The 57,355-nt window shown below is 72.4% G+C and carries 47 protein-coding genes and 1 pseudogene (1 of these 48 running past the window's edge); 27 read left to right on the top strand and 21 right to left on the bottom strand.

Annotated elements, in window-relative coordinates; genetic code table 11:
* Window positions 1-140: 140 nt before the first annotated feature.
* The 6 genes from ACZ58V_RS24715 (at window position 141) to ACZ58V_RS24740 (ending at window position 6,582) form a co-directional block, all read left to right on the top strand.
* Window positions 141-1,943, top strand: a complete 1,803-nt coding sequence (locus ACZ58V_RS24715; protein WP_471292296.1) for a hypothetical protein — start codon at window positions 141-143, stop codon at window positions 1,941-1,943.
* Window positions 1,944-2,136: 193 nt separating this feature from the next.
* Window positions 2,137-2,721, top strand: coding sequence for a tellurite resistance TerB family protein (locus tag ACZ58V_RS24720; protein WP_471292299.1), 585 nt, complete (start codon window positions 2,137-2,139; stop codon window positions 2,719-2,721).
* 148 nt (window positions 2,722-2,869) lie between these two features.
* Window positions 2,870-4,504, top strand: a complete 1,635-nt coding sequence (locus ACZ58V_RS24725) for a penicillin-binding transpeptidase domain-containing protein (RefSeq protein ID WP_468192998.1) — start codon at window positions 2,870-2,872, stop codon at window positions 4,502-4,504.
* A gap of 14 nt (window positions 4,505-4,518) precedes the next feature.
* A complete protein-coding gene (gene bla, locus ACZ58V_RS24730; protein WP_471292303.1) occupies window positions 4,519-5,472 on the top strand; it encodes a class A beta-lactamase in 954 nt (317 codons plus the stop codon).
* A 19-nt stretch (window positions 5,473-5,491) separates the two neighbouring features.
* Window positions 5,492-5,854 (top strand): DUF952 domain-containing protein, encoded by a 363-nt coding sequence (locus tag ACZ58V_RS24735; protein ID WP_468192996.1) that lies wholly within the window; start codon window positions 5,492-5,494, stop codon window positions 5,852-5,854.
* A gap of 44 nt (window positions 5,855-5,898) precedes the next feature.
* Window positions 5,899-6,582: a DUF4328 domain-containing protein gene (locus ACZ58V_RS24740; RefSeq protein WP_471292305.1), complete on the top strand. Its 684-nt coding sequence runs from the start codon at window positions 5,899-5,901 to the stop codon at window positions 6,580-6,582.
* Here ACZ58V_RS24740 and ACZ58V_RS24745 read toward each other — a convergent pair.
* The gene (locus ACZ58V_RS24745) at window positions 6,579-6,989 is read right to left on the bottom strand and encodes an alpha/beta hydrolase (protein ID WP_471292697.1); all 411 of its coding nucleotides are present in this window, start codon (window positions 6,987-6,989) and stop codon (window positions 6,579-6,581) included. The two genes, ACZ58V_RS24740 and ACZ58V_RS24745, sit on opposite strands and share 4 nt — an antisense overlap.
* Between ACZ58V_RS24745 and ACZ58V_RS24750 the strand changes: the two genes are divergently transcribed.
* Window positions 6,968-7,942 carry a cytochrome c oxidase assembly protein gene (locus ACZ58V_RS24750; RefSeq protein WP_471292699.1) on the top strand — a complete coding sequence of 325 codons (975 nt, stop codon included), beginning with the start codon at window positions 6,968-6,970 and terminating at the stop codon, window positions 7,940-7,942. The two genes, ACZ58V_RS24745 and ACZ58V_RS24750, sit on opposite strands and share 22 nt — an antisense overlap.
* A 10-nt stretch (window positions 7,943-7,952) precedes the next feature.
* Here ACZ58V_RS24750 and ACZ58V_RS24755 read toward each other — a convergent pair whose 3' ends face one another.
* From ACZ58V_RS24755 to ACZ58V_RS24775, 5 genes are all read right to left on the bottom strand, one after another.
* Complete coding sequence (locus ACZ58V_RS24755; protein ID WP_471292307.1) at window positions 7,953-8,465, bottom strand: hypothetical protein; 513 nt, start codon at window positions 8,463-8,465, stop codon at window positions 7,953-7,955.
* Window positions 8,449-8,940, bottom strand: a complete 492-nt coding sequence (locus ACZ58V_RS24760; RefSeq protein ID WP_471292309.1) for an RNA polymerase sigma factor — start codon at window positions 8,938-8,940, stop codon at window positions 8,449-8,451. The genes ACZ58V_RS24755 and ACZ58V_RS24760 overlap by 17 nt, the downstream gene beginning before the upstream one ends.
* Window positions 8,937-9,548, bottom strand: coding sequence for a class F sortase (locus ACZ58V_RS24765; protein WP_468192990.1), 612 nt, complete (start codon window positions 9,546-9,548; stop codon window positions 8,937-8,939). The genes ACZ58V_RS24760 and ACZ58V_RS24765 overlap by 4 nt, the downstream gene beginning before the upstream one ends.
* Window positions 9,545-9,937: a sortase-dependent protein gene (locus tag ACZ58V_RS24770; protein WP_468192989.1), complete on the bottom strand. Its 393-nt coding sequence runs from the start codon at window positions 9,935-9,937 to the stop codon at window positions 9,545-9,547. The genes ACZ58V_RS24765 and ACZ58V_RS24770 overlap by 4 nt, the downstream gene beginning before the upstream one ends.
* A gap of 270 nt (window positions 9,938-10,207) precedes the next feature.
* Window positions 10,208-10,339, bottom strand: a complete 132-nt coding sequence (locus tag ACZ58V_RS24775; protein ID WP_468192987.1) for a hypothetical protein — start codon at window positions 10,337-10,339, stop codon at window positions 10,208-10,210.
* A gap of 36 nt (window positions 10,340-10,375) precedes the next feature.
* On the opposite strand from ACZ58V_RS24775, the gene ACZ58V_RS24780 reads away from it, so the two are divergent.
* From ACZ58V_RS24780 to ACZ58V_RS24795, 4 genes are all read left to right on the top strand, one after another.
* A complete protein-coding gene (locus ACZ58V_RS24780) occupies window positions 10,376-11,551 on the top strand; it encodes an NAD(P)/FAD-dependent oxidoreductase (protein ID WP_468192986.1) in 1,176 nt (391 codons plus the stop codon).
* Window positions 11,552-11,659: 108 nt separating this feature from the next.
* On the top strand, window positions 11,660-12,991 hold the full coding sequence (locus ACZ58V_RS24785; protein WP_468192984.1) for a hypothetical protein: 1,332 nt from the start codon (window positions 11,660-11,662) through the stop codon (window positions 12,989-12,991).
* A gap of 56 nt (window positions 12,992-13,047) precedes the next feature.
* Window positions 13,048-14,301 carry an AAA family ATPase gene (locus ACZ58V_RS24790; RefSeq protein ID WP_468192983.1) on the top strand — a complete coding sequence of 418 codons (1,254 nt, stop codon included), beginning with the start codon at window positions 13,048-13,050 and terminating at the stop codon, window positions 14,299-14,301.
* A complete protein-coding gene (locus tag ACZ58V_RS24795) occupies window positions 14,298-15,542 on the top strand; it encodes a vWA domain-containing protein (protein ID WP_471292314.1) in 1,245 nt (414 codons plus the stop codon). Before ACZ58V_RS24790 ends, ACZ58V_RS24795 begins: the two co-directional genes overlap by 4 nt.
* Before the next feature lie 4 nt (window positions 15,543-15,546).
* On the opposite strand, the gene ACZ58V_RS24800 is transcribed toward ACZ58V_RS24795, so the two are convergent.
* The 6 genes from ACZ58V_RS24800 to ACZ58V_RS24825 form a co-directional block, all read right to left on the bottom strand.
* Window positions 15,547-16,185, bottom strand: coding sequence for a response regulator (locus tag ACZ58V_RS24800; RefSeq protein ID WP_471292316.1), 639 nt, complete (start codon window positions 16,183-16,185; stop codon window positions 15,547-15,549).
* Window positions 16,182-17,387, bottom strand: a complete 1,206-nt coding sequence (locus tag ACZ58V_RS24805; RefSeq protein WP_468192978.1) for a sensor histidine kinase — start codon at window positions 17,385-17,387, stop codon at window positions 16,182-16,184. The genes ACZ58V_RS24800 and ACZ58V_RS24805 overlap by 4 nt, the downstream gene beginning before the upstream one ends.
* A gap of 5 nt (window positions 17,388-17,392) precedes the next feature.
* Window positions 17,393-19,621 (bottom strand): MMPL family transporter, encoded by a 2,229-nt coding sequence (locus ACZ58V_RS24810; RefSeq protein WP_471292319.1) that lies wholly within the window; start codon window positions 19,619-19,621, stop codon window positions 17,393-17,395.
* A 111-nt stretch (window positions 19,622-19,732) separates the two neighbouring features.
* Entirely contained in the window at window positions 19,733-21,706 is a 1,974-nt protein-coding gene (locus ACZ58V_RS24815) for a glycoside hydrolase family 97 protein (RefSeq protein ID WP_471292321.1), read from the bottom strand.
* A gap of 194 nt (window positions 21,707-21,900) precedes the next feature.
* Window positions 21,901-23,571, bottom strand: coding sequence for an alpha/beta hydrolase (locus ACZ58V_RS24820; RefSeq protein ID WP_468192973.1), 1,671 nt, complete (start codon window positions 23,569-23,571; stop codon window positions 21,901-21,903).
* 195 nt (window positions 23,572-23,766) lie between these two features.
* The gene (locus ACZ58V_RS24825) at window positions 23,767-24,654 is read right to left on the bottom strand and encodes an amidohydrolase family protein (RefSeq protein ID WP_468192972.1); all 888 of its coding nucleotides are present in this window, start codon (window positions 24,652-24,654) and stop codon (window positions 23,767-23,769) included.
* A 165-nt stretch (window positions 24,655-24,819) separates the two neighbouring features.
* Here ACZ58V_RS24825 and ACZ58V_RS24830 point away from each other — a divergent pair, with 165 nt between their 5' ends.
* Complete coding sequence (locus tag ACZ58V_RS24830; RefSeq protein ID WP_471292325.1) at window positions 24,820-25,140, top strand: hypothetical protein; 321 nt, start codon at window positions 24,820-24,822, stop codon at window positions 25,138-25,140.
* A 269-nt stretch (window positions 25,141-25,409) separates the two neighbouring features.
* Here the strand turns inward: ACZ58V_RS24830 and ACZ58V_RS24835 are convergent, their stop codons facing one another.
* The 4 genes and pseudogenes from ACZ58V_RS24835 to ACZ58V_RS24850 all read right to left on the bottom strand — a co-directional run bounded on the left by ACZ58V_RS24835 (window position 25,410) and on the right by ACZ58V_RS24850 (window position 28,005).
* Window positions 25,410-25,832, bottom strand: a complete 423-nt coding sequence (locus ACZ58V_RS24835; RefSeq protein WP_471292327.1) for an ATP-binding protein — start codon at window positions 25,830-25,832, stop codon at window positions 25,410-25,412.
* A gap of 125 nt (window positions 25,833-25,957) precedes the next feature.
* Complete coding sequence (locus tag ACZ58V_RS24840) at window positions 25,958-27,172, bottom strand: helix-turn-helix domain-containing protein (RefSeq protein WP_471292330.1); 1,215 nt, start codon at window positions 27,170-27,172, stop codon at window positions 25,958-25,960.
* Between the two features lie 38 nt (window positions 27,173-27,210).
* Window positions 27,211-27,315, bottom strand: a pseudogene (locus tag ACZ58V_RS24845) (DUF6879 family protein); the annotation flags it as partial.
* Window positions 27,316-27,507: 192 nt separating this feature from the next.
* A complete protein-coding gene (locus tag ACZ58V_RS24850; RefSeq protein WP_471292333.1) occupies window positions 27,508-28,005 on the bottom strand; it encodes a MarR family winged helix-turn-helix transcriptional regulator in 498 nt (165 codons plus the stop codon).
* Between the two features lie 47 nt (window positions 28,006-28,052).
* On the opposite strand from ACZ58V_RS24850, the gene pip reads away from it, so the two are divergent.
* Window positions 28,053-29,033 (top strand): prolyl aminopeptidase, encoded by a 981-nt coding sequence (gene pip / locus ACZ58V_RS24855; protein ID WP_471292336.1) that lies wholly within the window; start codon window positions 28,053-28,055, stop codon window positions 29,031-29,033.
* A gap of 12 nt (window positions 29,034-29,045) precedes the next feature.
* On the opposite strand, the gene ACZ58V_RS24860 is transcribed toward pip, so the two are convergent.
* Window positions 29,046-30,389, bottom strand: coding sequence for a BTAD domain-containing putative transcriptional regulator (locus tag ACZ58V_RS24860; protein ID WP_471292339.1), 1,344 nt, complete (start codon window positions 30,387-30,389; stop codon window positions 29,046-29,048).
* 2 nt (window positions 30,390-30,391) lie between these two features.
* Complete coding sequence (locus ACZ58V_RS24865) at window positions 30,392-30,952, bottom strand: CGNR zinc finger domain-containing protein (RefSeq protein WP_471292342.1); 561 nt, start codon at window positions 30,950-30,952, stop codon at window positions 30,392-30,394.
* Between the two features lie 82 nt (window positions 30,953-31,034).
* On the opposite strand from ACZ58V_RS24865, the gene ACZ58V_RS24870 reads away from it, so the two are divergent.
* Entirely contained in the window at window positions 31,035-32,207 is a 1,173-nt protein-coding gene (locus ACZ58V_RS24870) for an epoxide hydrolase family protein (RefSeq protein WP_471292345.1), read from the top strand.
* Here ACZ58V_RS24870 and ACZ58V_RS24875 read toward each other — a convergent pair.
* On the bottom strand, window positions 32,197-32,904 hold the full coding sequence (locus ACZ58V_RS24875; RefSeq protein WP_471292347.1) for an AAA family ATPase: 708 nt from the start codon (window positions 32,902-32,904) through the stop codon (window positions 32,197-32,199). The genes ACZ58V_RS24870 and ACZ58V_RS24875 overlap by 11 nt on opposite strands.
* Before the next feature lie 139 nt (window positions 32,905-33,043).
* On the opposite strand from ACZ58V_RS24875, the gene ACZ58V_RS24880 reads away from it, so the two are divergent.
* The 3 genes from ACZ58V_RS24880 to ACZ58V_RS24890 all read left to right on the top strand — a co-directional run bounded on the left by ACZ58V_RS24880 (window position 33,044) and on the right by ACZ58V_RS24890 (window position 35,044).
* Window positions 33,044-33,559: a hypothetical protein gene (locus ACZ58V_RS24880; RefSeq protein ID WP_471292350.1), complete on the top strand. Its 516-nt coding sequence runs from the start codon at window positions 33,044-33,046 to the stop codon at window positions 33,557-33,559.
* A gap of 152 nt (window positions 33,560-33,711) precedes the next feature.
* Window positions 33,712-34,248 (top strand): VOC family protein, encoded by a 537-nt coding sequence (locus ACZ58V_RS24885; protein ID WP_471292352.1) that lies wholly within the window; start codon window positions 33,712-33,714, stop codon window positions 34,246-34,248.
* Window positions 34,241-35,044: a MerR family transcriptional regulator gene (locus ACZ58V_RS24890; RefSeq protein WP_471292355.1), complete on the top strand. Its 804-nt coding sequence runs from the start codon at window positions 34,241-34,243 to the stop codon at window positions 35,042-35,044. The genes ACZ58V_RS24885 and ACZ58V_RS24890 overlap by 8 nt, the downstream gene beginning before the upstream one ends.
* 31 nt (window positions 35,045-35,075) lie before the next feature.
* Here the strand turns inward: ACZ58V_RS24890 and ACZ58V_RS24895 are convergent, their stop codons facing one another.
* Window positions 35,076-35,951 carry a LysR family transcriptional regulator gene (locus tag ACZ58V_RS24895; RefSeq protein WP_471292358.1) on the bottom strand — a complete coding sequence of 292 codons (876 nt, stop codon included), beginning with the start codon at window positions 35,949-35,951 and terminating at the stop codon, window positions 35,076-35,078.
* A 105-nt stretch (window positions 35,952-36,056) separates the two neighbouring features.
* On the opposite strand from ACZ58V_RS24895, the gene ACZ58V_RS24900 reads away from it, so the two are divergent.
* Window positions 36,057-36,422, top strand: a complete 366-nt coding sequence (locus tag ACZ58V_RS24900) for a YybH family protein (RefSeq protein ID WP_471292360.1) — start codon at window positions 36,057-36,059, stop codon at window positions 36,420-36,422.
* A gap of 121 nt (window positions 36,423-36,543) precedes the next feature.
* Here ACZ58V_RS24900 and ACZ58V_RS24905 read toward each other — a convergent pair whose 3' ends face one another.
* Window positions 36,544-37,530, bottom strand: coding sequence for a LacI family DNA-binding transcriptional regulator (locus ACZ58V_RS24905; RefSeq protein WP_471292701.1), 987 nt, complete (start codon window positions 37,528-37,530; stop codon window positions 36,544-36,546).
* A gap of 280 nt (window positions 37,531-37,810) precedes the next feature.
* On the opposite strand from ACZ58V_RS24905, the gene ACZ58V_RS24910 reads away from it, so the two are divergent.
* The 9 genes from ACZ58V_RS24910 to ACZ58V_RS24950 all read left to right on the top strand — a co-directional run.
* Window positions 37,811-39,868, top strand: a complete 2,058-nt coding sequence (locus ACZ58V_RS24910; protein ID WP_471292363.1) for a glycoside hydrolase — start codon at window positions 37,811-37,813, stop codon at window positions 39,866-39,868.
* A gap of 344 nt (window positions 39,869-40,212) precedes the next feature.
* Window positions 40,213-41,040, top strand: coding sequence for an IclR family transcriptional regulator (locus ACZ58V_RS24915; RefSeq protein WP_382491731.1), 828 nt, complete (start codon window positions 40,213-40,215; stop codon window positions 41,038-41,040).
* A gap of 374 nt (window positions 41,041-41,414) precedes the next feature.
* The gene (locus ACZ58V_RS24920) at window positions 41,415-43,052 is read left to right on the top strand and encodes an acyl-CoA carboxylase subunit beta (RefSeq protein ID WP_471292366.1); all 1,638 of its coding nucleotides are present in this window, start codon (window positions 41,415-41,417) and stop codon (window positions 43,050-43,052) included.
* Between the two features lie 50 nt (window positions 43,053-43,102).
* Window positions 43,103-44,386, top strand: coding sequence for a wax ester/triacylglycerol synthase domain-containing protein (locus tag ACZ58V_RS24925; RefSeq protein ID WP_471292369.1), 1,284 nt, complete (start codon window positions 43,103-43,105; stop codon window positions 44,384-44,386).
* Window positions 44,387-44,508: 122 nt separating this feature from the next.
* Window positions 44,509-45,945, top strand: a complete 1,437-nt coding sequence (locus ACZ58V_RS24930; RefSeq protein WP_471292703.1) for an MFS transporter — start codon at window positions 44,509-44,511, stop codon at window positions 45,943-45,945.
* A gap of 42 nt (window positions 45,946-45,987) precedes the next feature.
* Window positions 45,988-47,382 carry an NAD(P)/FAD-dependent oxidoreductase gene (locus tag ACZ58V_RS24935; RefSeq protein ID WP_471292372.1) on the top strand — a complete coding sequence of 465 codons (1,395 nt, stop codon included), beginning with the start codon at window positions 45,988-45,990 and terminating at the stop codon, window positions 47,380-47,382.
* A gap of 63 nt (window positions 47,383-47,445) precedes the next feature.
* Window positions 47,446-48,957 (top strand): acyltransferase domain-containing protein, encoded by a 1,512-nt coding sequence (locus ACZ58V_RS24940; protein ID WP_471292375.1) that lies wholly within the window; start codon window positions 47,446-47,448, stop codon window positions 48,955-48,957.
* A gap of 62 nt (window positions 48,958-49,019) precedes the next feature.
* Window positions 49,020-55,082 carry an SDR family oxidoreductase gene (locus ACZ58V_RS24945; protein WP_471292378.1) on the top strand — a complete coding sequence of 2,021 codons (6,063 nt, stop codon included), beginning with the start codon at window positions 49,020-49,022 and terminating at the stop codon, window positions 55,080-55,082.
* Between the two features lie 584 nt (window positions 55,083-55,666).
* Window positions 55,667-57,355 carry the 5' portion of a KR domain-containing protein gene (locus tag ACZ58V_RS24950; RefSeq protein ID WP_471292380.1) on the top strand. 531 nt of this gene lie beyond the right edge of the window, so only the first 1,689 of its 2,220 coding nucleotides appear in the window; the start codon lies at window positions 55,667-55,669; its stop codon lies beyond the right edge, outside the window.

Consider the following 57,355-nt stretch of genomic DNA (forward strand, 5'->3'; position numbering starts at 1 on the left):
GTTCCCCCCCCCCCCCCCCCCTCCCCCCCCCTTTTCCCCCCCCCCCCCCCCCCCCCCCCCCCCCCCCCCCCCCCCCCCCCCCCCCCCCCCCCCCCCCCCCCCCCCCCCCCCCCCCCGCGGCCGCGTTGACCCTGCTGGCGGTGACCGGCGGAACGGCTCTGACGGGGGCCTCGGCCGCCGGCGCCGCCGTGCCCGCCGGGAAGGCGTGCGCGCCGACGGAGGGGTTCTCCGGGTGTCGTCTGTTCGATCCGACCGGCGTCCGCGAGGAGTTCCAGGTCCCGGCCGGTGTCACGGCGCTGGACGTGCGGGCATGGGGCCAGGGCGGCGAGGGCACTTCCTTCGCCGACGGCGGCGCGGGTGGCTACACCGCGGGCACGCTCCGCGTCACGCCCGGGGAGCGGCTGTCGCTCGCGGTCGGCGTCCAGCGCTTCGGTGACGCGCTCGGCGGCGCGGGCGGCGAGTACTCCGCGGCCGGCGGCAACAGCAGCGGCGTTCGCACCGCCGACGGGAAGCCGCTGCTCATCGCGGCCGGTGGCGGCGGCGGTGGGCACGGCGACGTCAATGCCGGCCAGGGTGGCCCCGGTGGCGGTGAGCGCGGCCAGGACGACACCGAGTCGGAGCGCGGCGGCAAGGGCGCGGCCGGTGCCACCGGCGGCGCGGGCGGCGGCAACGGTTCCCCGGGCGCCGACGCGTCCGCGGGCGGCAAGGGCGGTGCGGGCGGCCCCGGTTCGGGCGGCGAAGGCGGTGGCGGCGGCGCCGGTCACGCGGGCGGCGGCGGTGGCGGCGGTGTGGACGAGGGCCAGAGCGGGATCGGCAGCGGCGCCGGCGGCAGCAGCTACGTCGACGCGGCCCGCGTGAGCGACGCCCGTCTGCTCAGCGGCACCCGCACGGTGCCCCCCGCGAAGAGCGACCCCTTCTGGCAGGACTCCGACGAGCCGGTGCGCGGCGGCATCGCCGAGGGCGGCGTCAACACCGACCGCTCCGGCAACGGGCGGATCGTGTTCCAGTGGAGGACGTCCGCGATCGCGGAACTGGCCCAGGTCTCCGGAGCCGGCCAGACCACCCAGCCGGGCGCCGGCGCCGACCCGATGGCCGTGGTGGCCCGGGACAAGGACGGCAAGCCGGTCGAGAACGCCTCCGTGACCTTCACGATCGAGGACCCGGACAAGCTGGGAGCCTTCTTCTCCATCAAGAACGGCGCCGACACCACGAAGCTGGCCGTGCCGACCGACGCACGGGGACGCGCGGAGACCGCACCGCTCGAGGTGGGCGGCAAGGAAGGCGAGTTCACGGTCCGCGCCGCGGCCGACGGTGTGTCGACGGTCTTCACGGTCAAGGTGAAGAAGTCCGCCTACGTCGTGTCCGTCGTGGGCGGCGACGACCAGCAGGCCGAACAGGGCAAGGCCTTCGCGGACGCCCTCCAGGCCCGCGTGGTCAAGTCGGGTGCGTCGGCACCGGCCGGTACGGAGGTGGAGTTCCGGGTCGAGGACGACAGCGACGACGCGCCCCGCTTCGAGGACGGCGAGCAGGTCGTCCGCGTCAAGACCGACGCGGCGGGCAAGGCGACGGCCCCGACCCTGACCGCCGGCGAGGGCATCGGCACGTACACCGTGGCCGCATCCGTCGGTGACGCCATGGCCCAGTTCGCGGTCGAGGTCGTCGCCGGTGATGACGCATCCGCCTCGCCCTCCCCGAGCCCCACGACCGACCCGAGCCCCTCGGCCGACCCGAGCCCCTCGCCCAGCGCGAGTGAGTCCGGGACGACCGGCGGCAGCGGTACGACCACGGGCGGCGGCACGTCGACGAACCTCGACGGCGGCAGCCTCGCCTCGACCGGGGCGGGCGGCATGGGCCTCCTGCTCGCGGCGGCCGCGGCCCTGGCCACGGTGGGCTTCGCGGCGTTCCGCCTCGCACCGCGCCTGAGGCTCCGCTCGCGCGACTGAGCCCGACACCGGGCCGTCACGACTGCCCGCACCCGATCACGGGTGCGGGCAGTCGCCGTTTCGGCCGTGAGAGAAGTGGCAGATGAGAGAGGGGCGCGTTTTGCGGAACCTTTGCCTGCGGGTCGGGCGTTGATCCGTTGAGCGCGCGGGAGCGGGTTCGTGAGATGACTCCGACTAATACCGAGGTGACTCAATGGCAGTGTGGGACAAGCTCAAGGACCAGGCCAAGGCCTTCCAGCAGGGGCAGAGCGGGCACGGCACGTCCGGTGGCCACGGCGCGACCGGCGGGCACGGCGCGACCGGCGGGCACGGCTCGGGTTCGCGGTCCGGCGGTGGCGGCAAGGCCCAGCTGGTCGGCCTGTTCAAGACACAGCTCGGGTCGCTGAAGAACGAGCTGAAGAGCGGTGCCTACCGGGACGCGAGCATGGCGATGTGTGCCCTGGTCGCGGCGGCCGACGGGCAGGTGGATCCGTCCGAGCGGCAGCAGGTCGAGTCGATGATCCTGAGCAACGACGTGCTGCAGAACTTCCCGCCGGAGCAGCTGCGACAGCGCTTCAACAAGCATGTGGACCAGCTGACGATGAACTTCCAGCACGGCAAGACCGAGGCGATGCAGGAGATCGCCAAGGCCGCCAAGAAGCCCACCGAGGCCAGGGCCGTGATCCAGACCGGCATGGTCATCGCCGGGGCCGACGGCCACTTCTCCCAGGCCGAGGCGACGGTCCTGCGCGAGGCCTGCGCGGCGCTTGGGGTGTCTCCCGCCGAGTTCCAGCTCTGACCCGCCCGATGGGCGAACCGGCTCATCGGTACGGCGGTCCCGCGGGGCCGCCGTACCGATGAGGAACCGTCACCACATCCGGTACGGATCGGTGCGCGACCGACCGGGGTCTTGGACAGGCCGCCCACGCCGCTGCTGTTCTCGGCGCATGGACTCCTTTTCCGAATACTCCGGATTCGGCCGGAACCGCAGACCGCGCCGGACCGCCGTGCGGGCCGTCACCGCGGGAGCGGTGGTGCTGGCCGTCGCCGCGGGCGGGGCGTACGCGGCCGGTCTCGGGCCCTTCGCGCGGGACACCGGTCCCGACCCCGCCGCCGTGAATCAGGCCCGCGCGTTCCTCGCCGACTGGGCGGCCGGCCGGCTGCCGAGCGCGGCCGGCCGTACGACCAGCCCCGAGGCGGCACAACGCGTGCTGGACAGCTTCACCGCCGGGCTCGAGATCACGAAGCCCGCGCTCAAGGCCGAGGCCGCGACCGAGGCGGAGGACGGCACGGTCACCGTCCCGTTCACCGCCCGGATGCCCGTCACCGGCCTGGGCGCCTGGACCTACGAGTCGAAGCTGCCGCTGCGTCGGCAGAGCGGCGGCACCTGGAAGGTGGACTGGGCGCTGTCCGTCGTCCACCCGCGCCTGAGCGGCACCGAGAAGTTCCGCCTCGAACGGGAGGAGACGAAGCCCCCCGAGGTCATCGACCGGCAGGGTACGGCCCTGTCCGGCGACGAACTCCCCTCCCTCGCGCCCCTGATGGCCCGGCTCGGCGGGAACGGCACGGACTCCGGTGCGCGCGGGGCGATCCACCTGGTCGACCGGGCCACCGGGGACGTCGAGCGCACGGAGGCCAGGTTCGGCGCGCGGACGGTCCGGGACAAGGGCCCCGTCCGCACGACCCTGCACGCCGGCTGGCAGTCCGCCGCCGAGCAGGCCCTCGCCACCCAGGCCGAGGGCAAGAACGCCGCGCTCGTCGCCCTGCGTATCGACGACGGCGAGATCCTGGCCGTCGCGAACTCCCCGGCCTCCGGCTTCAACCGCGCCCTCTCCGGCACCTACGCGCCCGGCTCCACCTGGAAGATCGTCACCAGCAGCGCCCTGCTGCTCAAGGACGCCGTCAAGCCGGACGACGTGGTGGATTGCCCCAAGTACCTCATGGTGGGGAAGCGGTTCCAGAACGTGGAGCTCTCCGAACACCCGGGCGCCACCTTCCGCAAGGACTTCACCGAGTCGTGCAACACCGCCTTCATCAGCCTGCGCGACCGGCTCTACGACGGGGAACTCGGGGATGTGGCCCGTAAGTACTTCGGCGTGGGCCAGGAATGGCACGTCGGGGCTCCCACGTACGACGGCTCGGTGCCGGCGCCGAAGGACGAGACGGAGAAGGCCGCCTCGATGATCGGGCAGGGCCGGGTGCAGGCCAACCCGCTGCTCATGGCGTCCGTGACCGCGACGGCCGTGTCCGGCACCTTCCACCAGCCCTCGCTCACCGACGGCAACGAGGACAGGACCACCACGACCCCGCTCCCGCGGGACGTCGTCACCCAGCTGCGCGCGATGCTGCGGGCCACCGTCACCGGCGGCACCGCGGACGTCCTCTCCGATCTGCCCGGCGAGATCGGCGCCAAGACCGGCACCGCCGAGGTCTCCGACGCGCAGGACAACAACGGCTGGCTCGTCGCCCACCGCGGCAACGTCGCCGTGGCCTGCGTCGTCGAGGAGGGCGTCACCGGCGGCGGCTCCGCCGGGCCGATCGTCCACAGTCTGCTGGCCGCCGCGTCCGGCGACCCCGAGTGACAGGAGTACCCCGCATGTCCGTCGACGGGCCCCCTTCGTCGTCCCGCCGCGCCTTGCTGGCCGCCGCGGTCCTCCTCCCCCTCGCCGGATGCGGCACGGACGACGACCGGGACACCGACACCGACACCGGCCGGGCAGGCAGCACCCCCACGACCAGCCCGCCCGCCCCCGTGCCTCCCGTCCGTCGCGCCCGCCTGGCGGACCTGGAGCGCGAGTACGGCGCCCGCGTCGGCGTCTACGCCCTCGCCACCGGCACCGGCGCCACCGTGATCCACCGCGCCGACGAGCGCTTCGCCTTCTGCTCGACCTTCAAGGCACTGGCCGCGGCGGCGGTCCTGCACCGCAGCTCCCTGAGGGGCCTGGACCGGCGCATCACCTACACACGGGCCGACCTCAAGTCCACGTCGCCGATCACCGGGAAGCACGTAGCGACCGGCATGACCCTCCGCCAACTCTGCGACGCCGCCGTCCGGTACAGCGACGGCACGGCCGGGAACCTGCTGACGCGCGACCTCGGCGGCCCGGCGAAACTCACCGCCTATCTGCGCGAACTCGGCGACAAGGTCAGCCGCATGGACCACTACGAGCCCGAACTGCACGATGTACGACCCGACGACCCCAGCGACACCACCACCCCCCGGGCGATCGCCACCGACTTCCGCGCACTGCTCCTGGGCACCGCCCTGCCCGCCGGCGAACGCGCCCTGCTCACGGGCTGGCTCTCGCGCAACGCCACCGCGGTCGGCGCCCGGCGCATCCGGGCCGGGCTCCCCAAGGGCTGGCAGGTGGCCGACAAGACCGGTACGGGCAACTACGGCAGGGCCAACGACATCGCCGTGGTCCGTCCGCCCCGCACCGAGCCGTTCGTCCTGGCCGTCATGACCGACCGGCCCGGCTACGAGTCCGAGCCCTCGGACGCCCTGATCGCCGAGGCGACCCGGAGGACCGTCGCCGCCCTGAAACCGTGACGGGGGCTATAACGGGGCCATGATCTATCACGCCGTCCCGCTCACCGTCTGGAACACCGCCCCCGGCCCGACGTACGCGCCCGACTCCCTCGCCGAGGAGGGCTTCGTGCACTGCTCCCCGGACGAGCCGACGACGCTGGCCGTCGTCAACGCCTTCTACCGGGGCGCGCCCAGGCCCCTGCTGGTGCTCGCCCTCGACGAGGCGCGCCTCACCGCGCGGGTCGCCTTCGAGGCGGCGGCTCCCGCCCCGCCGCCCGGAGTGGCCGAAGACGTCCTGTTCCCGCACGTGTTCGGCCCGCTCGACCGGGACGCCGTCGACCACGTCCTCGAGGTGCGGTGGGACGAGGAGGGCCGGGCGGCGGGGCTGAGCCGGCGGGACTGAGTGCGACCGGATGACCGGGTGAACGAGTACGACAAGATGATCAGGTGAACGAAAAGAATTCCCCTCTCCCCGTCCCGGCCTCCGCCCCGCGCCCGGTCCGGGGCGCGGCCCGCCTCGCCGTCGTCGCTCTCGCCCTCGCCGGAGTCGCCTGGGCGGCCCGGGCGCTCTGGCACATCCGGCTCGCCATGGCCGGCCAGCCGGCGTCCGGCCCGCCCGACCAGGGCGACGGCGTACACCGTCCCCTGAACGCCCTGGAGAACTCCTACCACTTGGTCGACTCCGCGGGCGGCGCCGTCACGGCGGTCTGCGCGCTCGTCTTCCTGCTCTGGCTGGACCGCGTACGGGACAACGCCCGGGCCCTCTCGGGCGCGGAGCCGCGCTACCAATACCTCTGGCTCTTCCTGGGCTGGATCGTGCCCGTCGTGAACCTGTGGATACCCCGGGGCATGGTCGCGGACGTCCACCGGTCGGTCTTCCCCGACCGGCGGCTGCCCGCCGTCGTGAACTGGTGGTGGGGCCTGTGGCTGGCCGGCCTGGCCGGCGGAGTCGGCCTGATCTACGCCGGCTCCACCGACGAGGTCATCGCCCGCGCCTACACCGAGGTCTGGCCCCTGCTCGCCGCCGACCTGGTGATCGTGGCCGCGGCCGGGACCGCCGCCCTCATGGTCCGCACCCTCACCGCGGCGCAGCAGGAGCGCATCGACGAGGTCGCGCCGGCCAACTCCTAGTCCCCGGTGGCCGGGTCGTCCGCGGCGCACGTGCCGCCGTCGCGCGGGACCTTCAGGGCCACGAGGTAGCCGTCCATCGCGTCGCGGGTGCAGTCGCTCCGGTCGTAGACGCGGTGTCCCGCGCCCTCGTGCGTCAGCAGGACGGCCGTACCGCGGGTCTGCCGGCGCACCTCGGTAGCCCAGGAGAGGGGGTTGGCCGGGTCGTGGCAGGAGTGCATCATCAGCAGCTTCGGGGCCTTCGTGATGCGCAGACGGTGCTGCGGGTTGTTCACCCGCTCCGGCCGGCCGACGCACCCGGCCAGCGCGACGATCCCTTTCTTAACTTCGGCGGCTACCGTCCGCTGCCTGGTCTGCGTGGGAAGGGGACTGCACGGTGGGTGACGCGATGCGTGGACTGGCGGCCGGATATCTGCCGGAGCCGACCCTCGGGCGGCTGCTGGAGTCGTGGCAGCCGGACGTTCCCGCGCTGCTGCTGGTCGGGGTCCTGGGCGGGCTGTACGGCTGGGGTGTCGTGCGGGTGCGGAGGCGCGGTGGGGCCTGGTCGCTCCCGCGGCTGCTCGCCTTCGTGGTCCTCGGGCTGGGGGCGATCGTCGTGTCCACGATGTCCGGGCTGGCCGTCTACGACCATGAGCTGTTCTGGCCGGCCGCCGTGCAGAACGCCGGGCTCGATCTGCTCGCGCCGCTGGGCCTCGCCCTCGGCGATCCGCTGCGGCTCGCGGTCGAGGCGCTGCCGGAGGGCGGTGCGGGCCGGGTGCGGCGGGTCCTGACCGGACGGCTGGTGCGGACGCTGACGTTCCCCCTCGTCAGCACGGTCCTGGTGCTGGCCACGGAACTGACCGTCTACTTCACGCCGTACTTCGCCACCGCGCTGCGCGTGGGCTGGCTGCACGAGCTGATGTATCTGCATCTGCTGACGGCCGGCTGCCTTTTCGTCCTGCCGGTGCTCACCCGCGAACAGGCCCTGCCCGCCTGGTGCACCCACCCCGTCCGGGCGGCCCTGGTCTTCCTCGACGGTGTCGTCGACGCGCTCCCGGGGCTGGCGGTCATGACGCACGGCACCCTGATCGCGGGCGCGTGGTACCTGCACCACGCGCCGCCCTGGTCCCCCGACGTCCACCACGACCAGCAGCTCGGCGGCGGCGCCATGCTGGGCATCGCCGAACTGGTCGCCGTTCCCTTCCTGCTGGCGGTCCTCGCCCAGTGGGTCCGCGCGGAGCGCGTCCGGACGGTCGTACTGGACCGCCGCCTCGCCGGTGAACCCCCCGTTCCGGGGACGTCTTCCGGGCTGGTCCGGCCCTGGTGGGAGACCGAGGAGAGCGAGGTGGCGGCGCGGGTGCGGCGGCAGGGGCGGGGTGGGTGACTGACGTGGGTCACCGGCTGTCGACGGCCGACTCCCGGACCGTGCTGGGCCGGGCCGACGGAGTGCGGGGCGTGGCCGTCGGGCGCGTGGTGTCGCGGGGGTTGTCCGTGCGCTGGCGGGGCGTGGCGGGGGCCGGGGCGTCGGTCGCGGAGGACGGCGCGGTGGACGGTTCTGAGGACGAGGCGGAGGGAGAAGGGGAAGGGGAGCGCGAAGAGGGCGGGGTGGGCAGGGGCGTGGTCGCGGGGGGCGGGGCCATCGGGATCGTCGGGGTGGCAGGGCGGTCGGGCGCAGCGAAACGCAGGGGGAGCGCGATGAGGGCGGCCACGGCACAGCACACGCCGGCTCCGGCCGCGGTGCGCAGGAGGCGCCGGCGACTCGCCCTGCGACGGACGGCGTCGTACTGGCCGGGTGGCGCGCTCAGATAGTCGGGGGAGGAAGGGCGCAGGATCACGGTGAGGGGGTCGCCGGGGCCGAACCCCGCCTCGCCCGGCTCACCCGGGTCGTCGTCAAGGCGTGTGGTCAAGGCTTCTCCTCAGGTGGACGCGGAGCAGTTCCCGGGCCGCGTGCAGGTCGGCCTTGACGGTTCCTTCCTTGCGCCCGGTCAGTGCGGACACCTCCCGGATCGGTATGTCAGCGTAGTAGTGGAGGAGGATCGGCACGCGCAGTCGCTCCGGGAGCGACTGGACGAGCAGACGCACCGAGGGGTCGGCCTGCTCGGGGTGGGGCCGTACGGCGGCTTCCGTGGTGGCGCGGTGCATGGCCCGGCGCTCGCGCTCCAGTTTGCGCCAGTGGTCCCGGACGAGGTTGGCCGCGGTGACGTAGAGGAAGCCTCGGGGCTCCTCCACGGACGTCCAGCGGGCCCAGAGCCGGGTGAACGCCTCCGAGGCGATCTCGTGGGCCGTCCCGTCGTCGTCGACGAGCCGGCGGCACCAGCCGGCGAGGCGCGGGTAGAGGGCGGCGAACAGTTCGGACGCGGCCTTCTCGCGGGACCGTTTCAACGCTCTCCAGGGGTGGGGGACTCGGCACCGCTCAGCGCGGCGAAGACGATCACGTTGTCCGCGTATCCGTCGCCGGTACGCGCGCCGCCGCACGTGATCAGCCGCAGCTCCGGGCGGTCCACGTTCCCGTAGACGTCGTCCGCCGGGAAGTCGGTTTTCGGGGTGGTCCGTACGGCCGTGACGGCGAACTCCGCCGCCGTGCCGTTCTCCAGGCGCGCCACGATCCTCTCGCCCCGGCGCAGCCGGTCGAGATGACGGAAGACGCCGTCGCCGTACGTCCCGACCGTGACATGACCGAGGATCACCGACGGCCCGGTCCGGCCGGGGGTCGGCGAGTGCCGGTACCAGCCCGCCCGGTCGTCCGCCGTGACCGGCGGCACCTCCACCGTGCCGTCCGGTGCCAGGCCCAGCCGGATGACCGGCGTGTCGACGCCGATGGCCGGGACGAGCAGCCGGACCGGAGCGGAACGGGCCAGGGGACGCGCCCCCTTGGCCGGAACCGACCGGGGCTTCGGCTGCCGTTCGGTGGTGGTCCCGTGGCCCCCGCACGCCGTCAGCAGGGACGCCAGTGCCGCGGTCGTGAACGCGCGCCTGGAGAACGCGGTCATGCCCCGGTCGCCCGGCGGCGGCGTACGACGAAGACCGTCCCGCCGCCCAGCGCGAACGCCGCGGCGGCGCCCGCGCCGATCGCCGTGCCGTCGCTCCCGGAGGACGAGGACGCCGGCGTCACACCGGTGTCGGGCGCGCCGCTCGGCCGGACGGAGACCTGGTCCTCGGCCGGTGCCCGGGTCGGCTCGGGCTTCGGGGCGGTGCGGGTGCTGTCCGTCGCAGCCGGTGCCCGGGTCGGTTCGGCACTGGCCTCCGGCCGGGGGGTGCTCGCCGGGGTGGACGACGGGACCGGGCTCGGGGTCTTGCCCCCGTCGGCGAACGCGGGCCCGGTGCCCAGCAGTACGGCGGTGCCCGCGAGGGCCAGGGCGCTCAGGACGGTTCGGCGCATGGAATCGCTCTCCTTCGTCGGTCCCGCCCGATGGTCGGTCGGCGGGGTGGGTGACGGGTCGTGCGGAGAGACGAGGCGGCCGCCGGGCAGGTTGTAAAGAGATGGCAAAGTCCGATGAGGGCGTGCGCCCAAGCCCTCTTGACCCCGGCCCTCTTGGCACCCCCGGCCCTCTTGGCAGCACCCCCACCACCCGGTTCAATGGCGCCGTTTGTGATCGGGCCGCGCCCCCTCGATTCGTGGACGGCGACGACCCTGCGCCACCCCGGCCAACTACCGCGAGGACGGCTCCGCCACCTGCGCCTTCGTCCTGCCCTCGACCGTCGACGGCAGGGCCGCCGACACCGCCGGCCCCCTCGCCAACGACCAGGACTGGCACCTCGTGCTGTGGAGGCGGGCAGTCATGCAGAGCACTGTGAAGCACTGTGAAGGGATGGCCCGTTGACCTCCTCACCCGTCTTCCCCACCGTCCCCCGCACCGCCGACGTCGTGATCATCGGCGGCGGTGTGATGGGCACGAGCATCGCCTTCCACCTGGCCGAGGCCGGGGTGCGGAACATCGTCGTCGTGGAACGCGGCGAGCTGGGCCGCGGCAGCTCCGGCAAACCGATCGGCGGCGTACGGGCGCACTTCTCCGACCCGCTCAACATCGAACTGGGCGACCGCAGTCTGCGTGCCTTCCGGGACTTCCCGGACCGCCCCGGCGCCGACATCCGCCTCGACACCGTCGGCTATCTCTTCCTGCTCACCACCGAGCGGCAGGCCGCGGACTTCGAGGCCGCCGTCCGGCTGCAGAACTCCCTCGGCGTCCCCAGCCGTATGACCGACCCGGCCGAAGCCCGCCGCCTCTGCCCCTACGTCAGCACCGACGGGCTGGTGGCCGCCGCTCACTCGCCCGCCGACGGCCACGCCCGGCCCGCCCTGGTCGTCCAGGGCTACGCGCGTGCGGCCGCCCGGGCCGGGGCCGTCCTCGCGACCCACACCACCGTCACCGGCCTCGACACAAGCGGCGACCGGGTCACCGCCGTCCACACCGACCGCGGCCGGATCGACTGCGCCACGGTCGTCTGCGCCGCCGGCGCCTGGTCGGCACGGATCGGCGACCTGGCCGGCGTCCCCCTCCCCGTACGGCCGGTCCGCCGCCAACTGGCCTTCACCGCCCCGCTCGTCCCTCCCGCCCCGCGGATCCCCTTCACCATCGACTTCTCGTCCTCGGCGTACTTCCACAACAGCGACGACGGGCTCCTGTTCGGCCTGGCCGACCCCGCCGAGCCCGACGGCTTCGACACCACCTGGACCCCCGAGTGGCTGGAACTCTTCCGCGAGGTCGTACGCCACCGCGCCCCCGACCTCGCCGACATGGAGACGGCGGGCGGCTGGGCCGGCCTCTACGAGGTCACCCCCGACCACAACGCCCTCATCGGCCGCTCGGGAGAGATCGTCAACTTCCTTTACGCCACCGGCTTCTCGGGCCACGGCTTCCTCCAGGCCCCGGCGGTCGGGGAAATCGTCCGCGACCTGTACCTGGACCGGGCACCCTGCGTCGACATCGGCCCGCTCAGCGCCGACCGCTTCCGGGCGGGGGCGGAGTTCCGGCCCGAGTCGCATGTCGTCTGAGCCTCCGGATATTCGGCTGCGCGAGGGCGCGGGGGCCGTTAGCATCGCCGCGATGACGACCTCCTCCCTTGACAGATTGGGGGTCCCGTCCGCGCCAGGTGAGTGCTGATGCTCACCCACACCGCGAACGGGGACACCCCGACTTCCTTCTGGCCGCGCGTGCGCGAGTTCGCCGTGCCGCCCTCCATGATCGAGACCGCGACCGCCCGGCGGCAGGCCGGCGACTGGGCGGGTGCGTGCGCCGCCGCCGGCATCGACGTAGACCTCCAGCCACGCGCCGTGGCCCGGGCGCACGGCAGGGAACTCGCCGCCCGGCTCCGGGCCGATCTGCGGCACCTGGCGCCCGACCTGCTGCGCTGGCACCTGCCGAGGATCGCCCCCGACGGGCTGCTGCGGCCGGGGCTGACGATCGGCCTGGCCCGGTACGACACGACAGGCCCCGCACCGCCGCAGCTCGTGGTGCGGACACCACCGGCCTGGGCCGACGCCGGTCAGCGGCTCAGCCTCGCCCTGTGGGACGCGTCGGACGCGGCAGACCGGCGCCATCCGCATCCCCGCCCCAGCAGACGGTTCCGTCTCGACCTGCACCGGCATCTGTGGGACGCGCGCCGGGCGGGGGAGCTGCGGATGCGGGCGGGGGCGGATCTTCCCGCGGCGGACGGCCGTTCGGCGCCCGGGCCGCTGCCGTACGGCCATCGCTGCGCCGTCGACCGGTGGGCGGCCGAGGCGGAGATCCTGCTGCGTGCCGAGGGCCGGTCGACCGGCAGGGTCGGTGTCCGGCTCGGGGCGCGCAACCGGCTGGTCCTGGACGTGTCCGACGGCACCCCGGTGGTGACGTCGCACGCCCCCGACCCCGCACTGCCCGTCCTGCCCGACGCGGCGACCTGGGTGCTGCCCGACCTGGAGCTGCTCCGGGCCGGGGCGATCGACCCCGGGCGGCTGCATCCCCTGGTCGCCTCGGCGCTGGGGGCGGAGCGGACCCGCACCTCCGGGGCGCCGGACGAGACGGGTGATCCACGGCAGGTGGAGTGCAGGGGCGCCCGCCACACCATCGGCCTCGTCGACGGCGCCCTGGCCGCGCTGGACCACGCCCCGGACGAGATCCGGCGCGAGGAACTGCTGGCCGCCCTGGGCGGGCCACCCCTGCCCTGCCTCCAGGCCATCGACCGGGCACACCGCCGCCCCGACTGCCTCACCGGCGTGCGGGAACGCCTCCGGCACGGCGACGTCACCGGGGCGCTGGCCGCCGTGGAGAGCCTGCTGGGCCCCGAGGCGGTGCTGCGCGACGGCCCGCTGCGGGACGCGCTGGAGACGGCCGCGCGGCGGCGGATCGCCCACGGACTGTTCCGGGCGGGCCTGGAGGGGCCCTCGCCCGGCAGCCTGCGCCCCTGGGACCTCCGCCGCTCCCGGGGCCACGGCCCGCACCCCCGCCACATGTGACCCAGAGCCCCTCTGCCCCGCACCTTCACTCCTCCCAGACCCACAGGTGATCACACATGCCCACACGCAGCACGCCCCTGGCCGACACCACCGCCCGGCTCGACGTCGCCGCCGACCTGCTGACCCTCCTGCGCGACACCACCACCGAACCCCGCCCCGACACCCAACTGGAAGCCCTGACGCTCGCCGTGGCCGCGGACCTGCCCGTGCTGCTGTGGGGAGAGCCGGGCATCGGCAAGACGGCCGCCCTGAACCAGCTCGCCGCAGCCCTGGACCTGCCGCTGACCACGGTGATCGCGAGCGTGCACGAGCCGTCCGACTTCTCGGGGCTGCCGATCGTCGGCGACGACCCCGCCGAACAGGGCGTGCCCCTGGCCCCGCCGGACTGGGCCGTACGCCTGGTGCGGGCCGGCCGGGGACTGCTGTTCCTCGACGAACTCTCCACCGCGCCGCCCGCCGTCCAGGCCGCCCTGCTCCGGCTCGTGCTGGAGCGGCGGATCGGCGCGCTGCGACTGCCGCCCGGTGTGCGGATCGTGGCCGCCGCCAACCCGCGCTCCTCGGCCGCCGACGGCTGGGAACTGAGCCCGCCGCTCGCCAACCGCTTCGTCCACCTCCAGTGGGCGCACGACACCGACGTCGTCGTCCGGGGCCTCGGCGGGACCTGGCCCCGGGCGACCCTGCCCCGGCTCGACCCCGGGAAGCTGCCGGAGGCCGTGGCCTTCGCCCGCCGTGCCGTGTGCGAGCTGCTCACGGCGCGCCCCGGACTCGTGCACCGGTTGCCCAGCGGAGAGACCCGCCGGGGCGGGGCCTGGCCGTCGCCCCGCAGCTGGGAGATGACGCTGCACCTGATCGCCTTCGCCACCGCGGCCGGCTCCTCCCGTGACGTGCTCTCCCTGCTGGTCCGGGGCACCGTCGGGGACGGGCCGGGTCTCGAACTGCTGGCGAGCCTGGACCGGATGGACCTCCCGGACCCCGAGACCCTGCTGGCCGACCCGGCCGGGGCGGTCCTGCCCGAGCGGGGCGATCTGCGCCAGGCCGCGCTGGACGCTGTCGTGGCCGCTGTCCGCAGCCGCCCGGAGCGGCACCGCTGGGACGCGGCGTGGGCCCTGCTGGTCAAGGCGGTGGAGAGCGGGCCCCCGGACGTGGTGGTCGTCCCCGCGACCACGCTCGCCGCGCTGCGCCGGGAGGACTGGGACGTACCGGGGTCGATCGAGCGCCTCGCCGGGGTCGTGTCCCTGTCCGGCCGGGCGGACCGCGCGGCGGCCCGGACGGCGGCTGCGGAAAGGGCCGTGTCGAAGGCGGGCCGATGACGACCACGGAGACCGGAACCCTCGACCGGGACAAGCTCTTCGCCGCCCGCCTGCACGCCGCCCGGGTCCGCCCCTACCTCGCGACGGCCCTGTTCGCCCTGCATGTCGTGGAGTCGCGCCGGGTGCCGACGATGGGCGTCGACCGCCACTGGCGGTGCTACGTCTCGCCGGTGTTCGTGGACCGTACGCCGGTCGAGGAACTGGCCGGGGTGTGGGTGCACGAGGTGTCGCACCTGCTGCGCGACCACCACGGCCGCAGCGACCGGGTCGCCCGGGAGCGGGGGCTGAGCGGACCGGGGGAGCGGCTGCGGATGAACATCGCCGCGGACTTCGAGATCAACGACGACGTCTACGGCGAAGGCCTCGCCCGCCCCGAGGGAGTCGTCGAGCCGGGTGATCTGGGGCTGGCGGAGGGCGAGTTGATGGAGGAGTACCTCCGGCAGTTCAGCATCGGTCCGCGCATGCAGGACCTGGCCTGGCTGGACTGCGGCAGCGGCGCCGACGGCCGGGGCCGGGAGTGGGAGTTCGGCCCGGACGGCGCGCACGGCCTGAGCGAGCAGGAGCGTGACGCGGTCCGCTTCCGGGTGGCGCAGGGCATCACCGGCCGCCCGGGCAGCGCCCCGCAGGGCTGGCGGCGCTGGGCCGAGGAAGCCTTCCACCCGCCCCAGCCCTGGCGGGAGTTGCTGGGCGCGGCGGTCCGCTCGGCCACGTCCGGCCCCGGCGCGGGAGAGGACTACACTTACGGCCGGCCCGCCCGGCGCTCGACCGCGATCCCCGGCATCGTCCTGCCGAGCCTGCGCCGCCGCCCGCCCCGTGTCTCCGTCATCATCGACACCTCCGGATCCGTCAGCGACGCCGAACTCGGCAGCGCGCTCCTGGAGGTCGCCGAGATCGCCCGGGCCGTCGGCGGACGCCGCGACCTCGTCACCGTGGTGCCCTGCGACGCCTCGGCCGGTCTCGCCCGCCGCCTCTGCCGCGCCGAGGGCATACCGCTGACGGGCGGCGGCGGCACGGACCTCCGCGCCGGCTTCACCCGCGCGCTGCGCTCCCGCCCGGCCCCGGACGTCATCGTGGCCCTCACCGACGGCCAGACGCCCTGGCCGAGCGCCCGGCCTCCGTGCCGCACGGTCGTGGGCCTCTTCCCACGCCGCCACGAGGATCACGCCTACGACGAGTCCGACCCCGAGTACGTCCCGGACTCGCCACCGGAGTGGGCCCGGGTCGTGGACATCGGGTCGTGACGGCTCAGGGCCGGTGCAGCAGCCCTCGTTCCATCGCCACCACCACCGCCCGCGTACGGTCGTTGACGTCGAGCTTGGCGAACAGCCGCAGCAGATGGGTCTTCACCGTGGCCTCGGCGATGACGAGGCGGCGGCCGATCTCGGCGTTGGTCAGCCCGTCCGCGACCGCGTTCAGGACGTCCGCCTCGCGGGCCGTGAGCGGGATCTGGGCGGGCTGGCGCATACGGGCGACGAGGCGTTCGGCGACCCGGGGCGCGAGTACCGTCTCGCCGCGCGCCGCCGCGTGGATGGCGTCGGCCAGCTGCTCACGGGTGGTGTCCTTGAGGAGATAGCCGATGGCCCCGGCCTCCACCGCGCGCTCGATCTCCGCGTCCGTGTCGTACGTCGTCAGGATCAGCACCCGGGTGCGCGGGAAGCGCGTCACGATCTCGTTCGTGGTCGCCACCCCGTCCAGTACGGGCATCCGCAGGTCGACCAGGGCGACATCCGGTGCGTGGCGCTCGACGAGGGCGAGAGCCGCGCGGCCGTCGCCCGCCTCGCCGACGATCTCGATGCCGGACTCGGAGGCGAGCAGGGCCACCACTCCGGCCCGCATGACGGTGTGGTCGTCGACCACGATGACGCGCAGCGGTCCGTCGCTCATGCGGAGGCCTCCCTCGCTTCGGCCGTCAGGGGTATCAGCGCCAGCACCCGCGTCCCGTCCCCCAGCGAACTCGTCACCGTCAGCCTCCCGCCCAGCTCCGCCAGCCGCTTGCGCATGCCGTCCAGGCCGAAGCCCGACGACTCCGCCACCACGAACCCGGTCCCGTCATCGGTGATCTCGAGCTCCACGCCGTCCGGCTGCCGGGCCAGGACCACGCCGACCGTGGAGGCACGGGCGTGCTTGCGTACGTTGGCCAACGACTCCTGGGTGCAGCGCAGCAGCGCGATCCGGGTCTGCTGGTCGCACTCCAGGTCCGCCAGCTCGGCGTCGACGGTGAGGCCGGTGTCCTCGGCGAAACGGTCCAGGGTGCGGCGCAGGGTCTGGGCCACCGAACCCGCCGCCGCCTGGCCGGCGCGCTGGGGCGAGCCGACCAGTTCCCGCGCCTCGGCGAGGTTCTCCCGGGCGGTGGACTCGATCGACCGCAACTGCTGGGCGCTGCGGGCCGGTTCGGAGTCGAGCCCGGCCCGGGCCGCCTCGGCGAGCACGATGATCGAGGCGAAGCCCTGGGCGAGGGTGTCGTGGATCTCCCGCGCCAGCCGCTCCCGCTCGTCCGCCGCGCCCTGCCGCTGATGCGCCTCGGACAACCGGGCCTGGGTCTCCTCCAGTTCGGTGATGAGCCGGGCCCGCTCGGCGCTCTGCCCGACCACCGAGTGAGCCCACAGCCCGATCAGCACCCCCACGCCGACGACGAGCACCGTGGAGACGAGCGTCTCGGTGAAGAACTCCACCGTCCAGCCGTCCTGCCGCAGCACGCTCGCGACCAGGGTCGCGGCCGTGGCCAGCCCCAGGAACACCACCGAGGTCCTCGGCGTCCGCCCGAACAGCCAGTAGTGCGGCAGCGTCACCATGAACAGCCCCGCGTAGTTGCCCCGCAGATACGCCAGCCCGCCCAGCGCGACCACCAGCACCGACAGATACACATGCGGCCGTATGACGGGGTTGGCCGGGAAGCGGTACAGGACCGCGTAGGACACCACCACCCCGCCCAGCAGGGCCAGTGCGACGTACTTGCTCCCGTCGGGCCGGTCGATGGCGGCCAGCCCGACGGCCATCACGGCGAACAGCAGCCAGCACACCGCGTTCCAGCGGCGCAGCGACGTGGTCCAGAAGGCGTCGGCGGTGGAGCCGGCGGATGCGGTCATGCCGATCAACGTACGTCGGCCTCCGGACGGGAGGCGGGCCTTTTCCCCGGGACATCCTCCGGGACGAATCCCGGGACGGCGAGCGCCCGCCGCACCGCGCGCGAGGGCCACCAGCTCGCCTCGCCCAGCAGCAGCATCGCCGCAGGCAGGACCATCACCCGGACCACGAACGCGTCGATCAGCACGGCCGCCGCCAGGACGAAGCCGATCTGCTTCATCTCGATGATGTGGAGGAAGACGAAACTGGCGAACACCGTCGTCATCACCACCGCCGCGCTGGTCACCACGCTCGCCGAGGACCTGATCCCGTCCAGCACCGCCTGCCGCGTCGGCACGCCCGCGAGCGCCGCCTCCCTGATCCGGCTGACCACGAACACCTGGTAGTCCATCGACAGTCCGAAGAGGATCACGAAGAGGAACAGCGGCACCCGCGACCCGATCGACCCGGTGGAGTCGAAGTCCAGCACGCCTTCCGCCCACGTCCCCTGGAAGACCAGCACCAGCAGCCCGAGCGCCGCCGCCGCGGACAGCAGGTTCAGGACGACGCCGAGCAGTCCGAGCACGACCGAGCGGAACGCGTACACGGTCATCGCGAACGTCACCAGCAGCAACGCGCCCAGCACCAGGGGCAGTTTGCCGTTCTGGTGGGCGGGATAGTCGGCGTAGCGGGCGACGTCGCCGCTCACGCCGTACTCGGCGCCGCTGATCCGGCCCACGGTCGCGGGCAGGAAGTCGTCCCGGAGCCGGTCGAGGGAGTCGTAGGCCTCGTCGGAGTTGCCGAGGTACGGCACCTTCAGTTCGAGGGTGCTGGTGCGGTCGTCGGTCGAGGTCCGGATCCGCGACGCCCCGGTGAACAGCCGGTCGTCCTCCGCCCGCCCGGCCACTTCCTTCAGCGCGGCGACGACCTCCGCCGACCGCGAGGCATCCGCACGCACGACCACCTGGTGGGTCACCCGCTGCTCAGGGAACGCCTCGTTGAGCCGGTCGTACACCCGCATCGCCGGGATGTCACGGGAGTGGGTGTCCCGGCTCATCTCGGTGATCTTCAGCCCGGCCAGCGGGACGGCGAGGGCGAGCAGGGCGAGGACCGAGACGCACAGGGTGGCCAGGGGGTGCCGGGCGGCGGGCCGCAGCAGGGCACTCCACACCCGGCCGCCGCCCCGCTCACCCCGCACCCGGCGTACGGGCCTCCCGCGCTCGGCCCGGCGCCGCGCCCGGCGTTCCGCCCGCTGCCCGAGCTTGACGAGCAGCGCGGGCAGGGCCGTCAGCGAACTCGCCACCGCCACCAGGACGACCACGATCGTGCCGGTCGCGAGGGACGAGAAGATCACGTCGGAGGCGAGATACAGCGTCGCCGTCGAGGCGACCACCGCCATCCCGGAGACCACGACCGCCCGGCCCGAGGTCGCGGCGGCCAGCTCCACCAGTGCCTCGGAGGACAGCCGCCCGCCGGAGCGGGCCCGTTCCTCCCGCTCGCGCTTGAGATGGAAGAGCGTGTAGTCGACGCCGACCGCGAGGCCGATCATCAGGATGACGTTCGTGCCGACCCCGGCGTCGGGCGACACATGCGAGACGACCATCGAGAGGCCGACCGCCGCCGCGATCGACGACAGCGCCAGCAGCAACGGCACCCCGGCCATGGTCACCGACCCGAACACGACCAGCAGTGTGAGCAGGGTGACGGGCAGGGTGATCGCCTCGGACAGCGCCAGATCGTCACTGCGCTGCTGGTCGACCCCCTTGCTGACGGACGGGCTCCCGGTCTCCTCCAGCAGCAGCCCGGGGTGCCCCTTCTGCACCGCCGCGGTCTGCGCCACGAGCGCGTCGACCTTGTCCTTGGCGTCCCGCTCCTCGCCCTTCAGTGACACCTCGACCATCAGGATCCGCCGGTCCTCGGACCACAACGGGTCGGCCACGCCCGCCACTTCCGGCAGTCGCCGCATCCGCTCGGTGAGATCCTTCGCCGCGGCCCGGGCGGCGCCCTGGTCGAGAGCACGGCCCGAACGGGAGGAGATCAGCACCTGCTCGGCGGACCTCCGCTCCAGATGGGCCTCGGCGGCGAGGGCCTCGGCCCGCCCGGCCTCACCGACCCGGTAGTCCGCCGTCTTCGCACTGTTCGTGCCGACGGCACCGCCGACGCCCAGACACAACACCACGAACACCAGCCAGCCGACGATCGCCCGCCAGGGGTGCCGCGCGCTCCAGCGCGCCACGCGCACAGTCAATGATTTCATGCCCAAAAGGGTTGCTGAGCAGGGCAGTTGACGGACAGAGGCACTCGGTTGAACCTGCCGTCCACCGGTCGGTGGACGGCGACCCTGGGGAAAACCCCACGCTCCTCAGCCTCAGCCGGGCTTCAGCACGACCGCCTGTCCGCCCGCCGGAGCCATCGCCACGTCGAGGGTGTCGGCCCGGGTCACGGTCCGGGTGCTGACCACCACCGGGGTCTGGTACGGGCTCGCGCCCGGGGTGCCGTCGGCGTAGACCGTCGCCGTGTACGTACCGCGCCCGAGGAACGACAGCGGGAGGGTGAGCGTCCTGGACGACTCGTCGGTCATGGCGCCGAGGTACCAGACGGACCCGCTGCGCCGGGCGACCGCGACGTACTCGCCGATCGAGCCGGCCAGGGTACGGCTCTCGTCCCAGGTCGTGGGAACGGCGTTGAACCAGGGCAGGCCGGGCCAGTTGGCCGGGTTGCCGTACTTGGACGGCTTGTCGTACCAGAAAAGGAAGTTGAGGGGCTGGTAGTACACGGCGGCCATGGCCATCTGGTGGGCGTTGGTCGTCTTGTCGCGGGACTGGCCGTAGCAGATCGTGTAGTCCATCGGGCCGCCGATGTTGCGGGCGAACGGCAGCGTCACGTTGTGCGTGGCGGTCGGGAACTGCTCGTTGCCGCGCACGCCCTCCAGGCTGATCCAGTTCGGGAAGGTCCGCTCGTAGCCGAACGGCCGGACGTCGTCGTGCATGTCGATCAGCAGCTCGTACTTGGCCGCCGTCTTCGCCCAGTCGATGATCTTGCCGGTCATCGACTGGGTGCCGTCGTTGATGAACCCGAGCTTGATGCCCCGCACGCCCCAGCTCTTGTAGAGGCCGAAGAGGGAGTCCGCGTCGGTCAGCGCCAGCCGGTTGACGTAGAGGAAGACACCGATGCCCTTGCTCGTGGCGTACGAGATGACCGACGGCAGGTCGATCGCGGCGATCGGGCCGGTCGCGTCGGGCGTCGTGAACTCCGGGCCGTACCAGCCGGCGTCGTACTCGATGTACTCCAGCCCGCGGGCCACGGCGAAGTCGACGCCCGTCAGTCCGGCCGCGGTGGTGAGCTCGCAGCGGAAGACCTTGCCGGGCTTGATCCAGGAGGCGTCGGGGAGGGCGTTCGGCGGGGCCAGGTTCAGCACCAGTTCGGCGTTGTCGACGAGTTCGGCGTGGGTGGCGCCGATGACGACGGCCCGCCACGGTGTGGCGAAGGGCGTGTCGACAGTGCAGGCCGTCTCCACCGGGCCGGTGCCCCGGGCGGTGTGCTCCATGAGGAAGGCGGAGAGGGTGTTCGGCTCGTCGTCGACCGAACCGAGCATCAGGCGGGGGTAGTCGACGCGCGCGGACTCGCAGACACAGGCGATGAGGCCGTCCGGGAGCGTGGCGGCCAGGGGGAGGTCGGTGAGCGGGCCGTTGTCCGTGGTGGCGGTGCCGGTGACGGGTATGGAGCCCGGGGCCACCGGCTCGTAGGCGTTCTCGTCGCGGGCGCTGTAGACGGTGGTGCCGTCCGGGAAGGCGAAGGTCGTCAGCTCGTCGGTGATGGTGGCGGTGGTCGCGTCGTCGGCGTCGAGGAGGACGTAGCGCAGGGCGACGCCGGTCCGGTAGGCACGGACCTCGACGGCGAAGCGGATGCCCGTGCCCTTGTCCTTCAGGTCCCAGCGCTGCTCCTGGTAGTGGTCGGTGACGGTCGCGTTGCGCCCGTAGACCGGCGTCCAGGTGGAGCGGCGGGTGCGGTGCCGCCTTCCGGTCACCCGGACGTCGCTGCCGAGGACGGTGCCGTCGGCGAGCCGGATACCGAGGGCGGAGGTGCCGATCACCGTCCGGCCGTCCCGCCGGGCGGACCAGCGGAGCGTCCCGTGGGTGACGGACAGCGTGATGGAGGTGCCGCCCCTGCGGGCGGTCACGCTCTCCGGTCGGTCCGGTCGGTCCGGTCGGTCCGGTCGGTCCGGTCGGCTGTCGGCGGCGTACGCGGGTCGCGCGGTGACGATGCCCGCCGCGGCCAGCCCGGCACCGGCGGCCGCGCCCTTGAGCACCTCCCGGCGGGCCCGTTCTCCCGAAGCTCTCATCGTGAGGGACCTTTCCCTTGCGGTAAGTGGTGCGCGGCAGTAAGTGGTAGTAACCGTTTTCTTCCGGTGGCGAGTGCAGTTGTACGCGCCGCCATGAAGGCGGGTCAAGAGGTCGGAGTCACCGGGATACGCGAACACCCCGGGTGCCGGGCGTGGTGCGGCCCGGCACCCGGGGTGCCGTCGTGCGGAGTCGGTCAGCGCAGGACGCCGAGGCGGTCGAGCCGCTCGTTGACGCCGTTGCGGAGTTCGCCGAGGGTCGTGCCGGGCGGGGCCACCTTCGGCGTGGAGGACGGCGGCTGGGTCTCGTCCGCGCAGGTCGTGCCGCGCGCCGGGACCTTCAGGTCCACCAGGTAGCTCGTGACGGCGTCCGTCGCGCAGGCGCTGCGCCCGAAGGCGGTGTGCCCCTCGGCCTTGAAGGTGAGCAGCCGGCCGTTGTCCAGCTCCCGGGACAGGGCCACCGCGTCCTGGTACGGGGTGTCCGGGTCGCCGGTGTTGCCGACGACCAGGATCGGAGCGGAGCCCTTCGCGCGGAAGGAACCGTCGTAGCGGCTGACCTGTTCGCCCTTCCACTGGGCACAGGCGGTGGCGTGCTGGTGGTCGTAGAGCGGCGGGCCGTAGGCGAGGGCCGGGCCGAGCAGGGGCGCCGCGTTGGCGAAGTCGGTCACCTTCCGCTTCAGCAGGGCCGCGTCACGCGGGTAGGCCTTGTCGGTGCACTCGACGACGACGTTCGGGTTGAGGAAGTCGTAGCTGGCCGCGGACGGCGGCCGGAGCAGGAACGAGGTGTTGTCGCGCTGCTGGGCCTTGCGCAGCGCCTCGCCGAGCGAGGGCCAGATGACCTTGCCCTCGTTGATGTTGAACAGGATGCGGTAGACGAGGGTGTAGCCGTTCGCCTGCCCGCCGTTCGCGGTCGGTACGGGGTCGGCGTCGAGGTCGGCCTTGAGCTTCTCGAACGCGGCCCGGGGGTCGCCGTCGCCGAACCCGCACGTGGCCTGGTCCGCCTTGCACCAGTCGAGGAAGCGGCTCATCGCGCCGTCCAGGGCCAGGTACTGGGGCCGGTCGTAGGCGTACGGCTGGTTCGCGTAGTGCTCGGGGTCGTAGGCGCCGTCGAGCGCGAGGGCACGCACCCGGTCGGGGAACAGGGCGGCGTAGACGGTGCCTATGTAGGAGCCGAACGACCGCCCGTAGTAGGTCAGTCGGTTCTCGCCGAGGGCCTGGCGCAGCAGGTCGATGTCCCGGGCGACGTACTCCGTGCCGACGTACGGCAGCAGGTCGCCGGCGTTGTCCTGGCAGGCCTGGTCGAACTCGGCGGCCTGGCGCACGGCGGGCTCGTAGGCGTCCGGGCCGGGGACGCCCTTGGCCGCGGTGATGGCCCGGGTGTACGTCGGGTCGTCCCAGCACTGGACCTGTGAACTGCGCCCGACGCCGCGTACGTCGTACCCGAAGACGTCGAAGGAGTCGCGCAGGGAGGCCGGCAGTTCGGCGTAGTTCCCGCGCACGAAGTCCACGCCGGAGTTGCCGGGCCCGCCGGGCTGGAGGAAGAGGGTGCCCTTCTTCTTGGCCTGGTCCGCGGCCTTCTTGCGGATGACCGCCAGGGTGATGGTCCTGCCCTGCGGGGCGCGGTAGTCCAGCGGCACGTCGGCGTTCGCGCACTCGAAGCCGTCCTGGCAGTCGGACCAGGCGAGGGACGGCACGGCCGGCTGCTTGCCGGTCTCGTCCGGCTGGGCCGCCATCACCTGGGCGGCGGTTCCGGCGACGGCGAAGGAGACGGCGGCGGCGATGGCGATCCTCAGGCGCGGGAGGCGTCTGCGTGCCCGGGAGCCGGTGCCGGAGCCGGACCGGCCGGATCCGTGAGCTGGTGTGGTCACTGTGTGTTCCCCTAGGGCGCGAGTGCCGTGGCGCACCCCTTGGTGTGGTGCGGCCCGGTTCGTTGAAGTTTCTAGCTCACTCGGGAGGGGAAAGGGAGCGGGAGTGACCTCGCGGGCCCCCTTGTGGGTGTTCTCTTACGCGATCTCTCCAATACCCAGCGGTTGTTGCGGCGTTGTTCACCCGAGATCCGGGCCTCACAGGTTGAAGAGCTTCGCCCCGTTGTCGTGGCACACGGCCCGCAGCCAGTCCTCCCCGAGTCCCAGCCGCTCCAGAGCCTGGAGCTGGTGCACGTACGGATAGGGGATGTTGGGAAAGTCGGAGCCGAGCAGGATCCGGTCGCCGAGCCCGGCCAGCCGGGTCAGGGCACGGCCGGGGAACGGCGCGAGCCGCTCGCTGAAGTCGGTGAACGCCATCGTCGTGTCCAGCCGCACCTCCTCGTACCGCTCGGCGAGGTCGAGGAACTCCTCGTACTCGGGCATCCCCATGTGCGCGACGATCAGCCGCAGCCGGGGGTGCTGTGCCAGTACCCGGGCGATCGGCTCGGGCCCGGTGTGCTCGCCGGGCGCGGGCCCGGACCCGCAGTGGATCACCACGGGGATCCCGGCCTCGGCCAGCACTCCCCAGGCCGGCCGCAGCAGTTCGTCGGCCGGGTCGTACGCCCCCACCTGCACATGCGCCTTGAACACCCGCGCCCCCGCCTCCACGGCCTCCCGGACATACGCGTCGACCCCCGGCTCGGGGAAGAGGGTCGCGGTGTGCAGGCAGTCGGGCGTACGACGCGCGAAGTCCACCGCCCAGCCGTTCAGCCAGGGGGCCATGCCGGGCTTGTGCGGATAGAGCATCGCAGTGAAGGCCCGTACGCCGAACTCCCGCAGTATCCGGGCTCGTTCCGCCTCTTCCTCGCGGTAGGTGATCGGCCACTCCATCCCACCGGTGAGCGGCCCGAGCCCGTCGAAGTACTCCCAGACCTTGCGCAGGACCCGCTCGGGCATGAAGTGCGTGTGCACGTCGACGAGGCCGGGGAGCCCGAGGCGGCCCCAGAAACGGCGGACCTCGTCGCGCTCTTCACCGTGATCGTCCATGGTGCCCACGATCGGGGCGGGCGGGGTGGTGGGGCCAGGGCTTTGCGCGAAGGGTCCGTGAGGGATCCATCACCTGGCGCTGCTGCCCCTCCGTGTCGCCGGTCCTGGCTGTTCGGCCGATCCTGACCGTTGTTGCCGATGTCCGCGATAGGCAGGATGACGGGCATGGCGGTGTCCCTGGCAACACGGCAGCTGTGCGACGCCACGTTCTCGCGCGACGAGACTGCGAGTGCGCTGGAACTCCTTGATCTGTACGAGGGCGCGGAACGTGAACGGGTTCATCAGGCCTTGGTCCGGCTGAGCGGAGGCCGTGTCGACAGGCTTCGTTCGTGGCTCGCTGAGGCTGAGCGCAGTCCGGAGACCGTCCTGTGGTTCGGCGAGCCGCCCTCTGACGTCTCTCCGGAGACCCATGCCTTCGGGGTGGAGTTCATGAACGGCTTCATCGACAAGCATCTCGACATGCGCCTGGAGCCCGGGAGCGAGTGACCGTCTCCGAGTGGCTCATCCGCTTCGGCCTGGGGCGTCCGTGCGTTTCCGAGGCTGGTCCGCTCCTCCACGCGCACGGGGCTGCGGCCCCCTCTCTTCGCGGGGTTTCACTACGACCAGGCGCTCCGGCTGCCGGGAAGTCCACTGCCCCGGTCCGCACTCCGGCCGCAGCACCCAGACAGTGCCGCCGCGTACATCCGTGACGACGCCGCGCCGGTCGGCGACCTGGTCGTGGATCAGGTCGCCCACCCAGGCCTTTCGCTCGCGGGTCATGCGTGTTCCTCCCCGTGCAGCTCTGCCCACACCCGCTTGCCCCACGGCAGTCGATCGGTGCCCCAGTCCTTCGCCAGCGCTCCCACGAGCGCGAGGCCGCGCCCGTTCTCGTCTCCTTGGCGTGGCTCCCTGACCTCCGGTAACCGCTTGGACTTGTCCACGACGCCGATGCGCACCCGCACGGTCTCGGGCCGGGTGACGGTGACACGGATGGAACGGCTTCGGGCGTGCTGGACCGCGTTGGACACCAACTCGGAAACGATCAGTACGCCGTCGTCGGCAAGGTCGTCCAGACTCCAGGCGGCCAGTGCGACGCGCACCAGGCGCCGAGCCGTGCCCACGCTCTCGGGCCTGCGCGGCAGCGTCTCGCAGTACCCGGGGCAGCCGGTAGGACGCGCCCGCGTTGTAGGTTGCGGCATGTCGGTCTGCTTTCTCGGATCGGCTGAGCCCCGGGACCGTTCGCGCGGTCGCCGGGGCGCTGTCCGCTCATGTAAGCGACATGCCGGGGACGCTGACAGGGGTGTAACGTCCCACTTTCACCACGTTAGGCGACGACCCCCAGAAACTCCGCCAACGGACGCAGTCCCGCAGGGTGCTTGGGAAGCGCCCACAGGTCACGCACGATGGCCACGGCCAGCGTGTGGTGCTGCATCCACGTCGGCGCCACCCGGCGCAGGGACTCCAGGGTCTTCACCGCTCCGGCCGCGTCCCCGATGTCCGTGTGGGCGCGGGCTACGTCCAGCAACAGCCACGTCCGCCAGGACGGTGGGGTGTCCTTGCTCAGCCGCATCCCCTTGGCCAGCGCCAGGGCATCGTGCGGGTGTCCGTACTGAACGGCCAGACGCACACGCTCGATGCGGACCGAAGACGGGCTGAAGACACTGATCATGCGGTTGTCGCCGCCGTCGGGCAGCTTCGAGACCCGTCCGGCTTCCTTCTCCGCCGTCTCCATCATCGCCGCCGCGCGCTTGTAGTCGCCGCTGCGCGCGGCGGACGTGGCGGCGCTCATGGTCAGCGCGCCCCACACCTTCAGCCCGTCGGTCGTCTCGGCCAGCCCGGCATCCGCCACATCGTCAGCGGCACGGAGCGCGATACTCAACGCGTCTTCAAGGCGCCCTTGCCGTTGGTAGGTCCACGCCGTGGAGTTGACGATCATCGGCACGAGCAGTGGATCGGAGGACTGCCCCGCGGCCTCTATGGCCCGCTCCAGGCTCGTCAGGGCGAGGTCCGTCTTGCCCATCCGCACGGCGACGTGTCCGGCGAGCTGAAGTGCCTTGCCCAGGGCCGCGAAACCGGCCTTGCGATCGTCGTCGCGGTCCGAAGCGGTGACGGTACGCGCGTCCGAGATCAGGTCCGGCAATGCCTTCATCACCGTGTCGAACTCGGCTGCGTGGTACTGCGTCCAGCCGTCCGCGATCTGCTCGCGCAGCCGCTCCAGCGAGAAGCCGGGACCTGGTGGTTCCGGCTCCGGCCCCCAGAGCACGGGCATGATGGCGCGGCGCACGGCGACGAAGCGCGGCCCGTCGTTCTCACCTGTGGAGGAGACCGCAGGCGGATCTCCCAGCAGCGTGGTCAGCTCCACGCCCAGGCCGTTGGCCAAGGCGTGCAGTGTGGGTAGGCGTGCCGAGTGCTTCCGTCCCTGTTCGAGCTGACGGATCACGTCGACGGATACGCCGGAGCGTTCGGCCAGCTCTTCTTGCGTCAAAGAGGCCAGACGACGCAAGCGGCGCAAGGTTCGTCCCAGGTCTTCGTTTGCCACGCAGTCACCGTACGCCGCGTCCCTGCCCTCCGGGCGGGTCAGTGGATCTCGTACTGGTCATGCGGGACGGCGCGTGACCACACGGCCTCGAAGGCCTCGGCGCACAGCTTCACCGCCGCCGGGTCCTCGGAGACCTCACCGCCGGGGAAGCCAGCGCACCAGCTCGCCGGCGAGCAGGTCAGTGAACGCGGGCGGCGGCACGTTCGGCGGCATCGCATGCCTCCCTGATCATCGGCACCATCCTGGCGGGGGATACGCGCCACTGAAGCCTTCTCGGGGAATAACCACCGTGTGGACAGGGCCGGTAGACGCCGTCTGCCGATCATTCCCGCGGCTCACGAAGGACCCTCACCCCCAGACCCCGATACACCGCCCCCCACCCGCTCCCGAAACGGCCGCCGCCCCACCGCGTCCGCCACCTCCCCCAGCAACTCCGCCAGCGGCATCGACAGCTCCGTGTCCAGTTCCGCCATCGCCGCCGCCGTGGCCTCCCACTCCGCCTCGATCCGTGGGAGCAGGGCGTGGGCCTTCGGGGTCAGGTCGATCAGGCGGCGGCGGGCGTCCAGGGGGTCGGGGGTGTGGGTGACGAGGCCCGCGCGGGCCATCTGGGACGCGGTCTGGCTCGCGGCCGAGTGTGTGACGCCGATCGCTGCCGCCAAGTCGCCCACGGACAGCGGGCCTTCGGCCAGCAGGGCCCGTACGGCCGGGGAGAAGCGGGGTCGGTACTCGGGGAGGCCCTGTTCCTCGTAGATCTTGGCCACGTCGCCGTCGAGCAGCTCCAGGACGTGGCGGAGCAGTGTTCCTACGGCGGCCGGATCCGGGGCGTCTCTCATCCTGCTAATCTAACAGCGCTGTTACATATCGGGAGGGTGTGTCCCGCATGACCGAGCTCCATCCCCCCATCGAACCGTACGAGCACGGCATGCTCGACGTCGGCGAAGGCAACCGCGTCTACTGGGAGACCTGCGGGAATCCCGCGGGCAAGCCCGCTCTCGTCCTGCACGGCGGGCCGGGATCCGGAGTGGGGCCGTTCTGGCGGCGGCTGTTCGACCCGGCGGCGTACCGCATCGTGCTCCTCGACCAGCGCGGGTGCGGGCGGAGCACCCCCGACGCCGCCGATCCGCGGACCTCGCTCGCCGCCAACACCACCCAGCATCTGATCGCGGACGTCGAGCAGCTGCGGCGGCACCTCGGCATCGAGGAGTGGCTGGTCCTCGGCGGCTCCTGGGGTGTGACCCTCGCGCTGGCCTACGCCGAGCAGCACCCGGGATCCGTGTCGGAGCTGGTCCTGTTCAGCGTCACGAACACCAGCCGCCGCGAGGTGGAGTGGGTCACGCGGGACATGGGGCGGATCTTCCCCGAGGAGTGGGCCCGGTTCAGGGACGCCATACCCGAGGGGGAGCGCGACGGCAGCCTGGTGGAGGCGTACGCCCGGATGCTCGCCGACCCCGATCCGGCCGTACGGGAGCGGGCCGCGCGGGAGTGGTGCCGTTGGGAGGACGTGCACGTGTCCACGCACCCCGGGCACAAGCCCGATCCCCGTTACGAGGACCCGCACTTCAGGATGCGCTTCGCCCGCCTCGTCACGCACTACTGGCGGCACGCGGGCTTCCTGGAGGACGGGGCCCTGCTGCGCGACGCCGGGAAGCTGGCCGGCATCCCGGGTGTGATGGTCCACGGGCGGATGGACATCAGCGGGCCTTCGGACATCGCGTGGCAGCTGGCGCGGGTGTGGCCGGACGCGGAGCTCGTGCTGATCGGCGGGGAGGGGCACGGGCTGTCCGGGGACGCCACGACGGATGCCGTGGTGGCGGCTACGGACCGGTTCCGGCGGCCCCTCGGGAACACACACCGCGTCTGATGCCGGCCGTTGTCACCGGGCTCCCGAGACCCGCTGGGCCCCGCACGTCGCCAGACTGCACCACCTCCGCCGCCCGCTCTCGTCGAGGAACAGCCAGCCGCAGTCCGGGCTGGAGCAGGCGCGGACGGTGAAGCGGCGGGTGTCGGTAAGCAGTTCGGCCGCGCTGCGCGCCACCGCCAGGAGGGGCAGGCGCAGACCGGCGGAGGGGGACGGCCGCCAGCGTCCCAGGCCGTCCTCGCCCCGGGTGAAGACCGAGAGCCGCGCGGCGTCCTCCACCACCCCGGCCACCGCCTGGAAGGCCCGGCCGTCCTGCGGATCGGTCAGGCAGGCGTACAGGTCGGTACGGAACCGCCGGGCCTCGTCGAGCGCGGCGTCGGCCTCGGCGGGCTCCCGTACGGCCTGTTCCCGCAGCCGGGCGACCGTCCGCTCCTCGATCAGGTCCAGATGCCCGGCCCATACGGCGAGCGCGGCATAGCCCCGCAGCCAGTCCGACCCGGGCAGCGGGTCCCCGCCCCACCCGGCGTAGGTGTTGCAGAACTCCAGCGCGGGGTGTCCGCTCGTACTCCACGGCAGCCACTGGTCGCCGACCCGTACCGCGTAGACGGGCCCGGGGGGCCGGTCCAGCCGGGGGTCGCCGCTCAGCATGCGCTCGTGCAGGGTGCGCAGTTCACGGTGGGGGTCGACGCCGAGTTCGGTCGCCAGCAGGGTGCGGGTGCTGTCGTACAGCCGCAGAGCGTCGGCCTGGCGGCCGGCCCGGTACAGGGCGGTCATCCGGGCGGCGACCAGCCGTTCACGCGTCGGGTGCTCGTCGAGCAGCGGTGTCAGGTCCGCCGCGACCCGGTCGTGCTGCCCCATGGCGAGCTGGGCCTCGGCCCGCTGTTCCAGGGCGGACAGCCGCAGTTCGGCGAGCCTGCCGCCCAGCCGCGTCCGCAGCCGCTCGTCGGCCACGTCCGCGAGCGGCTCGCCCCGCCACAGCCCGAGGGCATCGTCGTAGAGGCGGATCCGCTCGGCCGGGCCCCCGGCGGCGGCCGCCTGTCCGACGAGGGCCGTGAACTCCTGTGCGTCGACGCGGTGTTGGCCCTGCTCTACGGCGTAGCCGTCGTGGCGGCTCTCGACGGCCACCCCGTACGGTCTGAGCGCGGCGCGCAGCCGGCCGACGTAGGTGTGGACGGTGGCGCGCGCGGAGGCGGGCGGGGCGCCGTCCCACAGCAGGTCGATGAGGCGTTCGGTCGCGACGGCACGGCCCGCGTGCAGCAGCAGGACCGCCAGCAGACACCGCTCCTGGCGGCGGCCGCCCACCGGCACCGTCCGTCCCTCGTGACGGACGGCGAACGGACCGAGCAGCTGGAAATCCATGGCTACCGGGCAGCCTGCTTGGCATGGAAGCGCGCCTTCTTCTGGCGATTCCCACACGTGTTCATGTCACACCATTTGCGGGTGCGGCTCTGGCTGGTGTCGAAGAAGGCGGCTTGGCAGGTCGGTGACGCGCACAAGGCCAGTTTTCCGTCTCGTTCGCCCGCGATGATGCTGATCGCGTCGGCGGCGATCACGCCGAGGGCGTCCTCCACGCGGGAAGCCGAGCTGAGCCGCCATCGCCGCTCTCCCTCGGGCGTCAGGACCGCCGCGGCCCGGCCCTGGACGCTGCGGTCATTGATGACCTGGACAGCGGGCGTGGGGAGAGCGTCCCGTAGCGCGGCCGCTGTCGCGGCGGCGTGGATCGACTCCCTCAGTTCCCGGGCGAGTTCGAGCTGGGCAGGGGTGCAGGAGTCCACGGCGAGGCCGTACACCGCCAGCCAGTCGACGAGTCGCCGCGGCGTGGGAATGCGCTCCACGGCGTCGCCATGACGCTCCGAGAGAGTCCCCGTGAAGCTGGTCGCCAGCACGCTGCCGAGGCGGAAGTCAGGGAATCCAGCAGGCATGGAACCACCTTAGAGGGTTGCAGCGCGGCTCGGGAGCCTGTTAGAACCGTCTTAGCCGGTTCCGCGATGGCCAGGAGGACTCATGCCCCTTCCCACCAGCGACGTGCAAGCCTTTGAAGCCCATGCACCTGACGCCGACCTCGACGAGCTGCGCGCTCGACTGGCCGCGGCGCGACTGCCGGAGGCCGAGACGGTCCATCGCGCCGCGCCCGGCCCTCGCCGATGGGAACAGGGCGTTCCGCTCGCCGACCTCGTCGACGTCGTGAACTACTGGCGCACCGGGTACGACTGGCGGTCGTTCGAAGAGCGCCTCAACCGGATCGGTCAGTTCCGCACGACCATTGACGATCTGGGAATCCACTTCCTGCACCGCCGGTCCGCGCGCGCGGATGCCACTCCTCTGCTCTTGACGCACGGCTGGCCGGACAGCATTGCCCGGTTCATCGACGCAGTGGACGAGCTGGCAGATCCGAAAGACGCGGACGCGCCGGCGTTCCACGTCGTGGTCCCGTCGCTGCCGGGCTTCGGCTACAGCGACAAGCCGGCCACCACCGGGTGGGGAACCGAAAAGATCGCGGCCGCATGGGTGGAACTGATGGGAAGGCTCGGCTACAGCGAGTTCGTAGCCCATGGCGGAGACTGGGGCGGCAATATCACCACGGTTCTCGGCGGCAGGTTCCCGGCGCACGTTCTCGGCATCCACACCACGTTCGCGGAGGGACCGCCCGGGTTGTCGACGCACGGGCTGACGGCGGTCGAGCGCGAGTGGGCCGAGGAGACCCGCGATTTCTGGCGCCACCGCGCGGCGTACGCGAAGCAGCAGGCGACCCGGCCGCAGACCATCGGCTACTCGCTCGTGGACTCACCGGTCGGGCTTCTCGCCTGGATCCTCGACAAGTTCGCCGAGTGGTCGGACACCGAAGACAGCCCGTTCGAGACGATTTCCATGGACCGCGTGCTCGACGACGTCACCCTGTACTGGCTGACGCGGACCGGCGCGTCGGCGGCCCGCATCTACTACGAAAGCCACAACTCGCTGGACCCCGAACTCCGGGTCGACGTCCCGTCGGCGATCACCATGTATCCCCGCGACGTCGAGAAGTGTCCGCGCCCCTGGGCGCAGGAGCGGTACCGGCACATCGTCCGATGGAGGACGCCCGAAAGCGGGGGGCATTTCCCGTCGCTGGAGGTTCCCGAGTATTTCGTCAAGGATCTGCGAGAGGGCCTCGCGGCAGTGCTGGCCGCTAATCCGTGATGTGCCGCAGATAGGCGTGCGGGTCGGCGAGGTAGCGACGCCAGTGATCCACGACGCCGAGCTCCCGCCAGGCGACTCTGCGCAGGCCGTGCTCGCCGACCTCGACGATGTCCGCGCCCGGCAGGGCGGTCAGGATCGGGGAGTGCGTGGCGCAGATGACCTGGCCGCCCTCCTTGGCCAACCGGTCGATGTGCCCGATCAGTTCGAGGCAGGAGGAGAAGGAGAGTGCCGCCTCCGGCTCGTCGAGAACGTAGAGCCCGGCGTGCAGGAACTTCCCGCGGAACGCCGCGAGAAAGCCCTCGCCGTGGCTGACCGAGTCCGGTGAGAAGCCCTCCCTGTTCAGCGCGTCCAGCGCGGTCTCGGCCCGGAGGAAGAAGCCCTTGCGAGCCGACCAGCTCGTGACCATGCGGCGCCCGCGCGAGGCCGCGTCGAACTTGATCCGCTCGCCGAGCACCGACTTGCCGCGCGGGGATGCGTAGCGCCAGTCGTGGGAGCCGCCGTAGGAGTCAAGGCCGAACCCCTCCGCCAGCGCCTCGACCAGCGTCGACTTCCCCGAGCCGTTCTCACCGACCAGAAAGGTCACCGGTGCGGTGAAGCGCAGCCCCTCGTCGAGCAGCTGCCGGACACAGGGCACCGACCAGGGCCAGGTGTCCTCGTCGTACGAGGAGAGGTGGGCGTACGCACGTTCGACAATCACCCGACCAGTGTCGCCCAGGACGCGGAAGGAGTCCCCGTGTCCACGCCGAGGATGGTGAGGCTTTGGTCAGAGGCCGGGGCCAGACTGGCGCACGCCCTTGCGGCGAGCCCTCCTTCCACCCCTCCGACCAGGGAGAACCATGCGCCGAACCGCCCTCGCGATGCTCACACTCGCCGCCGCGCTCCTGGGGACGCAGCCCGCTACGGCCGCGACGGCCACTACGGAAGCCGGCTGGGAACCGGCACCCTCCACACCGTGGGACGTCGCCGCCGGCGTGCGCTGCGACTTCCCCGTGCACGGCGAGCCCGTCGTCGACGAGGTGGTGCGGCTCGTCCTGAGCACTCACCCCGACGGTTCCGCGCGCCGGGTCGCCTACAAGGGTGACCTGGTCATCCGCGTCACGAACACCGACACCGGCGCCGCGTACGACGCCGACGCGAGCGGCTCGGCCGTCGTCGAGTACCGCCGCGACGGCTCACAGCTCTGGGCCGTGCACGGGCCGGTGTTCGTCGGCGTCGGGGAGGGCCAGGGCACCCTGCCGCGCGGCCTGTACATCGTCGACGGCGTCTACACGATGGACATCAGCGCCACCGGATACAAGGCCGTCCATCTCGTCCGGGGGAATGCGGACGACCTGTGCGCCCGCATCGACTGACACGGGGGACTACGGGGCGTGGGCCTGTCCGGCGGCTCTTGCCGGACAGGCCCCCGTCCCCGGAGAGGGCTCAGCGCCCGCACAGCGGCGCTGCTCCACCGGTTTTCGTCCGGCTTGACCCTCACGTCGCGTGAGGCTGAAGGGTGGTGTGCATGAGCGACTACTACGACGCGTTCGAGATGAGCCCCGTGCCCGCTCCCGGCCCGGACGCGGTTCCGCCGGAGCCGTTCCGTGGCATCTACGGGATGCCCGCCTTCGTGACGATCCCCACCAGCGATCTGGCGGCGTCGGTGGACTTCTGGACTCGTGGGCTCGGGTTCTTCGAGCTGTTCGGCATCCCCGGCCAGGTGGTGCATCTGCGCCGGTGGGCGTTCCAGGACGTACTCCTCGTCCCGGCGGCGAGCGTTCCGGAGGAGGCACCGGCGATGAGCGTCAGTTTCGCGTGCGTGCTCGGCCAGGTCGATTCCCTCGTCGAGGCCTGCCGTGCGGTGCGCCCGGACTCGGTCGACGGTCCACGGGACACTCCCTGGAACACCCGCGATATCGCGGTGATCACCCCCGAGAACGCACGGATCGTCTTCACCGCGGCGAAGCCCTTCGATCCGGACAGTCAGGAGGCACGGAACCTCGCAGCCGTCGAGATCACCCCACCCGGCGTCGGTCGTGACGACAATGAGCGGCATGCCTGAAACCGCTGACGCCGATGGCCTGACCGTCGGTCAGGTCTCGGCGCGTCTGGGCGTGACGGTCCGCGCGCTGCACCACTGGGACGAGATCGGTCTGGCGCGACCCTCGCTGCGCACGGCTGCCGGATACCGGCTCTACACCGCTGGTGATCTGGAACGCCTGCACCGCATCGTCGTCTACCGCGAGCTCGGCCTCGGCCTGGACAGGATCGGGGCCGTCCTGGACGACACGAACGCGGACGTGCCCGGCGCGCTGCGCGCGCAGCGCACCCAGGTCGCGGAACGCATCGACCGCCTCCAGCGGCTCAGTGCCGGACTGGACCGGATGATCGAGGCCCACGAGTGCGGCCTGCTGCTGACCGTCGAGCAGCAGGCCGCGATCTTCGGCCCGCAGTGGGACCCGGACGGGCCCGCCCAGGCCCGTGAGCGCTACGGAGACACGACGCAGTGGCGGCAGTACGCCGAACGCTCGGCCGCTCGCGGTCCGGAGGAATGGCAGGACATCGCCGACGCCGTCGCCGGCTTCGAACGCGCCCTCGGGGAAGCGCTGGACGCGGGCGTCGCCCCTGGCAGCCCGGAAGCGAATCGACTCGTCGAGCGGCACCGCGAAGTCTTCGCCTCGTACTTTCCCCTCACCAGGCAGATGCAGGTCTGTCTCGGCCGCATGTACGAGGCCGATCCGGGATTCGCCGCCCACTACGACGGCATCCGCCCCGGCCTCGCCACGTGGTTCCGCCGCGTCGTCGACGCGAGCGCACGCGCCCACGGCATCGATCCCGACACCGCGACCTGGCAGTAGCGCGCGGGTCCTTCACGAACCCGGAGCCGGCTCACGCGAACGCCCGCCCGCAATGCCCCAGCAGCTCACGCACCGCAGGCCCGTGCGTCCGCTTCCAGATCAGTGCCAGCAGGGCCGGTGCCGTCACGTCGTCGATGAGGCGGGCGACGACCCGGTCGCCATAGCTCGTGGCCATCGACTCGCTGAGGACCGCGACGCCGAGGCCGCGGGTCGCGAGGTCCGCGATGGCGTCGGCTGCGCTGGCCTGCAGGGCGATCGTGGGGTGGAGGTCCTGAGCGGTGCACGCGCGGTCGAAGAGCGTGCGCAGGCCGGTGCCCGGGGGCATGCAGATGATCGGGTGGGCGACCAGATCGCGTAGAACGACCCGCCGCTGCTCCGCCAGAGGATGCCCGGCCGCCACCGCTACGACCAGCCGCTCGCTGATGAGCGTCAGCGCCTCCAGCCCCTCGGGGGCGGCCGTCGCGGTTCCGGCGAGTGCCAGGTCGACGGTGCCGGCGCGCACCGCTTCGACGAGGCGGTCGGAGTTGTCCTCCAGCAAGGAGATCTCGACTCCCGGATGCGCGCGGTGGAACGCGGAGAGCGCGTCGAACAGCGGTGTGAGGGTGCAGCCGATGACCATCCCAACCACGAGCTGACCGCGAATCAGGTCGGTGACCTCGTCGACCGCCTGGCCCACCGCCCCGGCCGCCGCGAGTGTCGCGCGGGCGTGGTCGAGCGCCGCCCTGCCCGCCGTGGTGAGGGTGGCGGTGCGCCCCGAGCGGTCGAACAGCTCGGCACCGAGTTCCCGCTCCAAGTGGCGGATCTGTGCGCTGACGCCCGACTGGCTGATGTGCACCCGCTCGGCGGCCCGCGTGAAGTTCTGTTCCTCGGCGACCGCGACGAAGTATTCGAGCTGCCTCAGTTCCATGACTGTGGATTCTAGTTTCCAGTAGATCCATCTGTTGGACTTCTGGTCACAGGGTGAGCACGCTGGATGGAGGCATCGACCTCGACGACGTTCAGGAGACCCGCCATGCCGGAGTACGACAAGGCCCTGCGGCCCGAGGACCTCACCCGCTTGTTCGTCGAGCGGTCCAACGCCGGTGACGCGGCCGGGGTCGCCGTGCTCTACGAGGAGGACGCGGTCCTGGCCTATCCGCCCGGTGAGCGGACGGTAGGGCGGGAGGCGATCCGCGCGCTGTGGGAGAAGGTGCTGGCCGACCGTCCCCGCTTCGAGCCGGAAGCGCCCCTGCCGACGTTGGTCAGCGGCGACATCGCCCTGACGTCGACCCCGCCGAACGACGGGGCGGGTGCCCGCGCGCAGGTGGTCCGGCGCCAGCCCGACGGCAGCTGGCTGCGCGTCCTCGACCAGCCCGAGTTCACCCCGCCGACCGGCTGAACGCGCCTGCGGGCTGCCCGAGTTCCACCCGCCGACCGGCTGAACGCGTCCCCAGGCTGCCCGAGTTCACCCCTCCGACCCGCTGAAGACGCCCCCGGCTACCGGAGTCGACCTCACGGCCCTACCGCCGCCGCACCCCCGTACTCTCCCGCCGCACCAACCGCGTAGGCACCAACGTCGTCCCGTGCTCCGCCCCGTCCCGCCGCATCTTGTCCAGCACCCCCTCCACACACAGCCGTCCCACCTGGGCGAAGTCCTGGTGGATGGTGGTGAGGGGCGGGAGGAAGGACGCGGACTCGGGGATGTCGTCGAAGCCGATGACGCTGATGTCGTCGGGGACCCGGCGGCCGCGTTCGTGCAGGGCGCGCAGCAGGCCCAGGGCCATCTGGTCGTTGGCCGCGAACACCGCCGTGCAGTCCGGCTCGTCGGCCACTCGCAGACCGGCCCGGTAGCCGGACTCGGCCGACCAGTCGCCGCGGACCGGGGGCGGCGTCGCCCGGCCCGCGGCCTTCAGCGTGTCGCGCCAGGCGTTGGCGCGGCGCTGGGCGGCGAAGGAGCCCTCGGGTCCTGCCAGGTGCCACACCGTGTCGTGGCCGAGGTCCAGGAGGTGCCGTACGGCGTCACGCGCGCCGCCCGCCTGGTCGGTGTCGACGACGGTGTAGCGGTCGCCGGCGTCCGAGTCGGCCACCACGACCTGCACACCGGGCGGGAGCGAGACCGTCGCCGCGTCCAGCAGGTGGATCTCCATGATGACGATGACGGCGTCCACGGCGAGTTCGCCCAGCCGGGAGAAGGCGCCGTTCACCTCGTCCTGGGTGGGGACGGCGACGGGCAGCAGTGTGACGGCGTAGCCGTGCTGGGCCGCGGAGGTGGCGATGGCCTCCAGGGTGCGGATGTTGCCCATGGTGGAGAGGGAGAAGGTGATCACGCCGAGGGTGCGGAACTCGCCCCGGCGCAGCGCCCGGGCCGCGCTGTTGGGGCGGTAGCCCAGCTCCCGCATGGCGGCCAGGACCTGGCGGCGGGTGTCCTCGGTGACGCCGGGGAAGCCGTTGGAGACGCGGGAGACGGTCTGGGAGGAGACGCCGGCGAGCTGGGCGACGTCGGCCATGGACGCGCCCTGGCGGGGGCGGGCCGTACGCCTTCTCGTACGGCTCGTGCCGCCGGTGCTCCCGGGTTCGCTCTCGCCGTCCACTGTGCCCACCTGCCCCTCGCTGCCCTCGCCGCGCACCCGGCGCGAAAAATTAGGTCCGGAACGACTCCTTGACCCCTGAGATTCGGACAGTGTAGACATCCCGCCAGTGGATGTTTACGTAAACATTGCCTAGCAGAAATCAGCGGAAAACGTACGAGAAGGCGCCACACCGCACCAGAGCCCTGGAGTACTCGAGATGGCACACCGCACCCGTAAGAGAAGGCTCCTCGGCGCCATCGGCGTCACCGCCCTGGCGACCGGAACCGTCCTGGCCACGACCACCCTGCCCGCCGCGCACGCCGAGACGGCGTCTCAGACCGCCGCGGCCGGGGTCACCGTCCGGCCCGACCCCTCCTACTCGGGGGAGAAGTTCGAGGGCTGGGGCACCAGCCTGGTCTGGTTCGCCAACGCCACCGGCGACTACCCGCCCGCGATACGCGAGAAGCTCTACAAGCTCCTCTTCGGCGACGAGGGCCTCGCGCTGAACATCGCCCGCTACAACATCGGCGGCGGCAACGCCCCGGACGTCAAGGACTACCTGCGGGCCGGCGGGGCCGTCGAGGGCTGGTGGAAGGCGCCGGCGGGCACGACCCGCGAGGACGTCGACTGGTGGGACGCCGAGGACTCCGGCGACTGGAACAAGAACGCCGACAAGACGCAGCGCTGGTGGGTCGACCGCATCAAGAAGGACATCACCCACTGGGAGACCTTCAGCAACTCCCCGCCCTGGTTCATGACCGAGAGCGGCTACGTCTCCGGCAACTTCGACGCGGGCAAGGACCAGCTCAAGCCGGAGTCCGTGGAGGACTTCGCCAAGTACCTGGTGGGCGCGACCGAGCGGCTGGAGAAGGCGCACGGCATCAAGGTCGACACGCTCGACGCGTTCAACGAGCCGAACACCGACTACTGGGGTACCAAGCTCGGCCCGGACGGCGAGCCGACCGGCGGACGCCAGGAGGGCGCCCACATAGGCCCCGAGATGCAGCAGAAGGTGCTGCGGGCGCTGGGACCCGTGCTGCAGAAGTCCAAGTCGGACGCGAAGATCTCCGCGATGGACGAGACCAACCCGGGCACCTTCGCCACCAACTGGAACTCCTACCCCCAGGAGGTGCGCGACCTCGTCGACCAGATGAACGTGCACACCTACGGGACCGGGCAGCGTACGACCGTCCGCGACCTGGCCAAGGCCGCCGACAAACCGCTGTGGATGAGCGAGGTCGAAGGCGACTGGGGCGACGGCCAGAGCTTCACGGACATGCGGCCCGGGCTGGGTCTTGCCCAGCGCATGGTCGACGATCTGCGCGAACTGGAGCCCAAGGCCTGGGTGTTCTGGCAGCCGGTCGAGGACTACGACAACATGAAGCCGGGCGGCGAGTCCGCGAAGGGCGGCAACTGGGGCGAGATCCAGCTCCCGTTCAGCTGCACCTCGAAGGACACGCTGGAGTCCTGCCCGATCTACACGAACACCAAGTTCGACACGGCCCGTAACTTCACGCACTACATCAAGCCCGGCGACCGGCTGATCAAGACGAACGACACGTCCAGCACGGCGGCGGTCTCCCGCAAGGGCGACGCGGCGACGGTCGTCCACGTCAACAGCACGGCCGAGGCCCGTGAGGTCACCCTCGACCTGTCCAAGTTCGGCCGGGTCTCCTCCCGCGCCACCGTCACGCCCGTGGTGACCAGCGCCGACGGCAAGCTCGACAAGCAGAAGGCCGTCCGGGTCAACGGCAAGCAGGCCACGCTCACCGTGCCCGCCCAGTCCGTGACGTCCTTCCTCGTCAAGGGCGTCTCCGGTACCGCCAAGGACGCGGCGGAGCTTCGGAAGGGCCACACCTACCGTCTGACCGGCGCCCAGAGCGGCAAGGACCTCACGATCGCCGACAACGGCACGGGCCTGGTCATCCGGAGCGCGAACGCTTCCGACCCGAGCGGTCAGGAGTGGAAGGTGGAGCAGATCCGCGGGAGCGACAACCGCAAGCGGTACGTCCTCACCGAGACGTCCGCTGACAAGCGTCTGGCCATCCGCGACGGCAAGCTGGTCGCCGAGCCGGACGAGGGCCGCCGTGACAAGGCCACCGAGTGGATCATGTCCACCACCGGCGACGGCACGTGGACCCTCGTCAACGCCGCTACGGGTCAACTCCCGGACGTCTCCGGCCAGTCCACCAACGACGGCGCGTCCGTCGGCGTGTGGCAGCCGAACTCCGGGTCGAACCAGCGCTGGAAGCTGACGGATGTGACGACCGACTAGCCCCGCCTCGCACATCCGCCCACGACGCCCCCGCCCGCCGCCACCGTCCTGGTGGCCGGGTCGGGGGCGTCGTGCCAGGGGCGGAGCCTTCAGCAGACCGCCCCCAGCGGTTGTGGAGCGGCCGGGCGGGCTGTTGCCGGATACGGGCAGGCCGTACGTCGCGGAACCGGCCCAACCGCACCACTGCAACTCCTACGAGCCTGCCACGGCCCTCTCCCTCGCCGTGTGCCCGTCCAGTCACGGTTGGTAGGGGCAACTACCGTGGTGGGTAAGGGACAGGCTGTCACGCCCCGGGCGGGGCGCCACCCGAACGGGGAGCAACGGGGAGCAACGGGGAGCAGGCAATGAGCAAGCGCAGCACTCTCGGCGGCAGTGCGCACGCCGACCGGGTCTTCCGGGTCCAGCGGGCCTTCACCGAGGTCGAAGGCCAGATGCACGGGCCCGGCGAGTTGGCCGAGGCGACAGGGCTGGACGACTCGACCGTGCACCGGATCCTCCAGTCCGGTGTGTACGACGGCATTTTCGCCCGGGAAGGGCATGGTCTGTACCGGCTGGGGGCGGGGGCCGCGCGGCTGGGGCTGAAATCCCTCGCCCACGCGCCCAACGCCCGTGTCGCGCACGCCGTTCTGGAGGATCTGCACACGGCGACCGACGGCGGACTGGCGTTCCTCTTCGCCCTGGCGCCCTTCGGGGGTGCCGGGAAGCAGTGCCTGGACATGGCTGTCGGCGCGTCGGACCTGTCCGAGCTCGGCGTCTCCCCCCGGGCGCTGGTGGAGCTGTGCCGGTCGCTGCGGACGGGGGCGGCGGGGCGGGCCATCCTCGCGTTCCTGCCGAAGGTGATCCAGGACGGTGTGCTGGCCGAGCCCGTGCCCGACGGCGCCGGGCCGGGGGCGTTCCGCGACGACGCACGGCTGCTCGCCTCCCTGGAATCCGTCCGCAAGGAAGGGCTCGCGCTCGACGTCGAGGAGTGGGCGGAGGGCTGGGTCGGCTGCGCGGCGCCCGTGCGCTGGGACGGGCTGATCATGGGGTCCGTGGCGGTGCTGAAGCCCGGTCACGACATGTCGGCCTGCTCGGTGTCCGCGGTGCGGGCGGTACGGCGGGCGGCGTCCTGCTTCACGCCCGGCGACGATGATCACGGCCCGTGGTCCGAGGAGGCCCCTGGGTCGTACTGAGCGCTGCCGAAGGATGCCGAAGCCCCCCGGCCGTTCCCGGCCGGGGGGCTTCGGCGCGCACGCGCCGGCCGCCGCCTTCCACGGCAATTCCGGGTCCGACTGATTACCGGCGAGTTACCGGTGAGTTACCGGTGAGTTACCGGTGAGTTCGCGGTGAGTTCGCGGTTAATTGAAAGTGCCCGCGCGGAGCAGTCGCATTCACCGGATCTCCCGCTTCTCGCGAGACGGGATTCCTGGATTCCCGAATATCCCGCCCTGCGGGAGAGTCCCGATTTCGCTTGACATGCGGTACGGCGACCCTCGAATAATCGAAGTGAAAGGGGGAGCCTCAAAGGAGAGGAGCCCGCCTCCAACAGACGGAGAGAGACCCGAGGATGACGGTCCGATCCGCGGCTCCGGTCGAGAGCCCCGCCCCGGCATCAGGCTTAGCAACCCACGCCGACACCCCCACCGACAACCACTCCGCCCTGCGCGACAGCGTCGCCCTCCTGCACGCCACCCGGCGCGAAGCGGAGCAAGGGCCGAGCGAGCGCGCCACCGAACAACAGCACGCCCGCGGCAAACTGACCGCGCGGGAACGGCTTGACCTGCTCTTCGACGACGGCTCCTTCCACGAGGTGGAGCGGCTGCGGCGGCACCGGGCCACCGGCTTCGGACTGGAGCACCGCAGGCCCCACACCGACGGCGTCGTCACCGGCTGGGGCACCGTGCACGGCCGCACCGTCTTCGCCTACGCCCATGACTTCCGCATCTTCGGCGGGTCCCTGGGCGAGGCGCACGCCGCCAAGATCCACAAGATCATGGACATGGCCCTTTCGGCGGGAGCACCCCTGGTCTCCCTCAACGACGGCGCGGGCGCCCGTATCCAGGAGGGAGTATCGGCGCTCGCCGGATACGGGGGCATATTCCAGCGCAATACCAAAGCGTCCGGGGTGATACCGCAGATCGCGGTGATGCTCGGCCCATGCGCGGGCGGGGCCGCCTATTCTCCGGCTCTCAACGACTTCGTCTTCATGGTGCGCGGCACCTCCCAGATGTTCATCACCGGTCCCGATGTGGTGCAGTCGGTGACGGGCGAGGAGATCTCCCACGAGGGACTGGGCGGCGCCGATGTCCACGGCGCGGTGTCCGGCGTCGCCGGCTTCGTCCACGACGACGAGACCGAGTGTCTGGAGGAGGTCCGCCACCTGCTCTCCCTGCTGCCGTCCAACAACCGTGAGACGCCGCCGTCCTACGACTGCGCCGACCCCGCCGGACGCGCCGGCGAGGCGCTCGCCGACCTGGTGCCGGCCGACGGCAACCGCCCCTACGACATGCGCGCGGTGATCGAGGAGGTGGTCGACGAGGGCGACTGGCTGGAGACGCACGCGGGCTGGGCGACCAGCGTGCTGTGCGGACTGGCCCGGCTGGACGGGCAGACCGTCGGCGTCGTCGCCAGCCAGCCGACCAGCCTCGCGGGCGTGCTGGACATCCATGCCTCCGAGAAGGCCGCCCGCTTCATCTCCGTCTGCGACGCCTTCAGCATCCCCCTGGTCACCCTGGTCGACGTGCCGGGTTTCCTGCCGGGGGTCGACCAGGAGCACGGCGGCATCATCCGGCACGGCGCCAAGCTGCTGTACGCGTACTGCAACGCCACCGTGCCGAGGGTCTCGGTGGTGCTGCGCAAGGCGTACGGGGGCGCGTACATCGTCATGGACTCCCGGTCCATCGGCGCCGACGCCGCCTACGCCTGGCCCACCAACGAGATCGCGGTGATGGGCGCGGAGGGCGCCGCGGGTGTCGTCTTCCGGCGGGAGATCGCCGCGTCCGACGATCCCGAGGCGACCCGCGAGCGGCTCGTCAAGGAGTACAAGGCCGAGCTGATGCATCCCTACCACGCCGCCGAGCGGGGCCTCGTCGACGACGTCATCGACCCGGCGGAGACCCGCGCCACGCTGATCGAGACGCTGCGCGCGCTGCGGGCCAAACACGCCGACCTGCCGTCCCGCAAGCACGGCAACCCACCCACCTGACCAGCCGCCCGGGGACGATGTACGCCGCGACCGGCAGGGGAGCCGAGCGCATGAATCACCGACTCAACCCGATCGACGAGGTCTTCCTCGCCATGGGATCCAGGGGATCCCGGGGATCCGTGGCGCGGGAAGCCGGCCTGACCCACGGACAGTTCCTCCGGTTCCGGGGGAGCCCGCCGCCCCTGAGCGACCTGTACGACCTCCTGAAGCAGCGGTTGCCCGCGCTCCCGGGACTGACCCACCGCATGACACCGGGCCCCGGACGCCCCCGGCGCGAGCCGGACCCGGGCTTCGATCCGGCGGCGCATCTGCGCGAGGAGGAGTTCCCGCCGGGGACGCCCCTCGACACCGTCCTGACCGCCCTGGCCCGTGAGCCGCTGCCGGACAGCGCCCCGCTGTGGTCGATGCACCTCGTGCACGGCTGGGCCGACGACGAGTTCGCGGTCTGCTTCCGGGTCCACCACAGCGCCGAGGACGGCATGGGAGCCTCCCACATCGTCTCCTCGCTGTTCGGCGACCCCGGCCTGGAGGACGGCAAACGGCGTTCGTCGGGTGTGCGGCCGCTCGTCAGCGGTTCCGCCGGCGAACTGGCCCGGGGCACGGTGAGCGTGGGCACCGGACTCGCCCGCGCCCTGCTGCCCGCCCAGCCCTGGCCGAGGGTGCCAAGGCCCTGCGCCGAACGCCTCGGCGTGGCCACGGCCGGTGCGACCTGGAACGAACTGCGAGAGCTGAGCCACCGGTTCGGCGCCACCCTCAACGACGCGTTCCTGATGACCCTGTGGAAGGCCGTCGACGACTGGGCGGCCGACGGCGACGAGGAGATCCGGGCGCGCTTTCGCACGGCACCGGTTCCGGTCCGGATGCCGCTCAGCACCCGTGTGCCCGGCGAGGACGCCCTCGTCGGCAACCACCTCACCACCGCGGTCGTCAACCTGCCCGAGAGGGGCACGCCGTTCGACGTGGCCTTCGGGCAACTCGCCGAGCGGACCCGGCGGATGCGCGCCCACGGCCTGCGGCCGGCCAGCAGGGTCCTGGTCGGGGTCCTGCCCGCGCCGGTGACCCGGTGGACGGTACGGCGGCTGCTCAGCCCGCACGCCTCACCGCTGTACGCCTCCAACTTCAGCCTGCCCACGGCGCTGTCCTTCGGCGGCGCCCCCGCCGTCGACGCGACCCCGATCGGCGTCCTGCTGCCGGGCAACGCACTGTCCGTGACGCTGCTCTCCTACGGGCAGCGGGTCCGGGTCGGCTTCCTGTACGACCGCGCCCTGCCCGACGCACGGCGGCTGGCCGGCCTGTGGCGCGAGGCGCTGGACACCCTGTCCGTCTCCGCCTGACCGGCCCCCCGTCCCCCGAAATTCAGTCCCGTACGCCCGACGAAGGATCTCCTGTGCTCGGTTGGCCCCCTTCCCGTGGAAACGCAGTCTCGACGCTGATCGTGAGCGCCCTCGCGGTGTTCATGGCCGCGTTGGACAACCTCGTGGTGATCACCGCGCTGCCCGCCATCCAGAAGTCCCTGGGAACCGATCTCCAGGAACTGGAATGGACGGTGAACGCCTACACCCTGTCCTTCGCCGTCTTCCTGATGGGCGGCTCCGCCGCGGGCGACCGCTTCGGACGCCGGCGGATGTTCCTGATCGGTCTCACGGTGTTCACGGCCGCGTCGGCGGGCTGTGCGCTGGCCGGCTCGCCCGGGGAGCTGATCGCCGCCCGGGCCGTGCAGGGCTTCGGCGCGGCCATCGTCATGCCGCTGACCCTGACGCTGCTGACCGAGGCGGTCTCCGAGCGGCGGCGCGGCATCGCCCTCGGAGTGTGGGGCGCGCTCAGCGGACTGGCCGTGGCGCTCGGCCCGCTGATCGGCGGGGCCGTCGTGGAGAAGATCTCCTGGGAGTGGATCTTCTGGGTCAATGTGCCGATCGGCGCCGCCGTGCTGCTGCTCGGCGTGTGGCAGCTCGCCGAGAGCAAGCAGGCCGGAGCCCGGCTCGACATCGTCGGCACCGTCCTGGTCAGCCTCGGCATGCTCGGTGTGGTCTTCGCGCTGGTGAGCACCACCAACGACGGCTGGACCAGCGGCAAGGTGCTCGGCTCCCTGATCGCCGGGCTCGTGCTGCTGGTGGCGTTCGTGCTGTGGGAACTGCGTGCCCGGACGCCGATGCTGCCGATGCGGCTGTTCGCCAACCGGGCCTTCAGCGCCGTCAACGTCACCAGCATGCTGATGTTCGCGGCCATGTTCGGACTGGTCTTCCTGCTCACCCAGTTCATGCAGAACATCCAGGGCTTCTCGCCGCTGGAGGCGGGTGTGCGGATGCTCGCGTGGACGGCGATGCCCGTGGTGATCGCCCCGCTCGCGTCCTTCCTGACCGCCTGGATCGGCAACCGGCTCGTGGTGGCGCTGGGGCTGCTGGCCGAGGCCGTCGCGCTCGGCTGGCTCGCCTCGGTGACCGAGGTGCACACCGAGTACACCGACCAGGTGCCCGGCCTGGTGCTGGGCGGCATCGGGCTCGGACTGTTCTTCGCGCCGACCGCCGAGATGGCGATGAACGTCGTCAAGCCGCGCGAGCAGGGCATCGCCTCCGGCGCCAACAACACCTTCCGCGAACTCGGCGGTGTCCTCGGCGTCGCGGTCCTCACCTCGATCTTCACCTCCTACGGCGGCTACGGCACCCCGCAGCAGTTCGTCGACGGGCTGGTGCCCGCCACCTGGGCCGGGGCCGGATTCGCCGCGCTCGGCGTGCTGGCGATGCTCACCGCGCCGCGCCGCTCCAAGCAGAGCCGGACGGTCGAGACGGCCCGGGGCTCCTCCGCCCGCGAAACCGACGCGAGCGCGTCTCCCGAGGCCGGCGGGTCGGCCGAGCGGGAGAAGAGCGGGGCCGGCAGCGCCGCGCGGCGGCGATGACGTACGAGCGAATCGGACGACACGGCGACTGGGGGACCTGAGATGTACGACGTCATCGTGGTCGGGGCACGCATCAGCGGTGCCGCCACGGCCATGCTCCTGTCGAGGGCCGGACACAAGGTCCTCCTCCTCGACCGCGCCGTCTTCCCCGGCGGGAAGGCCGCCGCGACCAACCTGGTGCACCCGCCCGGCATCCTCCGGCTCAAGCGCTGGGGGCTCTTGGAGCAGCTGAAGGCCACGGGCTGCCCGCCGATCCGCGAGTACGGCCTGCAGAGCGGCCGGGCCCGGCTGATGGCCCCGCTGCCCGCGGCCGACGAGGTCGACGAGGCGTACTCCCCGGACCGGACCGCCCTGGACCGGATCCTGCTGGATGCCGCGATCGCGTCCGGCGCGGAGTTCCGCGAGGGCTTCTCCGTGCGGGACCTGTGCACCGACGAGGCCGGCACCGTCACCGGCGTCCGGGGAGAGACCGAGGACGGCACCGCGGTGACCGAGCACGCCCGGCTCGTGGTGGGCGGCGACGGCTCCAACTCCACCGTCGCCCGCCTGACCGGCGCCGAGAAGTACGGCGCCCGGCCCGTCCTCAACAAGAGCCACTGGGCGTACTGGGAGGGCCTGCCGCACGACGGCCGGGTCCGCACCCACCGGCACGCCCGCAAGCACACCTTCACCTGGCCCACCCACGACGGCCTGACGATCGTCGGAGTCGCCCAGCCCACCGGGGACTTCAAGGCCGGCGCCCAGGAGGAACGCGACCGGACGGTCATCGACGCCTTCGAGGCCGTCGACCCCGAGTGGGCCGCCGCCCTGCGCGACACCCGGCGCACCGGCCGCTGGATGACCGGATCCGTGCCCAACTTCCTGCGCCGCTCCCACGGCCCGGGCTGGGCCCTGGTCGGCGACGCCGGCTACACCCGCGACCCCATCACCGCCGCCGGCATCAGCGACAGCCTGCGCAGCGCCGAACTCCTGGCGGACGCCGTCGACACCGCGTGGTCGCGGCAGGGCGGCGCCGGACTGCCCGAGGCGCTCGCCCGCTACGGCAGGCGGCGGGACGACCTGGTCAGGGGCCACTACCGGTACACCTGCGACCACGCGGCCATCGCCGATCACAGCCCCGAGGAGGTCGAGTTCATCGAGGCGATGAGCCGCAGCGCCACACACGGCCGCGACATGGTCGGTGTCTTCGCCACCATCGTGGACCCCGCGCGGTTCTACTCCGCAGCCAACATGCACGCCCTGCTGGACCACGTGGCCCCTGGCCCGGACACCAGCTGGAAGGTGCGCATGGTGCGCTGGCTGGTGCGCGGAGCACCACGGCACATCCCCCCGGCCCGCCGGGCCGGCGACCGGCTGATCGCCGGGAACCTGGGCTCCATGGGCCAGTACCTGCTGGACAGCACCCGGCATCGGCCGGCCGGGCCCGCGCCCGTATAGCGGGCCCGTGGCGGCCGACCGGCCACGACCTTCGACACACCCGCGAGAAAGGGAAGTTCCGCCATGCCCGAAAACACCTCCACCGCCTTCCTCCTGCCCGGCCAGGGCGGCTTCGACGGCGCCGCGCTGCGCCGGGCCGACGCCACCCACCCCCAGGTCCGGCGGGTCTTCGAACGCCTCGACGCCGAGACCGAGAAGCTGTTCTCCCGCCGTATCAGCGACCTCGTCCTCGCCCCGGGCGAGGCCGGTCTGCGCGACCTGCTCGCCCGCGACTCCTGGATGTCCCAGGTCGCCATCTACGGCGCCGGCCTCGCCGCCCACGAGATCCTCACCGACCACGGCGTCCGCCCGGACGTGCTCGCCGGACACAGCCTCGGCGAGATCACCGCCCTCGTCGCGGCAGGTGCCTTCTCGGTGGAGGACGGGGTGCGGATCGTCGCGCAGCGCGTCGCGGTCATCGAACGCCACGACGGGATCGACGGCCGCATGGTGGCCCTGTCCGCCGGGGCGGACCGGGTGCGGATGCTGCTGGGACTGCTGGACGAACCGCTGCTGGCGGTCGCCACCGAGAACCACGACGAGCAGACCGTGGTCAGCGGACCCGACGCCGCCCTGGACCAGGTGACGGCCATCGCCGCGCAGCTCGGCATCGGCGCCATCGAGATCGACGCGCCCTTCCCCTTCCACACCCCGGCCCTCGCCCCCGCCGCGCCCGAGTTCGAGGCGTATGTCCGCACGCTGGAGCAGCACCCGCTGCGCGGGCGCGTGTACTCGCCGATCCTCCAGCGCCACTACGAGCCCGGCGAACCGCTCGCGGGCCGGCTCGCGGACCACTTCGTCCAGCCCGTGCGGTTCGCGGCGGCGGTGCGCCGGCTGCACGGCGACGGTGTCACCACGTTCGTCGAGGCGGGCGGACGCCCCGCGCTGTCCAAGCTGGTGACCCGGCTGACGCGCGGCTCGGACGTCCGCTCCCTGGCGACCCTCGCCCTCGACGACGGCGATCGGCTCGCACTGGACACCACGCTCCGCGAACTGCGCGCGGCGGGCCTGGCCGACCCGGGCCCGGGGGGCTCGGGCCTCGCCGAACTGCTCGCCCCGTCCGTGCCGTCCGAGCTCTTCGACGCGTACTGGAAGGCGCACGGGCACGAGGTCAGGGAGCGGATCCGGATGGATCTGCGGGCCTTCGGGGACGGGCAGGAGAAGCCGGAGCCGCAGCGGGAGACGGAGCAGGCCGGGAAGCCCGAGCCCGAGCCCGAGCGGGCCCCGGCCCCGGCGTCCTCCGCGCCTGCGAACGCCGCTCTCGACCGGGACGAGGTGTTCGCCGAGCTGCGGACCCTGTACGCGCAGGCGCTGGAGTACCCGGAGGAGGTCTTCGAGGCCGGGGTGCAGCTGGAGGCGGAACTCGGCGTCGACTCCGTCAAGCAGGTGGAGCTGCTGTCGCGGGTGTCGCAGCGCTACGGGCTGCCGCCGCGCGAGGCCGACTTCCGCCTGGACCCCTACAACACGCTCGACACCATCGCCGACTTCGTGATCGCGGAGCTGGACCGGCTCGCCGAGCCCCAGCCGGTCGGCTGAACCGGACCGGCGACGGTCCCGGTCACCGCCTGACGCACCTCTGGAAGAAGGACACGTATTTCATGAGCGACCTCACCGGCAAGGTGGCGCTGGTAACCGGCGGGTCGAGGGGGATCGGAAAAGCCATCGCGCGGGATCTCGCCGCGCGCGGCGCCGACATCGTCCTCAACTACTTCCACTCGCACGACCAGGCCAAGCAGACCCGCGACGAGCTCGTCGCCGAAGGCGCCCGGGTCGACCTCGTACGGGCCTCGGTGGCCCGGCAGGAACAGGTCGACCGGATGTTCCAGGAGATCGACGAGCTGCACGGACGGCTCGACATCCTCGTCAACAACGCGGCGAACGGCGCCCTGCTGCCGCCGGACGAGGTCACCGAGACGCACCTGGACAAGGCGATCGAGACCAACTACAAGGGCGGGCTGCGCTGTGCCCGGGCCGCCGCGCCGCTCATGGCGCGTGGCGGCGGCGGCTCCATCGTCACCGTCTCCGCGCTCGGCGGCTCCCAGATGGTGATGGCCAACTACTCGGCGTGCGCCCCGGCGAAGGCCGCCGCGGAGGCCGCCTCCCGGTATCTCGCCGTGGAGCTGGCGCCGTTGGGCATCCGCGTCAACATCGCCTCCGCCGCCATGCTGAGCAGCGAGGTGGCGGACAAGTTCCCCGACGCCGGACCGATGCAGGACGTCATCGAACGGGCCACGCCCTGGGGGCGGCTCGGCAGCCCCGAGGAGTTCGCCGCGCTCGTCTCCTTCCTGGCCTCCGACGACGCCCGCTGGATCACGGGGCAGGTCGTCCTGGCGGACGGCGGCCTCACACTGGGCGCGGCGCTGCTCTCGCCGCCGCGGCAACCCGCGGAGCAGCCCATGGCGGAGTCCGGGGCACGCGCGGAGTCCGAGGTGCTGGCGGGGTCCGGGGTACCCGCGGGGTCCGAGGCGCTGGCGGGGTCCGTGGCGCTGGCGGGGTCCGGGGTACCCGCGGGGTCCGAGGCGCTGGCGGGGTCCGGGGCACGCGCGGGGTCCGGGGCACGCGCGGGGTCCGAGGCACCCGCGGAGCCCGTGGAATCCGCGGAGCCCGTGGAATCCGTAGAGCCGGAGGAATCCGCCGAGTCCGGGGACGACGCCATCGCCGTCGTCGGCATGGGCATGGCCGTCGCCGGTGCCAACAGCCCCGACGAGTTCTGGAAACTGCGTACGACCGGGGACGAGCTGTTCGTCAAGGTCCCCCGGGACCGCTGGCGGCACGACAGCTTCCACTCGGCGGACCTGTCCGCCGAGGACAAGGCGTACGCCGAACAGTGCGTGTTCATCACGGACTTCGAGGCCGCCGACGGCGCCCTCGCGGGCATGCCCGGCGGCCCCGGTGAGCAGGAACTGACCACCCAGTGGCTGCGCCACAGCCTGGTGCAGGCGCTCGACGGCGTCAGCCGCCGGGACGACGACCGGTGCTCCTTCGTGATCGGTTACACCCCGGACGGCAGCCAGCACCTGGAAGAGGCCGGCGTCCTGCAGAGCGCGACCCGCCTGACGCACGGCATCGTCGACGACCTCGGCCTGCCCGACGAGGAGCGGGACAAGCTGCGCGACGGCATCGACCGGACCCTCGCCGAGCGGTACCGGCGCGGCGCCGGCTCCCCGTCCCGCTTCCTGCCCCACCGGGTCGGCGAGGTGGCCATGGACGGTGTCCTGCCGGCGTCCACCGAGCTTCACATGGTCGACACCGCGTGCTCCTCGTCCCTGTACGCCGTCGACATCGCGGCCAAGGGCCTGCTCATGGGCAAGCAGGACATCGCCGTGTGCGGCGGGGCGTTCGCGCTGGCGCCGCGCGGCACGGTGCTGTTCTCCAAGCTCCAGGGCCTGTCGAAGCGGGGCACCGTCCACGCCCTCGACGAGAGCGCCGACGGCGTGATCTTCGCGGACGGTGCGGCCCTGGTCGTCCTCAAGCGACTGAGCAGGGCCCGCAAGGACGGCGACCGGGTGCTCGGGGTGCTGCGGGCCTTCGGCTCCTCCTCCGACGGCAAGGGCAAGGCGATCTACGCCCCGAACGCCGCCGGGCAGGGCCTCGCCGTGCAGCGGGCCCTGGAGGGCGGCGAGGTCGACAGCGCCGACGTGCGGTGGATCAACGCGCACGCGACCGGTACGCCCGCCGGTGACCTGGAGGAGTTCACCACGCTGCGGGAGCACTTCGGCACCTCCACGCCGACGGCCGTCACCTCCAACAAGTCGCTGCTCGGCCACACCGGCTGGGCCGCGGGCGTCGTCTCGCTCATCGAGAACCTGAAGGGCCTGGAGCACGACACCATTCCGGGGCAGTACCGCCTCGACACGCCCCGGGCCGACTTCCGGCTGGACGACACCGGCCTGGAGGTCACCTCGCGGCCGAGGCCCTGGACGGCCGACGGGGAGCGGCCCCGGCTGGCGGCGGTGTCCGGGTTCGGTTTCGGCGGTACGAACGCCCATCTCATCGTCTCCGAGGACCGCGGCGCCGAACCGGAACAGGTGCGGCCCCCCACGACCAAGGCACCGGCGGCCGACAGCCGGGTGGCCCTCGTGGGCTGGTCGGCGCATCTGCCCGGACTGGAGGGACGGGAGGACGTGACGCGCTGGCTGGAGGGCGGCGACGGGCCGCTCGACAGCTTCGGGGCGGACTATCCGGTACCGCCGTTCAACCGGGTCCGGCTGCCCCCGAAGACGATCCGCGCGCTGGACCGGTGCCAGCTGATGATCCTGGAGTGCGCGCACGAACTGCGCGACCGGATGCCGGACTTCTGGAGCGGACAGGCCGCGAAGACCGGGGTGTTCGTCGGGCACATGGGGCCGACGAGGGCGGCGATGCACTACGCCAACCGCTGCTACCTGGACGACGTCGGGGAGGCCCTCGCCGCCTCGCCCCCGGCCGGGTCCGCCGAGGTTCCGCGCGTGCTGGACCGGCTGCGCGAGCAGGTGCGGTCGATGATCCCGGAGTCCAACGAGGACTCCTTCCCCGGCCAGATGCCCAACATCATCTCCGCCCGGGTCGCGAACTACTTCGACCTCAACGGCGCGAACATGACCGTGGACTCGGGCTTCGCCTCGGCCCTGTCGTCCCTCACCCTGGCGAGCCGCTATCTGCGCACCGGGGAGCTGGACTTCGCCCTGGCCGGCGGCATCAACGGCAACAGCCTCCCCGAGTACCGCTCCCTCATCGGCGACCTGCTCCCGGACGACCGGGCGGAACTCGCCGAGGGTGCCTTCCTGTTCGCCCTGACGACCGAGGAGCGGGCCCGGAGCGCGGGCCTGACCGTGCTCGCCTACGTCGACGAGACCGTCGACGAGACCGTACGGGAGACGCCCGCGCGTGAACCCGTCCTGTGCGGCCCCGACGCCCCGGAGAACGCCCGCTACCTGGGCGCGTCCGGCGGCCTGGCCGTCCTGCGTGCCCTGCACGGACCGGCGGGCCGGGCGACCGTGTCCGGCGGCGGCGACGCCGGCAGGCCGGGAGCGAGCGTCCACCTGACGATCCCGGGCCCGACGGACGTCACCCCCGGCACTCCGTCCGCCCTCCTGCGCGCGCCCTTCCGCTCCACCACCCACACCGAGGCCGGCGACCCGCTGTGCGTCCGCCGCTTCGTGCCGGTGCTGGAGGAGACGCCCGCGAAGCCGGTGCGTGAGAAGGTGCCGTTCCTGCCGGACGGGGCCGTGGTCGTCACCGACGCCCCCGATCTGGTGGCCCGGGCCGCCGGTCCGGAGACCCGGCTCAGGGTGCTGTCCACCACGCCGCTCGACGACCGGGGCCGCCCCGGCTGGCACCATCTGCCCCGGGTCACTCCGGAAACGGTCCGCGAGGCACTCTCGGGAAGCGCGCCCGGGCCGGTCACGCACCTGCGGGTGCTGAGCGACCTCGCCCGCGCCGTACCGCCGGACGCGGACGCCCTCGCCTCGGACACCGCACCGCCCCTGACGGCCCTGCACGACGCCGTGTACCTGGCCGTCCAGCAGACCTACGACGATCTGGCCCGGCCCGGTGCCGATCTGACGATGCTGCTGCTGGGCGCCGTACGGGACGGCACCCCGCACCCCTGCTCGGGCCTGTTCACCGGCCTGCTGAAGAGCGCGGGCCTGGAGCTGGCCGAGGGCGGCAGCCTCGCGTTCCTCACCTCCGGGACGGACGTGACGGCGGCGGTCCACGGCGTCGAGGAGGAGAGCCGGGCCGAGCGGGACTTCCCCGTGGTCGTGGAGAGCGGCGGAGCACGCCTTACCCCGCGGCTGCGCGAGGAACCGGTCGAGCTGGAGGAGGCGACGCCGGCCGCGCTGGACCGGGACTCCGTGATCGTGGTGGCCGGGGGGACCCGGGGCATCACCGCGGAGGTGGCCAAGTCCCTCGCCAGGGAGTTCGGCCCGCGCATCCACGTCCTCGGCAGCAACGACCTCGACGCCTACCCGGCGTCCGTCTTCGAGGGCACCGACGAGGAGTTCGCCGCCGGCCGGGCGAAGTACATCACCGCCGAACTCGGCAAGGGCGGCGGCCGTAGCGTCGCGAGCATCACCAAGGACTTCGACCGGATGCTCAACGCCCGCGAGTCCCGCGCGAATCTGCGCGAGATGGCGGAGCACAGCGGCACCGAGCGCGTCACCTACCGCGCCTGCGACATGCGCGATGGAGCCGAGGTCGAGAAGGCCCTCGGCGAGATCCTCCGGACGGAGGGACGGGTCGACCTGCTCGTCAACGCCGCCGGGCTCCAGCGATCGGCGCTCATCAAGGACAAGGACTTCGCGGAGTTCACCGCCATCCGGGATCTGAAGGTGGCGTCGTACCGGAACCTGAAGTACGCGCTGCGCGACGCCCCGCCGCGGCTGTGGTGCAACTTCGGTTCGCTGCTGGGCTGGTTCGGGCAGCTCGGCGAGGCGGACTACGCCGCCGCCAACGACTTCCTGGGCACGGCGGCCGGTCATGCGACGGCCACCTCGGACCACCCGGAGGTCACCATCGGCTGGACGCTGTGGGCGGGCGTCGGCATGGGCGCCGGGGAGTTGACGAAGGCGTACTACGAACGGGCCGGCTCCTACAGCAGCATGCCGGTGCCCGAGGGCGTCCACCACTTCGTGCAGGAACTGCACGCGCCCGTCCGGCGCCCCTCGGTCGTGCACCTCGGCGAAGCGGAAAAGGCCACGGTGGAGAAGTTCTACCCCGGCTATCTCGCGCAGGCGCCGGCGGAGCGGCCCGGGGAGCCCGGGGGGTTCTTCCTGCGGCGCGAGGTGTCCTCGGACGGCCGGTCGGCGGAGTTCGAGTGCCTCTTCGACCTGCGCACGGACGGCTATCTGGAACACCACACCGTGCGCGGCGAACCCACGCTGCCCGGCACGTTCGTGACCGAGCTGGCGGCCGAGGCGGCCCGTCGCCTCGTGCCGGGCCGGCGGGTGGTGGCCTTCGAGGACGTGACGTTCGAGCACTTCCTGCGGGTGTACCGCGACGTCCCCACGGCACCGAAGCGCATCACGGCCGAGGTCGTCGAGGACGAGGGGCGCGAGGGGGGCGAGACCACGGTCGTCCAGGTCCGGGTCCTGGAGGACGTGGTGGCGCCCAGTGGCGTCGTACTCGTCAAGGACAGGCCGCACTTCACGGCCCGTGTGCTCATGGCGGACGCGTATCCGCACGCCCCGCGCTGGGACGCCTGGGACCACGCGGACGACACTCCCGTCCCCGACCCGTACCACCAGCCGGGCTCCCCGGTCCGGCTGAGCGGACCGTTCGTCTCGACGAGCGGCACCGCCGTCCACCCCCGGGGCAAGAGGGCCCGCTACGACCTCTCCCTCCCCTCGGACGAACCGCACTGGCAGGGGTTCTCCGTGCCGTGCGTCCTGCTGGACGGACTGGCCCGGGTCGGGGTGCTGGACCTGCCGGACGACCGGCGGATGCCGGTCGCCGCGCCCCTGTCGATCCGCCGTATCGACCTCTACGAGGAGGCGAACGACCACACCCTGTCCACCGGCCCCGACCCCATCGGCCTGTACGCCACACCTCCCGGGTTCGGCCTGGCCGCCGAGCGGGTCGAGAACCGGTTCGTCGCGGCCCGGCCGGACGGCCGGATGGTCCTGCAGATGAAGGACCTGCGCGCGGCCCTGATCGGCTACGTCGACGCCGACCCGGCATGACCGGCCCGACCAGGAAGGAACACGCACCCATGCAGACCTCCCCGCCCGGGGCGGAGCCCGAGGACCCGTCGGTACAGCCGACAACCCGGATGGTGTGGCGCCCGGCCGCCCTGCCACCCCTCACCGGGGTGGCACCCGCCCTGTCCGGCATGCGGGTCCTCCTGCTCGCCTGCGACGACACGACCGCCGACCGAGTCGCACACGAACTGACCACACACGGCGCCCACGTACACCGCCACACCCCCACCACCCGCACACCGGTCCCCGGCCCGCCCGTACCGGCCCCGGGCGCACCCGTACGGCCTCCCGGCGTGCCCGATCCGGACCCTCGCGCGCCCGCACAGGCTTCCGGCGTGCCAGAACCGGCCCCCGGCGCATCCGCACAGGCTCCCGGTGCGCCCGCGCTGGTCCCGGGCCCACCCGCACCGGCCCCGGGCGCACCCGAACGGCCTCCCGGCGTGCCCGATCCGGACCCCCGTGCGCCCGCACAGGTTTCCGGCGTGCCCGATCCGGACCCCCGCGCGCCCGCACAGGTTTCCGGCGTGCCCGATCCGGCCCCCCGTGCGCCCGCACAGGCTTCCGGCGTGCCAGAACCGGCCCCCGGCGCATCCGCACCGGCCTCCGGCGGTGACGGGCCCGTGGACGCGATCGTCGATCTCACGGTGACCGGCGTCTCGCACAGGCACGGTGCGGCCGATCTGGACCGTGTCTGGCGTGAGCCCCTGTTGCGGACCGTCGCCGCGTTGCGGGGGCAGTACGACGACTGGTCGGGCGAGACCTCCGCCCGGCGGCTGTTCTATCTGGCCGTCACCTGTCTCGGGGGCGGTATGGGCCACCACCCCGACGACGACCTGGCGCAGCCGCTGGGCGGCATCTGGGCGGGTCTGGCCAAGACGCTGCACCGGGAGTTCCCCAACTGCAACGCCCGGGTCGTCGACGTCGGGCCGTCCTCCGTCGACGACCTGCCCGGCATCGTCGCGAGCGAGCTGGGCCGGCCGGGGGAGATCGAGGTCGGCCACCGCGAGGGGCGGCGACTGACCCTGTCGCCCGCCGCCCGGCCCGTCGGCCCGCCCGCGCTGGACCTGGGCGAGGGCGACTGCGTCCTGATCTCGGGCGGCGGCCGGGGCATCGGCTGGGAACTGGCCCGTACGCTCGCCGAACGGCACGGTACGCGGGTCCTGGTGACCGGCCGGGAGCCGTTCCCCTCCGAGGGCGAACCCTGGTTCGGCGTGGACGAGGCGGAGCTGAAGGAGTACGAGAAGCGGCTGTGGTCGGGCAGCGGCCGGGGCCGCCCGCTGCCCGAGATCCGCCGCGACATCGCCCGCACCCGCCGCCTGTGGGAACTCGCCCGCAACATCACCGCCGCACAGAAGCGCGGACTGCGCATCGAGTACGTGCGCTGCGACTTCACCGACCCCGAGCAGGTGCGGGACCTGGTGCGGCGGGAGGGCGACGCCCTCACCGGCGTCGTGCACAACGCGGGCGTGGACCACGCGGCCCGGCTGCCCAAGAAGTCCGACGACGACATCCTGCGGACGGTGGGGACGAAGATCGGCAGTTTCCTCCACCTCTTCGGCGAACTCGAGGGCAGCAGGCTCAAGTTCTTCTGCAACGTGGGCTCGCTCACCGGGCGCCTTGGCGGCATGGTCGGCCAGCTGGAGTACGCCGCGGCGAACGAGGGCCTGGCCCGGCTCGGCCGGTGGGCGGAGCGCCGCGCGGACTTCCCGGTGATGACGCTCGCCTGGCCGACCTGGGACCGCATCGGCCTCATCGCCAACTTCGCGGCGACCCGCCGCTACATGGCCCCGCTCGGCGTGGCCGACGGACTCGCCAAGTGGCAGGACGAGCTGCTGGCCGGCTCCACCGGTGAGATCACCTTCGTCGGGCCGCTCGGCGACGCGATCGACCCCGGGCAGGCCACCGGCTACCCGGTCGTTCCCGATCTGCCGGGACACTCCGAGGTCTATCCGAAGATCCACCACCTCGGGGAGGTGACCTCCTGGGAGCCGCACACCCGCCTGGTGTCGCGGGTCCGGTTCGACCGGGACACCACACCGGTCCTGACGGACTTCCTGGTGGACGGCGCGGAGGCGGTCCCGGTGAGCCTGCTCCTGGAGAACGCGCTGCGGGGCGCGGAGTGGATCGTGCCCCCGGACTTCCCGGAGCTGGAGGCCGAGTGTCTGGAGGACATCGTCGTCCCTCTCGACCTGCTGAAACTCCACGGCCCGGCGACGGTCCTGGAGCGTGAGGTCCGGGGCGTCTACGAAGGGCGT

The organism is Streptomyces sp. NPDC040589, assembly GCF_055594445.1.

Bases quoted from the DNA above. Each gene is read 5' to 3' on its own strand.
- ACZ58V_RS24720 (WP_471292299.1), top strand. From the start codon at position 2,137: ATGGCAGTGTGGGACAAGCTCAAGGACCAGGCCAAGGCCTTCCAGCAG.
- ACZ58V_RS24725 (WP_468192998.1), top strand. From the start codon at position 2,870: ATGGACTCCTTTTCCGAATACTCCGGATTCGGCCGGAACCGCAGACCG.
- bla (WP_471292303.1), top strand. From the start codon at position 4,519: ATGTCCGTCGACGGGCCCCCTTCGTCGTCCCGCCGCGCCTTGCTGGCC.
- ACZ58V_RS24735 (WP_468192996.1), top strand. From the start codon at position 5,492: ATGATCTATCACGCCGTCCCGCTCACCGTCTGGAACACCGCCCCCGGC.
- ACZ58V_RS24750 (WP_471292699.1), top strand. From the start codon at position 6,968: ATGCGTGGACTGGCGGCCGGATATCTGCCGGAGCCGACCCTCGGGCGG.
- ACZ58V_RS24765 (WP_468192990.1), bottom strand. From the start codon at position 9,548: ATGACCGCGTTCTCCAGGCGCGCGTTCACGACCGCGGCACTGGCGTCC.
- ACZ58V_RS24770 (WP_468192989.1), bottom strand. From the start codon at position 9,937: ATGCGCCGAACCGTCCTGAGCGCCCTGGCCCTCGCGGGCACCGCCGTA.
- ACZ58V_RS24775 (WP_468192987.1), bottom strand. From the start codon at position 10,339: ATGACTGCCCGCCTCCACAGCACGAGGTGCCAGTCCTGGTCGTTGGCG.
- ACZ58V_RS24785 (WP_468192984.1), top strand. From the start codon at position 11,660: ATGCTCACCCACACCGCGAACGGGGACACCCCGACTTCCTTCTGGCCG.
- ACZ58V_RS24790 (WP_468192983.1), top strand. From the start codon at position 13,048: ATGCCCACACGCAGCACGCCCCTGGCCGACACCACCGCCCGGCTCGAC.
- ACZ58V_RS24795 (WP_471292314.1), top strand. From the start codon at position 14,298: ATGACGACCACGGAGACCGGAACCCTCGACCGGGACAAGCTCTTCGCC.
- ACZ58V_RS24800 (WP_471292316.1), bottom strand. From the start codon at position 16,185: ATGAGCGACGGACCGCTGCGCGTCATCGTGGTCGACGACCACACCGTC.
- ACZ58V_RS24805 (WP_468192978.1), bottom strand. From the start codon at position 17,387: ATGACCGCATCCGCCGGCTCCACCGCCGACGCCTTCTGGACCACGTCG.
- ACZ58V_RS24810 (WP_471292319.1), bottom strand. From the start codon at position 19,621: ATGAAATCATTGACTGTGCGCGTGGCGCGCTGGAGCGCGCGGCACCCC.
- ACZ58V_RS24815 (WP_471292321.1), bottom strand. From the start codon at position 21,706: ATGAGAGCTTCGGGAGAACGGGCCCGCCGGGAGGTGCTCAAGGGCGCG.
- ACZ58V_RS24825 (WP_468192972.1), bottom strand. From the start codon at position 24,654: ATGGACGATCACGGTGAAGAGCGCGACGAGGTCCGCCGTTTCTGGGGC.
- ACZ58V_RS24830 (WP_471292325.1), top strand. From the start codon at position 24,820: ATGGCGGTGTCCCTGGCAACACGGCAGCTGTGCGACGCCACGTTCTCG.
- ACZ58V_RS24835 (WP_471292327.1), bottom strand. From the start codon at position 25,832: ATGCCGCAACCTACAACGCGGGCGCGTCCTACCGGCTGCCCCGGGTAC.
- ACZ58V_RS24850 (WP_471292333.1), bottom strand. From the start codon at position 28,005: ATGAGAGACGCCCCGGATCCGGCCGCCGTAGGAACACTGCTCCGCCAC.
- pip (WP_471292336.1), top strand. From the start codon at position 28,053: ATGACCGAGCTCCATCCCCCCATCGAACCGTACGAGCACGGCATGCTC.
- ACZ58V_RS24860 (WP_471292339.1), bottom strand. From the start codon at position 30,389: ATGGATTTCCAGCTGCTCGGTCCGTTCGCCGTCCGTCACGAGGGACGG.
- ACZ58V_RS24865 (WP_471292342.1), bottom strand. From the start codon at position 30,952: ATGCCTGCTGGATTCCCTGACTTCCGCCTCGGCAGCGTGCTGGCGACC.
- ACZ58V_RS24870 (WP_471292345.1), top strand. From the start codon at position 31,035: ATGCCCCTTCCCACCAGCGACGTGCAAGCCTTTGAAGCCCATGCACCT.
- ACZ58V_RS24880 (WP_471292350.1), top strand. From the start codon at position 33,044: ATGCGCCGAACCGCCCTCGCGATGCTCACACTCGCCGCCGCGCTCCTG.
- ACZ58V_RS24885 (WP_471292352.1), top strand. From the start codon at position 33,712: ATGAGCGACTACTACGACGCGTTCGAGATGAGCCCCGTGCCCGCTCCC.
- ACZ58V_RS24890 (WP_471292355.1), top strand. From the start codon at position 34,241: ATGCCTGAAACCGCTGACGCCGATGGCCTGACCGTCGGTCAGGTCTCG.
- ACZ58V_RS24895 (WP_471292358.1), bottom strand. From the start codon at position 35,951: ATGGAACTGAGGCAGCTCGAATACTTCGTCGCGGTCGCCGAGGAACAG.
- ACZ58V_RS24900 (WP_471292360.1), top strand. From the start codon at position 36,057: ATGCCGGAGTACGACAAGGCCCTGCGGCCCGAGGACCTCACCCGCTTG.
- ACZ58V_RS24905 (WP_471292701.1), bottom strand. From the start codon at position 37,530: ATGGCCGACGTCGCCCAGCTCGCCGGCGTCTCCTCCCAGACCGTCTCC.
- ACZ58V_RS24910 (WP_471292363.1), top strand. From the start codon at position 37,811: ATGGCACACCGCACCCGTAAGAGAAGGCTCCTCGGCGCCATCGGCGTC.
- ACZ58V_RS24915 (WP_382491731.1), top strand. From the start codon at position 40,213: ATGAGCAAGCGCAGCACTCTCGGCGGCAGTGCGCACGCCGACCGGGTC.
- ACZ58V_RS24920 (WP_471292366.1), top strand. From the start codon at position 41,415: ATGACGGTCCGATCCGCGGCTCCGGTCGAGAGCCCCGCCCCGGCATCA.
- ACZ58V_RS24925 (WP_471292369.1), top strand. From the start codon at position 43,103: ATGAATCACCGACTCAACCCGATCGACGAGGTCTTCCTCGCCATGGGA.
- ACZ58V_RS24930 (WP_471292703.1), top strand. From the start codon at position 44,509: ATGGCCGCGTTGGACAACCTCGTGGTGATCACCGCGCTGCCCGCCATC.
- ACZ58V_RS24935 (WP_471292372.1), top strand. From the start codon at position 45,988: ATGTACGACGTCATCGTGGTCGGGGCACGCATCAGCGGTGCCGCCACG.
- ACZ58V_RS24940 (WP_471292375.1), top strand. From the start codon at position 47,446: ATGCCCGAAAACACCTCCACCGCCTTCCTCCTGCCCGGCCAGGGCGGC.
- ACZ58V_RS24945 (WP_471292378.1), top strand. From the start codon at position 49,020: ATGAGCGACCTCACCGGCAAGGTGGCGCTGGTAACCGGCGGGTCGAGG.